The sequence below is a fragment of the Clostridium sp. DFI.1.208 genome, assembly GCF_024463855.1.
GTDB lineage: Bacteria > Bacillota_I > Bacilli_A > Erysipelotrichales > Erysipelotrichaceae > Clostridium_AQ.
Genome location: NZ_JANGCA010000005.1, coordinates 57,672 through 115,342 on the forward strand (window position 1 = coordinate 57,672; position 57,671 = coordinate 115,342).

At 44.4% G+C, this 57,671-nt stretch carries 59 protein-coding genes, 1 pseudogene and 1 riboswitch (2 of these 61 cut by a window edge); of the genes and pseudogenes, 41 read left to right on the forward strand and 19 right to left on the reverse strand.

Translation table 11 applies throughout. The features are described from left to right. Together NE665_RS03925 and NE665_RS03930 are read right to left on the reverse strand one after the other, a co-directional pair. Positions 1–111, reverse strand: partial view of a phosphoglycerate dehydrogenase gene (locus NE665_RS03925; protein ID WP_178759823.1) — the 5' end (the start) only. The gene continues 840 nt to the left of window position 1, outside the view; the window shows 111 of its 951 coding nt (coding positions 1–111); the start codon lies at positions 109–111; its stop codon lies off the left edge, out of view. Continuing rightward, a complete protein-coding gene (locus NE665_RS03930; protein WP_178759824.1) occupies positions 111–482 on the reverse strand; it encodes a hypothetical protein in 372 nt (123 codons plus the stop codon). The genes NE665_RS03925 and NE665_RS03930 overlap by 1 nt, the downstream gene beginning before the upstream one ends. Positions 483–618: 136 nt before the next feature. Between NE665_RS03930 and NE665_RS03935 the strand changes: the two genes are divergently transcribed. From NE665_RS03935 to NE665_RS03975, 9 genes are all read left to right on the forward strand, one after another. Further along, the gene (locus tag NE665_RS03935; protein WP_178759825.1) at positions 619–1,002 is read left to right on the forward strand and encodes a hypothetical protein; all 384 of its coding nucleotides are present in this window, start codon (positions 619–621) and stop codon (positions 1,000–1,002) included. 22 nt (positions 1,003–1,024) lie between these two features. Further along, positions 1,025–1,777: a PTS sugar transporter subunit IIC gene (locus NE665_RS03940; RefSeq protein ID WP_178759826.1), complete on the forward strand. Its 753-nt coding sequence runs from the start codon at positions 1,025–1,027 to the stop codon at positions 1,775–1,777. Between the two features lie 13 nt (positions 1,778–1,790). Next, complete coding sequence (locus NE665_RS03945) at positions 1,791–2,597, forward strand: PTS system mannose/fructose/sorbose family transporter subunit IID (RefSeq protein ID WP_178759827.1); 807 nt, start codon at positions 1,791–1,793, stop codon at positions 2,595–2,597. 13 nt (positions 2,598–2,610) lie between these two features. Beyond that, positions 2,611–3,093 carry a PTS sugar transporter subunit IIB gene (locus NE665_RS03950; RefSeq protein WP_178759828.1) on the forward strand — a complete coding sequence of 161 codons (483 nt, stop codon included), beginning with the start codon at positions 2,611–2,613 and terminating at the stop codon, positions 3,091–3,093. Positions 3,094–3,245: 152 nt separating this feature from the next. Next, positions 3,246–3,734, forward strand: coding sequence for a sigma-70 family RNA polymerase sigma factor (locus NE665_RS03955; protein WP_178759829.1), 489 nt, complete (start codon positions 3,246–3,248; stop codon positions 3,732–3,734). Continuing rightward, on the forward strand, positions 3,731–4,951 hold the full coding sequence (locus NE665_RS03960; protein WP_178759830.1) for a hypothetical protein: 1,221 nt from the start codon (positions 3,731–3,733) through the stop codon (positions 4,949–4,951). The genes NE665_RS03955 and NE665_RS03960 overlap by 4 nt, the downstream gene beginning before the upstream one ends. A 130-nt stretch (positions 4,952–5,081) precedes the next feature. After that, complete coding sequence (gene mtnN, locus NE665_RS03965) at positions 5,082–5,771, forward strand: 5'-methylthioadenosine/S-adenosylhomocysteine nucleosidase (RefSeq protein ID WP_117442814.1); 690 nt, start codon at positions 5,082–5,084, stop codon at positions 5,769–5,771. Positions 5,772–6,198: 427 nt separating this feature from the next. After that, complete coding sequence (locus NE665_RS03970) at positions 6,199–7,035, forward strand: hypothetical protein (protein WP_117442815.1); 837 nt, start codon at positions 6,199–6,201, stop codon at positions 7,033–7,035. Positions 7,036–7,110: 75 nt separating this feature from the next. Beyond that, the gene (locus tag NE665_RS03975; RefSeq protein WP_117442816.1) at positions 7,111–7,632 is read left to right on the forward strand and encodes an NUDIX domain-containing protein; all 522 of its coding nucleotides are present in this window, start codon (positions 7,111–7,113) and stop codon (positions 7,630–7,632) included. A gap of 125 nt (positions 7,633–7,757) precedes the next feature. Here the strand turns inward: NE665_RS03975 and NE665_RS03980 are convergent, their stop codons facing one another. From NE665_RS03980 to NE665_RS03990, 3 genes are all read right to left on the reverse strand, one after another. Next, positions 7,758–8,333, reverse strand: a complete 576-nt coding sequence (locus tag NE665_RS03980) for a hypothetical protein (RefSeq protein ID WP_117442817.1) — start codon at positions 8,331–8,333, stop codon at positions 7,758–7,760. Between the two features lie 89 nt (positions 8,334–8,422). After that, positions 8,423–9,031 (reverse strand): YigZ family protein, encoded by a 609-nt coding sequence (locus NE665_RS03985; protein ID WP_117442818.1) that lies wholly within the window; start codon positions 9,029–9,031, stop codon positions 8,423–8,425. Between the two features lie 72 nt (positions 9,032–9,103). Further along, complete coding sequence (locus NE665_RS03990) at positions 9,104–11,116, reverse strand: maltodextrin glycosyltransferase (protein WP_117442819.1); 2,013 nt, start codon at positions 11,114–11,116, stop codon at positions 9,104–9,106. Between the two features lie 131 nt (positions 11,117–11,247). Between NE665_RS03990 and NE665_RS03995 the strand changes: the two genes are divergently transcribed. Next, entirely contained in the window at positions 11,248–12,435 is a 1,188-nt protein-coding gene (locus NE665_RS03995) for a hypothetical protein (RefSeq protein ID WP_117442820.1), read from the forward strand. Here the strand turns inward: NE665_RS03995 and NE665_RS04000 are convergent, their stop codons facing one another. Further along, positions 12,436–12,804: a hypothetical protein gene (locus tag NE665_RS04000; RefSeq protein ID WP_117442821.1), complete on the reverse strand. Its 369-nt coding sequence runs from the start codon at positions 12,802–12,804 to the stop codon at positions 12,436–12,438. 166 nt (positions 12,805–12,970) lie between these two features. On the opposite strand from NE665_RS04000, the gene NE665_RS04005 reads away from it, so the two are divergent. Continuing rightward, positions 12,971–13,261 carry a hypothetical protein gene (locus tag NE665_RS04005; protein WP_233104549.1) on the forward strand — a complete coding sequence of 97 codons (291 nt, stop codon included), beginning with the start codon at positions 12,971–12,973 and terminating at the stop codon, positions 13,259–13,261. 217 nt (positions 13,262–13,478) lie between these two features. On the opposite strand, the gene dapD is transcribed toward NE665_RS04005, so the two are convergent. From dapD to lysA, 6 genes are read right to left on the reverse strand one after another with little or no spacing between them, the layout of a single operon-like run. After that, positions 13,479–14,171 carry a 2,3,4,5-tetrahydropyridine-2,6-dicarboxylate N-acetyltransferase gene (dapD, locus tag NE665_RS04010; RefSeq protein WP_117442822.1) on the reverse strand — a complete coding sequence of 231 codons (693 nt, stop codon included), beginning with the start codon at positions 14,169–14,171 and terminating at the stop codon, positions 13,479–13,481. A gap of 10 nt (positions 14,172–14,181) precedes the next feature. Then, a complete protein-coding gene (gene dapB, locus NE665_RS04015) occupies positions 14,182–14,901 on the reverse strand; it encodes a 4-hydroxy-tetrahydrodipicolinate reductase (protein ID WP_117442823.1) in 720 nt (239 codons plus the stop codon). Beyond that, positions 14,895–15,776: a 4-hydroxy-tetrahydrodipicolinate synthase gene (gene dapA, locus NE665_RS04020; RefSeq protein ID WP_117442824.1), complete on the reverse strand. Its 882-nt coding sequence runs from the start codon at positions 15,774–15,776 to the stop codon at positions 14,895–14,897. Before dapA ends, dapB begins: the two co-directional genes overlap by 7 nt. Continuing rightward, positions 15,769–16,590, reverse strand: a complete 822-nt coding sequence (gene dapF, locus NE665_RS04025) for a diaminopimelate epimerase (RefSeq protein ID WP_117442825.1) — start codon at positions 16,588–16,590, stop codon at positions 15,769–15,771. Before dapF ends, dapA begins: the two co-directional genes overlap by 8 nt. Continuing rightward, positions 16,587–17,786 carry an aspartate kinase gene (locus NE665_RS04030; RefSeq protein WP_117442826.1) on the reverse strand — a complete coding sequence of 400 codons (1,200 nt, stop codon included), beginning with the start codon at positions 17,784–17,786 and terminating at the stop codon, positions 16,587–16,589. The genes dapF and NE665_RS04030 overlap by 4 nt, the downstream gene beginning before the upstream one ends. Continuing rightward, entirely contained in the window at positions 17,783–19,069 is a 1,287-nt protein-coding gene (lysA, locus tag NE665_RS04035; protein ID WP_233104544.1) for a diaminopimelate decarboxylase, read from the reverse strand. Before lysA ends, NE665_RS04030 begins: the two co-directional genes overlap by 4 nt. A 71-nt stretch (positions 19,070–19,140) precedes the next feature. Continuing rightward, positions 19,141–19,306: riboswitch (Lysine riboswitch) on the reverse strand. Between the two features lie 140 nt (positions 19,307–19,446). Between lysA and NE665_RS04040 the strand changes: the two genes are divergently transcribed. Continuing rightward, entirely contained in the window at positions 19,447–20,544 is a 1,098-nt protein-coding gene (locus tag NE665_RS04040) for an amidohydrolase (RefSeq protein ID WP_117442828.1), read from the forward strand. A 77-nt stretch (positions 20,545–20,621) separates the two neighbouring features. After that, complete coding sequence (locus NE665_RS04045; RefSeq protein WP_117442829.1) at positions 20,622–21,053, forward strand: hypothetical protein; 432 nt, start codon at positions 20,622–20,624, stop codon at positions 21,051–21,053. A 70-nt stretch (positions 21,054–21,123) separates the two neighbouring features. On the opposite strand, the gene NE665_RS04050 is transcribed toward NE665_RS04045, so the two are convergent. Next, positions 21,124–22,539, reverse strand: a complete 1,416-nt coding sequence (locus NE665_RS04050; RefSeq protein WP_178759831.1) for an ATP-binding protein — start codon at positions 22,537–22,539, stop codon at positions 21,124–21,126. A 625-nt stretch (positions 22,540–23,164) separates the two neighbouring features. Here NE665_RS04050 and NE665_RS04055 point away from each other — a divergent pair. Then, a complete protein-coding gene (locus NE665_RS04055; RefSeq protein ID WP_117442831.1) occupies positions 23,165–23,590 on the forward strand; it encodes a hypothetical protein in 426 nt (141 codons plus the stop codon). A gap of 159 nt (positions 23,591–23,749) precedes the next feature. Here NE665_RS04055 and NE665_RS04060 read toward each other — a convergent pair whose 3' ends face one another. The 4 genes from NE665_RS04060 to NE665_RS04075 form a co-directional block, all read right to left on the reverse strand. After that, positions 23,750–23,926 (reverse strand): hypothetical protein, encoded by a 177-nt coding sequence (locus NE665_RS04060; protein ID WP_002607077.1) that lies wholly within the window; start codon positions 23,924–23,926, stop codon positions 23,750–23,752. Between the two features lie 230 nt (positions 23,927–24,156). Next, entirely contained in the window at positions 24,157–24,306 is a 150-nt protein-coding gene (locus NE665_RS04065) for a hypothetical protein (RefSeq protein WP_008818325.1), read from the reverse strand. Positions 24,307–24,620: 314 nt separating this feature from the next. Beyond that, positions 24,621–25,451, reverse strand: a complete 831-nt coding sequence (locus tag NE665_RS04070) for an HAD family hydrolase (protein ID WP_117442832.1) — start codon at positions 25,449–25,451, stop codon at positions 24,621–24,623. Further along, positions 25,448–27,376, reverse strand: a complete 1,929-nt coding sequence (locus tag NE665_RS04075) for a PRD domain-containing protein (protein WP_233104543.1) — start codon at positions 27,374–27,376, stop codon at positions 25,448–25,450. Before NE665_RS04075 ends, NE665_RS04070 begins: the two co-directional genes overlap by 4 nt. 341 nt (positions 27,377–27,717) lie before the next feature. Between NE665_RS04075 and NE665_RS04080 the strand changes: the two genes are divergently transcribed. The 27 genes and pseudogenes from NE665_RS04080 (at position 27,718) to NE665_RS04210 (ending at position 55,771) form a co-directional block, all read left to right on the forward strand. Next, entirely contained in the window at positions 27,718–28,032 is a 315-nt protein-coding gene (locus NE665_RS04080; RefSeq protein ID WP_117442834.1) for a PTS sugar transporter subunit IIB, read from the forward strand. Between the two features lie 115 nt (positions 28,033–28,147). Continuing rightward, entirely contained in the window at positions 28,148–29,401 is a 1,254-nt protein-coding gene (locus NE665_RS04085) for a PTS transporter subunit EIIC (RefSeq protein WP_117442835.1), read from the forward strand. 14 nt (positions 29,402–29,415) lie between these two features. Next, positions 29,416–29,754 carry a PTS lactose/cellobiose transporter subunit IIA gene (locus NE665_RS04090; protein ID WP_002607083.1) on the forward strand — a complete coding sequence of 113 codons (339 nt, stop codon included), beginning with the start codon at positions 29,416–29,418 and terminating at the stop codon, positions 29,752–29,754. 11 nt (positions 29,755–29,765) lie between these two features. Further along, positions 29,766–31,205 (forward strand): glycoside hydrolase family 1 protein, encoded by a 1,440-nt coding sequence (locus NE665_RS04095; protein ID WP_117442836.1) that lies wholly within the window; start codon positions 29,766–29,768, stop codon positions 31,203–31,205. Positions 31,206–31,337: 132 nt separating this feature from the next. Next, entirely contained in the window at positions 31,338–31,994 is a 657-nt protein-coding gene (locus NE665_RS04100; RefSeq protein ID WP_117442912.1) for a hypothetical protein, read from the forward strand. Beyond that, entirely contained in the window at positions 31,991–33,436 is a 1,446-nt protein-coding gene (locus NE665_RS04105; protein ID WP_118654553.1) for a family 1 glycosylhydrolase, read from the forward strand. Before NE665_RS04100 ends, NE665_RS04105 begins: the two co-directional genes overlap by 4 nt. 1,019 nt (positions 33,437–34,455) lie before the next feature. Beyond that, positions 34,456–35,484, forward strand: coding sequence for a uroporphyrinogen decarboxylase family protein (locus tag NE665_RS04110; protein ID WP_117442838.1), 1,029 nt, complete (start codon positions 34,456–34,458; stop codon positions 35,482–35,484). Further along, positions 35,474–36,562 (forward strand): uroporphyrinogen decarboxylase family protein, encoded by a 1,089-nt coding sequence (locus tag NE665_RS04115; RefSeq protein WP_117442839.1) that lies wholly within the window; start codon positions 35,474–35,476, stop codon positions 36,560–36,562. Before NE665_RS04110 ends, NE665_RS04115 begins: the two co-directional genes overlap by 11 nt. Then, entirely contained in the window at positions 36,555–37,190 is a 636-nt protein-coding gene (locus NE665_RS04120) for a corrinoid protein (protein WP_117442840.1), read from the forward strand. The genes NE665_RS04115 and NE665_RS04120 overlap by 8 nt, the downstream gene beginning before the upstream one ends. After that, entirely contained in the window at positions 37,187–38,647 is a 1,461-nt protein-coding gene (locus NE665_RS04125) for an ASKHA domain-containing protein (RefSeq protein WP_117442841.1), read from the forward strand. Before NE665_RS04120 ends, NE665_RS04125 begins: the two co-directional genes overlap by 4 nt. Before the next feature lie 57 nt (positions 38,648–38,704). Next, positions 38,705–39,544: an AraC family transcriptional regulator gene (locus NE665_RS04130; protein ID WP_117442842.1), complete on the forward strand. Its 840-nt coding sequence runs from the start codon at positions 38,705–38,707 to the stop codon at positions 39,542–39,544. Between the two features lie 230 nt (positions 39,545–39,774). Next, complete coding sequence (locus tag NE665_RS04135) at positions 39,775–41,865, forward strand: EAL domain-containing protein (protein WP_117442843.1); 2,091 nt, start codon at positions 39,775–39,777, stop codon at positions 41,863–41,865. A gap of 652 nt (positions 41,866–42,517) precedes the next feature. Then, positions 42,518–43,540, forward strand: coding sequence for a Gfo/Idh/MocA family oxidoreductase (locus NE665_RS04140; RefSeq protein WP_117442845.1), 1,023 nt, complete (start codon positions 42,518–42,520; stop codon positions 43,538–43,540). A gap of 35 nt (positions 43,541–43,575) precedes the next feature. Beyond that, complete coding sequence (locus NE665_RS04145; RefSeq protein ID WP_002607096.1) at positions 43,576–44,052, forward strand: PTS sugar transporter subunit IIB; 477 nt, start codon at positions 43,576–43,578, stop codon at positions 44,050–44,052. A gap of 22 nt (positions 44,053–44,074) precedes the next feature. Beyond that, positions 44,075–44,839, forward strand: coding sequence for a PTS sugar transporter subunit IIC (locus NE665_RS04150; protein WP_002607097.1), 765 nt, complete (start codon positions 44,075–44,077; stop codon positions 44,837–44,839). A gap of 3 nt (positions 44,840–44,842) precedes the next feature. Then, complete coding sequence (locus NE665_RS04155; RefSeq protein WP_008818345.1) at positions 44,843–45,664, forward strand: PTS system mannose/fructose/sorbose family transporter subunit IID; 822 nt, start codon at positions 44,843–44,845, stop codon at positions 45,662–45,664. Positions 45,665–45,770: 106 nt separating this feature from the next. Next, the gene (locus NE665_RS04160) at positions 45,771–46,184 is read left to right on the forward strand and encodes a PTS sugar transporter subunit IIA (RefSeq protein ID WP_117442846.1); all 414 of its coding nucleotides are present in this window, start codon (positions 45,771–45,773) and stop codon (positions 46,182–46,184) included. Between the two features lie 19 nt (positions 46,185–46,203). Next, positions 46,204–46,605: a hypothetical protein gene (locus NE665_RS04165; RefSeq protein ID WP_117442847.1), complete on the forward strand. Its 402-nt coding sequence runs from the start codon at positions 46,204–46,206 to the stop codon at positions 46,603–46,605. 15 nt (positions 46,606–46,620) lie between these two features. After that, the gene (locus tag NE665_RS04170; RefSeq protein WP_117442848.1) at positions 46,621–47,271 is read left to right on the forward strand and encodes an HAD family phosphatase; all 651 of its coding nucleotides are present in this window, start codon (positions 46,621–46,623) and stop codon (positions 47,269–47,271) included. Between the two features lie 206 nt (positions 47,272–47,477). Next, on the forward strand, positions 47,478–48,371 hold the full coding sequence (locus tag NE665_RS04175) for a MurR/RpiR family transcriptional regulator (RefSeq protein WP_117442849.1): 894 nt from the start codon (positions 47,478–47,480) through the stop codon (positions 48,369–48,371). A gap of 467 nt (positions 48,372–48,838) precedes the next feature. After that, positions 48,839–49,402: pseudogene (locus tag NE665_RS04180) on the forward strand (type III toxin-antitoxin system ToxN/AbiQ family toxin). Positions 49,403–49,698: 296 nt separating this feature from the next. Next, entirely contained in the window at positions 49,699–50,406 is a 708-nt protein-coding gene (locus NE665_RS04185; protein ID WP_117442850.1) for a LytTR family DNA-binding domain-containing protein, read from the forward strand. After that, positions 50,403–51,632 carry a GHKL domain-containing protein gene (locus NE665_RS04190; RefSeq protein WP_117442851.1) on the forward strand — a complete coding sequence of 410 codons (1,230 nt, stop codon included), beginning with the start codon at positions 50,403–50,405 and terminating at the stop codon, positions 51,630–51,632. The genes NE665_RS04185 and NE665_RS04190 overlap by 4 nt, the downstream gene beginning before the upstream one ends. Positions 51,633–51,689: 57 nt before the next feature. Then, positions 51,690–52,379, forward strand: coding sequence for a hypothetical protein (locus NE665_RS04195; protein WP_117442852.1), 690 nt, complete (start codon positions 51,690–51,692; stop codon positions 52,377–52,379). A gap of 177 nt (positions 52,380–52,556) precedes the next feature. Beyond that, positions 52,557–53,231: a response regulator transcription factor gene (locus NE665_RS04200; protein WP_117442853.1), complete on the forward strand. Its 675-nt coding sequence runs from the start codon at positions 52,557–52,559 to the stop codon at positions 53,229–53,231. Next, positions 53,228–54,634, forward strand: a complete 1,407-nt coding sequence (locus tag NE665_RS04205) for a HAMP domain-containing sensor histidine kinase (RefSeq protein WP_118654552.1) — start codon at positions 53,228–53,230, stop codon at positions 54,632–54,634. The genes NE665_RS04200 and NE665_RS04205 overlap by 4 nt, the downstream gene beginning before the upstream one ends. A 75-nt stretch (positions 54,635–54,709) precedes the next feature. Beyond that, the gene (locus NE665_RS04210; RefSeq protein WP_117442855.1) at positions 54,710–55,771 is read left to right on the forward strand and encodes a PepSY domain-containing protein; all 1,062 of its coding nucleotides are present in this window, start codon (positions 54,710–54,712) and stop codon (positions 55,769–55,771) included. A gap of 164 nt (positions 55,772–55,935) precedes the next feature. Here NE665_RS04210 and NE665_RS04215 read toward each other — a convergent pair whose 3' ends face one another. Both NE665_RS04215 and NE665_RS04220 read right to left on the reverse strand, forming a co-directional pair. Beyond that, complete coding sequence (locus NE665_RS04215; RefSeq protein ID WP_117442856.1) at positions 55,936–56,598, reverse strand: transcriptional regulator; 663 nt, start codon at positions 56,596–56,598, stop codon at positions 55,936–55,938. After that, a protein-coding gene (locus tag NE665_RS04220; RefSeq protein WP_117442857.1) for a DUF1538 domain-containing protein crosses the window boundary here: on the reverse strand, positions 56,579–57,671 show its 3' portion. Its footprint extends 425 nt past the window's final position; 1,093 of the gene's 1,518 nt are visible here — the last part of the coding sequence; the start codon falls outside the window, past its right edge; it ends in the stop codon at positions 56,579–56,581. Before NE665_RS04220 ends, NE665_RS04215 begins: the two co-directional genes overlap by 20 nt.

Consider the following 57,671-nt stretch of genomic DNA (forward strand, 5'->3'; position numbering starts at 1 on the left):
GCGATTTCCTGTTGAATTCTCATCAATCTGAAATCCGTTATCCTCCAATAATTTTTTTGCAGATTTACACAGTGTGGAATATCTGCTTGCTGTTACAAGTATTTTTTTCATCATACACCTCCATCATTTAATACCTGAATACTCTCTCTTCCATTTGCTATCAGCTGATTGGTAATCTGCTGCAGAGATAATGAAGTAGAATTGAGAGCCAATGCGGCATCCAGCAGCATGAATAAGTTACATGAGGTTATCACGCTGATGGCATGCGTCTTTGCCATATTCTGAAAATACGGATGAAGAGCAATCTGGTCATACGGAAGAAAAAATAAATATTCCGTATGTTCTTTTAACTGTTGCTGTAGTGTCTTTATCTGCTCTTTATGAATGCACATAATCGTACATGAACCCATAATCATCTGTAGGGTCTCTGCAATATCAAATGCTTCATCACACATGCACACATAATATGATTCTCTTTTCATAATGCACCTCCTCAACGATATCTAGCAATTTTTGTGCCAAGACACTAAGCGTCTGCCGTTTGCATACGCTGATGCTATAGTGTCTTGGCATGCAACTTGCTAGCGTATATGTGAGAGCTGGAAAGGAGGTAAGGATGTGGCCAAAGTACTATTAGTTACCCATAAAACATTCGGGAGAGGTCTTATAAACATTATTTCAAAGAGATTTTCCGATGCGGAGGCATTGATTACGTTTATCGGATTTGATGAAGATGAGGGAAATGAAGATTTGCTGGGGAAAATCAATCTGATAAAAAAGGATGCATATGCAGTATGCTTTGTAGATTTGAAGGGCGGAACACCTGCCAATGCGTGTCTTGCTTCATTTTGGGAAGCCAGTGATATTCCTGTCATCAGCGGTGTTAATGTGGAAATGCTGAGAACAGCAGTAGTATTGATACAGGAAGATTGCTTTGATATGCATGCAGTACAAAGCATACTGCAGTTAGGGAAATCATCAGTTTCAAGTATAGATTTGTAACAGAAAAGAGGAGGAAACTTTTATGAGTTTAACCATGTCGCTTTTACTGGCAGCGATTGCCGGTACCCTGTATATGACACGAAGATTATGCGGGGATATGCTTTTGGAAAGACCAATCGTTGTTTGTCCACTAATTGGTCTAGTGTTAGGGGATTATAAGCTGGGGCTGGAGTTGGGGGCTACCTTTGAACTGATTTTCATGGGGGCGCAGACCATCGGAGGCTCTGTTCCGCCTAATATGGTAGTGGCCAGTGTTCTTGGTACTGTATTTAGTATTACATCAGGCCAGGGAACTGAGGAAGCCCTTTTGGTTGCTATTCCGGCAGGCGTTGTAGCCTCCACCTTCGAGATTTTTGCGAAAACGGCTGTATCTGCAGTGCTCGTTAAATCCGATACATATGCTGCTGCAGGTAATGCAAAAGGAATCGCCGGCATGTTCGCCATCGGTAATCTGATTCATTTCTTCGCATACTTTGTTCCAGTATTTATCGCTATTTATTTTGGTATGGAGGTTGTATCCAATCTAACCGAATCTATTCCTGACAACATCATGAGCGGAATCAAGGCAGTCGGTAATACCCTTCCTGCCATCGGCTTTGCAATGCTTCTAAACAGTCTGGGAGACAGTAAACTTATGCCGTTTTTCTTTCTTGGCTTTCTCATTGTTTCCTATCTTCCGGCATTCAACGTTATCGGCGTCGCTGCCATCGGTGCAATTGCCGGCTTGCTATATGTATTTAAATCGAAGGATGAATCTTCGGATTCGTTTATATAGACGGAGGTAACCTATGGAAAAGATAGTAGAAAAGAAAGACTTAAGAAAATTGTTTTGGAGATCCTTTTGCATACAGGGAGCTTACAGCTTTGAGCGTATGGCAGGCTTTGGCTTCTCCTTCGGGATGCTGCCACTGATAGAGAAGCTTTATCCTGACAGAGAACAGCGTGCGGAAGCCTTACAGCGTCATTCTGAATTTTTCAACAGCCATTCATGGCTGACCAGCTTTATTATGGGAATCGTTGCTTCTATGGAAGAAAAAAATGCAAACAACCCGGAAGAGGATAACGGGGATTCTATTTCTGCGATAAAAAGCGGACTGATGGGACCACTGGCAGGAATTGGTGATTCTGTTTTCTGGGGAACATTGCGTCCGATCTGTGCTGGTATTGCCGTATCTCTGGCGAAGGAAGGAAACATCTTCGCCCCGCTGCTGTTTCTGGTTATGGCGAATATCGTTCATATTACGATACGTTATAAAGGCGTATTCCTCGGATATGATATGGCAGAAAGCTTCATGGAGGGAATGGAGTCATTACAGATTAAAAAATGGATGAAGGTTGCAACAATATTAGGCCTAATGGTCGTGGGAGCACTTGTTGGTTCTTGGCTGAATGTGACAACACCGTTTGTATATACGGTGGGAGAATCTTCCATTGAGCTACAGTCTATGCTGGATGGCATCATACCGAAAATCATTCCCTTGGGAATCACATTGCTGTTATTCTATTTTGTCAGAAAAGGCAAAAATATAAATATGATCATGCTGATCATGGTATTGATTTCATTCCTGCTTGGATTTGCAGGTATTATTCAATAAAGGAGGGGTTTTTATGTCAGTCGTATTGATTAGAGTAGATGACCGGTTGATTCATGGTCAGGTAGTTGTGGGATGGACACGCACGGTGAATGGTTCCTATATTCTTGTCATCGATGATGCTGTTGCAAAGGATTCAATGCAGAAGTCACTGCTGAAGCTGGCGACACCCACCGGGGTGAAGTCTGAAATTCTAAGCGTTGCTGATGGTGTGGAAAACTTAAAAAGCGACAAGTATCATGCTGAAAATTTGATTATTCTTGTAAAAGGACCAGATACAATCAGACGCTTACTTAAAATGGGGATTCATATCTCAGCTTTAAACATTGGGAATATTCGCAAGAATGCACAGCGGAAGCCGATTTTAAAGGGCTTGAATGCGTCAGATGAAGAGATAGCAGTGTGGAAAACACTGGATGAAATGGGTGTGCGTATGGTGGCTCAGGGATTCCCAGATCAAAAGAAATATGATTTCAATGAAATATTGAAGACACTTTAAGTGATATAGGACCTGAATTAAAGTCAGGTCTTTTTTGATGATAGCTTTTCCATATATTTGATTTATATTAAGTATCTAGAGGATTATCTTTTTCGTCTAGAGATGAAATGTTATAATGAATTTGATCGTTTTACATATGAAGGAGATAGCTTATGGATGAGAGGGAACAGCTGTGCAAAAATCTGGATGAGCTGCTGGAGACTTACGGTGACATGGTGTATCGGGTTGCCCTGCAGAATATGGGAAATGTCGCAGATGCACAGGACGCTGCACAGGATGTCTTTCTGCGTATTCTGACACAACAGCCGCAGTTTACATCGAAAACACATGAAAAGGCCTGGATTTTGCGGGTTACCATCAATATATGCAAGGATCACTGGAAATACCAGCGGCTCCGTACAACCGTGGAGCTGAATGAAAATCTGGCAGGCAGTAAGGAGAGCACGAATTTTGGACTGCTGTATGAGGTGATGAAGCTGCCTGTAAAGTATCGTAATGTGATCTATTTGTTTTATTATGAAGAGCTCAGTGTTGCCATGATTGCCGATATTCTGCAAACGAAAGAGGCAACGATTCTGACATGGCTGCACCGGGCGAGGAAGCAGCTGAAAAGCAGACTGGAAGAGGGTGAGTTTAAGTGAAAAAATATCGCGAGGAGCTGAATCAGATTCATATGAGCGAGGAGCTGAAGCAAAGAATACGCAGGGCTGCCATACAGCAGGAGCAGCCGATTCACCGCAAGCATTGGAAGACGCGCTTTGTCTATGGCTGTACAGCCCTGTGTGCAGTAATTGCAGTCTGCTTCGGTTTATATTACAGAAACACTTCACAACCGCCAAAAAAGACTGCACAGGTTGCGAGCAGCATAGAGAAAAATGAAGGAAAAGCTGATGCTGAAATTGGCTCCGTTCAGGAACAGGCAAAGGAAAGCAAAACCGGCTCAGCACAAAATCAGGAGGTGCCGGTGGAATCGTATTATCCGCAAACCCATCCGTATATGGGCAGTACGGGTGAGGCTGATCGGATTTCGCCACAAAAGAAAATAGTAAAAGCGATGCCATATGAGAATGATCATCTGGATGTAAAGGGAGCTTTGCCTGTATTCAAAAAGCAGTATGGTGATGGACCATCCTTAACTTCCATTCCGGAAAAAGACCTGAAGGAACAGGAAAAGAAAGCGGAAAAGCTGTTTCAGGCTCTGAAGAAAAAGACATCCAAAAGTATTCAGATTACAGATATCATGGCAGATGTAAACGGGGAGCTGCGCCTGATTCTGAAAACGGATAAGAAGGGAGGGACAAGAACGCAGCAGCACGAGATAGCAGAGGAGCTGCTTAAAATATATCCCGAGCTGTTCACCTTCCAAGACGCAGATATCCAAACCCGCTGTTATACGAGTATGGGCAGTGGTATAATGGCTTGCCAAACGGATATTTACAAGGCTGAGGACGATGGTAAGCAGGGCTTGCTGAATCAGGTAACGGCAGGAGCTGTGCTGACGGATGCGGGCGATGGTGTGTATTATTTGAGCCTTCCTTACAATACGTATGAAAAGCAGCTGCAGGAATTTACTATCATGAGCAGTGGTGAAGCAGAGCAGGTGTTAAATCAGAGAGGCTATTACAGCACGCTGCCGCCCTCTGAAATTTCTGTGGATCAGCTGGAAATACTGCATGTAGAGCTTACCTATGGAGGAGGAGAGGATATGTATGCCTCCTATCTGCCATACGTTATACCGATATATCGCTTCTATACATGGGATACGAACAGACTGCGACCGGTTTTATTGGAAGTGCCTGCACTGTACCCGCAGGATTTACGTGAGCTCAAGGAAAATACATGGTATTTCACACAGTGAATCCAAACGCTGTATAGGAAAATAAAAATGCGGAAGGTTTCAGGTACAATAGAAAGTCAAGGAAAGCGGTAGATTATGTAAAGGAAACGATGGCACAAAGAACAGAAATCGCTGTAAAGAAAGGAATACTATGAAAAAAATTGGAATTATCTGTGCAGGGGATACAGAGCTGGCAGCATTTTTCCCTTATTTAAAAGAGGATGAGGTGATAGAGAAAGCAATGCTGAGCTTTCACTGCGGACAGATTCACACAGTGCATGTGGTTCTGTTATACAGCGGCGTTTGCAAGGTGAATGCAGCAATCGCAGCCCAGCTGTTGATTGATCGGTTTGCAGTGGACTGCATCCTCAACGCAGGAACAGCAGGGGGAATACAGGAGCAGGTACAGCTCTTTGATACTGTGATATCTGAGCGTATCGCCTATCATGATGTGGCACGCGATCTACTGACAGAGTTTCATCCATGGATGGATTGTGAATATTTTTATGCGGATAAAAAGCTTCTGCGTATAGCTCAGGATTATAGGAAAACCGCAAAGAGCCCCATTTTGTTTGGAACGATGGTAAGCGGCGAGCAATTCGTGACAGATGATAACAGAGCGCATATTTTAGAAATATTTGCTCCTCTATGTACCGATATGGAAACGGCGGCCATTGCACATGTCTGCTTAGTGAATCAGCTTCCATTTCTTGCTATACGCACGATAACCGATACAGCTGAGCATAAAGGAGTGGAGGAATTCGAGAAGAACTGTGAAGCAGCCTCTGCAATCGCAGCTAAGATAACCTGTGATTTGCTGCCACTCTTTGCTGCGACATGATAACACAGAGTAAAGCAGTGCTGCCGTCTTAATTTTTACTCACAGGGATAAATGAGGGGAGAGCTATTTCGTACAGGCTCTCCTCCAGAACAGGCTTTTCGTTTCTTCAAAACGAAGGCCTTTTTCCTGCGTATATTTACACCAGCATTTTTGAACATATGCAAAATACCGCGGATAACCCCCTGCTCTGTGCGGATTGCGGAATAAATATGAGAAGAAAACGACCAATTATGGAAAAATATGTTGAAAAATTCTCAAAAGGTTGTAAAATTAAGTTAGGAATCCCCTTACATTTTAAAGAAATAGGAATAATTCGGCAGATAACCATCATACACTGGATATGAAGGTGCATCTGTATCTCATATAGACATACATAGTTCATTTTATCTTCAAATGTAAAATACGACAGGGAAAGGAGGAGAGAACTATGGCTATTTATGATATTTTATGTGAAGTAAAAGACGTAAGAGAAGCAGATACCGGTATCTGTGAATTCAATGGTTTCCTAGAAGATTATCTTTCCATCATAGAAACAGCAGAAGGAAAAGAGGACGATTACACTATCCTTTCGCAGCTCTTTGAAAAGGATCATAATCTGAAAATCTGCGCAAATCTGAGGCTGAACATCAACAAGGATGCAATCGCCAATCAGATTATACGCTACAAGGATTCATTTAAACTGCCGAAGGGAACAATCAAATGTCCGTATGTTGTATATGGAAGCTTTGATGAACACCAGAAGGCAATTATTCTTACATTGGGAGATAAAGAGGAATATGTGATGGCAAAGGCGCTGTATTATGTCATGAGCGAACCGGAAAATGAATATGAAGGAACGCGGAACGAGATTATCGCCTTGAGTGTGAACGGGGAAAGTGTCGATACCCTGCTGGATACGGTGGACAGCTTTTTCGAGAGAAACCGCAAGGCCGGAATCGTACAAAGAGAGCTTGATGCAAAGCTGTTCCTGAACTATGATGAAATGTATGAACTGGCTCAGAAGATTGCGAGCTATCAGCTGGTAAATCTGAGGGACATTCTTGCGAAATGCGATGATAAGGAAGAATGTATCAACAACATTATCGCAAACTGGTTCCTGCTGAAGAAATTCTCCTATGTTCAGTACATGATGGATAAGAACAATCTGAACAGGGTGCATGAAGGAAATGTTAAAAAACAGCGGCAGGTGGCAAAGGAAAAATGCGATGCCATTGGCTTTGTTTCCTACAGCGAGCTGTGGAAGCTGGTTAAGGAATTGAGATAAGAAACCGAGAGGTTTCTTTCTTTTGCATGTCATACACAAACAGGCGTATAATAGATATGATTGTGAGGTGACAGTATGAAATATTGTTATGAATGCGGACAGAAGCTGCGTATGAAGGAGCTGGAGCATGAAGGTATGATTCCCTTTTGTGACTCCTGTCGTAAATTTCGCTTTCCTATCTTCTCAACAGCGATTTCCATGGTCACACTGAATCCGCAGCAGGATAAAATTCTGATGATTCAGCAATATGGTAAGCCCAACAATATCCTGGTCGCAGGCTACGTCAATAAGGAGGAATGTGCAGAGGACGCACTGATGAGAGAAATGGAGGAGGAAATCGGCAGGAAAGTCATGCAGTACCGCTTTCTGCGCAGTGAATATTTTCCGAAGACCAATACACTGATTTTTAACTTTGCCGTTGTGATCGATAGTGAAAGACTGGATGCCGTAAGCACATGGGAGGTGGATCAGGCTGCCTGGTTTACCTTTGATAAGGCAAGGGCTGCGGTAAAGCCGGCTTCCCTGGCACAGCGCTTCCTATTGAATTTTCTATCGGTTTATGAACGCGATGGGGAGCATTTCTTTTTCAATCATTGAATCGCATAGGAAGAGGAGGATCGTTCCTTCTTTTTTGTATACTGTTTTATCCTGTATTGCATTTCAGGAAACTAAAATGCGTTAAAAAAAGCAGAAATCGATGATGACTTCTGCTATCTTGACTGTTATTGCTTTAAAATATCCTGCATGCGCCTATATAGGATAGGACCGTCAAAGCCGAAGGTCTTCTTACCATTCATCTCCATGCGCTCCTCAACCTCCAGCTGCTGGGGACCTGTGGTTTCCCGAAGGATAAATTTCAGTACCGGCGAAAACATGCTTTCACTGCTCCCTGTAAAAATACCGTCGTGCTCTTCATAGAGCATCGGGGTGAATTTTTCACTCTTTTTCAGGTGCAGGTAATCCAGCGTGAGATCCGGATTCGCAGCGGTAAAGGTTTCCTTTGTATAGCCTTCCGGCATATCATAGGATGTCAGAACCACACGTCCTTCCTCATTTAGTGTAAAGAGAAACAGATGCGGCTGTGCATTCGTACTTCCGTTTTGCGTGTAATAGCTTTCTTCCAAGAGGAAATAGCCGTTAAAATTCTTCGGCAGATTTGCAATACGCGCATTCACTACGGTATTGATATGATGTGCGTAAGGGTGAGTGATTTCCCCGGCATCATGCTGTTCGCGGATTTGTTGGGAGTTATCAAATTCTCCGCTCATGCAGGATAGAAATCTCTGTAATGTGTCCATAATCATTCCTTCTTTCAAAATAACAGTATACCCTTTGCGACACAACGTCAATCCTTCTGACGATAATCACAAGATATCACACAGCGGCTTTACACTTCAACATCAACGATACGCTCCTCCACATATTCCGGCAGAAAGCGCCCGTTTGTAAGCTCGGCTATGGCGGCATCCAGAGGCTCTGCACACATCCAGCGGTAGATAACCAGTTCTTTGTAGTCCTTGTCCAATAGCTCGACTTCCTTTTGTCGGAAGAAATAATCCAGCTTGCCGATCAGCTCATAGCTGAAGGTCATGGAATACACCAGACGTTTTTGCTTCTGTGTAATCACAGCATGCTCCAGCGCATTGGAAACACTCTTGGAGTAAGCACGAATCAGCCCACCGGCTCCCAGCTTGATACCGCCAAAATACCGGACGGTTACCGCAACGATATCCTGCATCTGACGATTTGCCAGACACTCCAGCATGGGAACACCAGCTGTCCCCTGCGGTTCTCCGTCATCATTGCTTCGCTGCAGCTCGTTCTGTTCGCCGATGATAAAGGCATAGCAGTGATGCCTTGCATTCGGATGAAGCTTTTTGATCTGCTGTATAAAATCCTTGGCATCCGCTTCGGAAAAGCTCTTATGCAGATAACAGAGAAATCTGCTTTTCTTGATTTCCAGCTCTGCCATGGAATCATCTTTTATTCTGTACATACTATCACCTATGCTTATTATAGCGGATAAAGGAGTGAAAGAAAAGCCGGTTTGAGAAACAAGCGTTTTCAATCATTCCGGCTTCAATTCTATAAACTTTACCTCTCCCGGATCAAATTCCAGCGGTATATTCTGGAAGCTGTCCATCGTGATATCATGGGTAAACGGGTCTTTTGTGGAAAAAATCTGTTGGATGCAACGCAGGGCGAACGGCAGCTCGCATATCATGTTCTCTGTATGTATATGCAGCTGTACACTGTCATGCACATTGGTATTGCATACCACCAGCAGTGCTTTGTCACTGCTTATGTAGGTGAAGCCGATACCATAATCCCTTGGTGAATCAAACCATACGGGAATGCAGGCATTTGGATCTGTAACAGCTGTTTGATAGGCTTTTCGTATGGCACTTGTCTTCTCGAGGAGCGTGGGAAAGATTGGAAGATTCGGATTGCGGTAATCAAACCAGTATTCATCCAGATATGCCTGTCTGCGATGCCGGGGATCCTCTTTTGGCAGCATATTCAGATAGCTGGGATCTCCGTATTCACTCAGCTGCATTGGCTGAACCTCAAAGGCTTCCACTCCGTTCATCATAAACGGAATACCATTGGGCAGAAACTGATTCATCACCGTCAGCATAATCGCAGCGGTATTTCCCTCCACACTGGCGATGCGACGGGAATCATAGGACTCACAGGCCGCAAGCATCGGGCATGCGTTTCCCTTCAGACGATAGCTGAAGCTGTGGAATTTAAAATTCCATAAATCGCTTTCCTCATAGGCTCCGCTGCCGGATATGGCATCATAGCCCTTGTTCAGCCATAGCGGACTGTTGTCGCTCACAGTATCCTCGGCAATCATGACAAAGGCTTTATCGTGCTTTCTTGCTGCTTTTGCCATGGCTCTTTGCAGCTTTTCCGGAAGCAGATACGGCTTTTCCAGATAAATGCCGTCTATACCAAGCTCCTGCTGATACCAGAGAATGGTTTCACACAGGTAATCCCACAGCACTGTCATCGGCTTTCTTGCCGGATGGAGGTCATAGCGGATAATATCCTGCGTCAGGTATGGCTTGGCCTTTGCTCTTATATCCTTAGGTACCTGAGCGTGAATATCCTCATACATGCGCCATATGGTTGTGTCCTGCTCGGCAGGGATACCGGCATTGATCTGATCCACCATGGATGGGGCAATCGTTGTATGCAGAGCTCTTTCGATTTCTCTTAAATTTTCAAACGTTTGTAAAGCGGCAGGAGCCTCCTGAAACAAAGCGATATGCTGCTGTACTTCCTCACTCCGGTAAAAATCCTTCAAGGCATAGGTAAAGGGAAGGGTATTCTGGGGGAGTGCATTGCAGCGTGGTGGGTGATATGCGGTTTGCTGATCGCTGTCATACCAGAAAAACCATTCCGGATGTTCCTTATAATAGCTGTTTTCTCTTGCCAGCTTACCGGGACAGTATTCCAGAATCACACGGAATCCCAGCAGATGGCATGCCTCGAAAAAGGCGGCACATTGTTCCTTGGCATCCAGCTTGTTGACTAGCTTATCCTGCAGCAGCGGGTCAATGCTGCGAAAGTCCGTAACAGCCTCCTTGACCGGATAATCCTGAGCATTCTGTGTTTTGCAGAGCGGGAAAATCTGATGCAGCAGTATGGTATTGATACCCATGCGCTTTAACAGCGGCAGCAGCAGGATACTTTTCAGGAAGGTGCCGTTATCGTTGAGATGGTAGAGATTATCACTCACCAGACGGTCGTCGCGGTCATGATCCCAGGCAGTTGCTGTGCGGACCATGAGAGAATACACACTGGCTTGCTTTAGCCAGGCTCTTTTATCAGAGGGTTTCTCTGTCGCAGACTGTGGCTGTTTCCAGTTTCCATCCGTATCCTTCAGAATGTTGCGCAGGGTGAAAAGATAAAATTCATACGGATGTACAAGCAGCTCCTTGCTGCGTATGCTTTTCGCCGGACGATAGCCATACAGATTCCAGGACTGCGGAATTGCATAATTGTAGATTTCCTTCGCATGGCTTTGGCACTGCTTTTCCAGCTCCTCATATAAGCGTTTTAAATAGTTCATGTGAAAACCCCCTTATACGTATAGTATTCTATACGTGGCGAAAAATGTCAATCGTTAATTGAGAAAAGAAAGCGATTTCGACACTTTTTTCAGCGTGTTATTTTTATACTTGCATCACGAGGAGGATGCATATGAAGAAGCTTCTGTTGTGCTTACTGGTACTGCTGATGCAGGGCTGCAGCGGTGCTGCTTCACAGCCTGCGGATATCCATATGAAGGAAGAGCAATATGAAATCGAACAGGGGGCACGCCTGGATATCTATCTGCCGGATGAAGGTTTATCCAATGCTTTGGAAGCACTGTGGAATAGGACCTATCCCGCATATCGCAATGCATTGCATTTTTCACAAAAGGACAACTCTTTGCAGGCTCACGATCTGGTGTGGATAAAGGATACGGATGCATTGGATGAGGCTACATCTGCCTATCCGCTAACCGGCATTGTGCAGCATCTGGAATATCCATGGCCTTTTAAGCTTGCGCGAACAGCACGAAGGGACAGCTTTTTTCCCGTGAGCGGGAAGGGACTGATCTTTGTTTACAATACATATACCGCGAGGCAGCGGGGACTGTCAGAGCGTGATTTTGATGATTTCAAAAACCTTGCAGGAAAGAAGGATGTATATTATCAGAATCGCACTCTTCCGTATACCATTCCCTTTTTCTTTGATCGAGGGGACGCAGAAAATACGGCGGTATCGATGAAAACCGTTGTACAGAATCCGGAGTTCAAAAAGCGGCTGCACCGCTATCGCAGCTTTCATGCAAGACTGGATTTACATGACGATACACTGGATGATGAAGCGTTTTATGAGGATGATCGCTATGTGAGCGGGCTTGTCATGAACGATACAAGCTTTGACAGCTCCAAGGCCTATGCCGATATGCATCTGCAGTTTGCACCTATGCCATCCCTTGAAGATGAGCAGCTGCGGCCTGTTCTGGATGTATACGGCTTCATGGCCAATCAAAGCACCCGCTATCCCAATGCTGTCTTTGCCTTTCTGCAGCTGGTACGCTCGCAGGCCGGTATGGACGTATTGCTGGAGAACAATCTGCGTCCGCTGGTACAGCGTGAGGATGTGGAGAAGCTTGGAATCTATGATACGTATGTTAAGCAGATTCTGTGTGCGATGAGTGAATCACAGCTGAGGAACACCTCCTACATCAAGGAAAAATCTTCGATTTCAATACTGGAGCTGTATGAAAAAAGCAATTTGCTGTCTTTGCTGCAAAACAGCCTGTATACAAAAGAAAATGACTCTCATGTACAGAAAGTCATTCATCAGGATATTACACACTGGATACTGACGCAGTAATCAGTGTGTTTTTAGTTTACTGCGGATGTATAGGAAAAGAAGTAGTGGAAGAGCTGCTGGAAGAAGGCTGTAATAGCCGGCTGCAGTATTGTTTACGAAGAAATAGACACAGCATATAAGGGAGAATAGGAACCCCCATATACAGCTAATCTGTAATGTGGCAGGAGTGTCCTTTGTATGAACAAAGAGAAAGGACTTTTTATAATTCTCTCGATATTCCTCACTGCTCGCATATTTATGATAATGCGATACGGTATATCCCACAGCCACAAGGACTAAGACCATGACCGAGTTTAAGTGGAAATATACACTGATGATATAAAGCGGCAGATACCATAACAGCTCCAGCCAGGATAATGATCGTTTCATAGCTTACCTCCATAGTACCCGGTTATTATAGCACAGTTATGGCTGTACAGCTATGCAGGAATTGCGATTAGCTAGTGGATTATTTCGATGACGGGTTCGATGCAGTTACGTCAGATATAGAGGGGATGTATCTGAAATCATCGCTATCAATGAGGGAAGATGGCAGATCGAAGAATGCTTCAGAACAATGAAAACGAACTTTGGAGCACGACCTGTATACCTGCGGAGAGAACACAGGATTAAGACCCATTTCCTAATCTGCTTTCTGGCATTGCTTAGGATTCTGGAAATGAAACTGGACAAGAAATATACAATAAAGAACATCATAGATTCGCTGATAAGAATGGATGTATGTGCATTTGACGCATATGGCTACATTCCAGTTTATAAACGGATGATTTTCATGTACTATTTGGTTTCCATACAGATACTCAGATTATCAAGAAAGCTAAGATGAGAAGTATCATTCATCAGTCTAAGGCTGCAAATAAATTACGATATTCACCTGCAAAACAAAAAACGCAAGAAAACCCCTTAATTAAAGGGTTTTCTTGCGTTATTTCTTTCTTAAACTGTCAAAGACGGGGGGCAAAGATGTGATGTGAACAAGAAAGCATCCTATTGAAAACAGCGAAAAAACGGATCATCCCTGACCCGCTTCTTTCGTATAGAATTTACAAGCTGCGCAATGCGTCAACCAGCTCGGTTTTCTCTGTGGCTTTTGCGTCCTTTTCCTTGATGACGCGTGCCGGACATCCTGCGACCACACTGTTGGCAGGGACATCCTCGATCACTACGGCACCTGCTGCGACCACGGCATTCCTTCCGATGTGTACACCCTCGATCACTACGGCATTCGCACCGATCAATACATCATCCTCCACAATGACAGGGGTCGCGCTTGCCGGTTCGATAACACCCGCAAGAACCGCACCGGCACCGATGTGACAGTGCTTTCCAACCGTCGCTCTGCCGCCCAGAACAGCACCCATATCAATCATGGTACCTTCCCCGATGATGGCACCGATATTGATGATAGCCCCCATCATGATAACCGCATTATCTCCGATTTCCACCTGATCGCGTATGCATGCGCCCGGTTCAATTCGTGCATTGATATATTTTTTATCCAGCAGCGGTACTGCGGAATTGCGGCAGTCATTTTCCACAACCATGTCCTCAATACTTTCCGCATTCTCTTTCAGGATTGGCTCAATGATTTTCCAATCACCGAATATGACCTTGCTGTCTGTCCCGAATACCTTACAGTCCGGGAAAGCAATCGGCTTTTTTTCCTTCAGATACACCTTTACCGGTGTCTTTTTTTCTGCGTTTTGTATAAATGCGATGATTTCCTTAGCGTTCATAGCTTCCTCCTTATGCGAACAGAATATCCTTCATGGTATACATGCCCGGCTTCTGTGTGACTGCAAAGCGTGCAGCGCGCAATGCGCCATTCACAAAGATTTTACGGCTGTTGGCAGTGTGCTTAATTTCAAAGATTTCATCATCTCCAAAAAAGTAAACATCATGCTCTCCCGCAACTGTTCCACCGCGCACGGCGTGTATACCGATTTCCTTCTGCCGTTTTCCTACAAAGCCGTTCCTTCCGTGTACCTCCCGGTATGTATGCTCCCTGTTCATGGCAGCTACCAGCATTTTGGCGGTACCGCTTGGCGCGTCCTGCTTCTGGTTATGGTGCTTTTCCACAACCTCCATATCAAAGCTTTCCTCCAGCATCGGTGTAATCATTTGCAGAACCTCCTGGAAGACAGCGATTCCAAGGGAGAAATTCGCCTGAAATACAACCGGTGCAACACTGCTTAGCTCCTCCACCTGTCGCTTCTGAATATCATTATGCCCGGTGGTGCCGCAGATATAAGCACATGCATGCTTCAGCACAAACGGCTTGATCCATACCAGATTGTCCGGATGGGAAAAGTCGATGACGATATCCACATGCTCCTGCAAGGTGGATATATCGGGATGATTGGTACCGTCGGCAATCATAACGACCTTCATATCGTCACTTTGCTCAATGGTTTCCACAATCATTTTTCCCATTTTTCCATAGCCTGCAACGAGTACATTTAACATAGACCGGCCTCTTTCATTTCACTGAACAGTGCCTTGCGGTGAGCTTCCTCCATTTCGCATAGCGGAAGACGGTATCCGCCGACCTCCTTGCCCATCATGTTCAGGGCTTCCTTGACAGGAATCGGATTAACCTCGATAAACAGGGCGTGAATCAGATCAAGATAAGTTAACTGTGTCGCAAGCGCTGCGTCTGTGTTCCCGTTCAGGTAATTGTGCACCATTTCGTGCACTTCCTTTGGCATGATATTTGCCCATACGGAAATGACACCGCTGCCGCCAAGCGATAACAGGGGAATGACCATATCGTCGTTTCCGCTGAACATAACGAAGTCATCGTTCAGATACCGTGCAATGCCTGCGGCATATGCGATGTTTCCGCTTGCTTCCTTGATTCCGCAGATATTCGCATGCTTGCTTAACACCTTGACGGCTTCCTCACTGATACTGCATCCGGTTCTGCCCGGCACATTATAAAGAATGATCGGTTTGTCCACAGCATCCGCTACCGCAGTGAAATGAGCAATCATGCCCTGCGCATTGGCCTTATTGTAATAGGGAGAAATCACAAGCAGTGCATCAGCTCCCATATCGGCATATTTCTTACTCTTTTCAACCGCAGTCTCCGTACAGTTGGAGCCGCTGCCGACAATAACAGGTATTCTTCCTTTGATTATCTGCAGGGTGCATTCCACAACTGCATCATCCTCTTCATGCGTCATGGTGCTGGATTCCCCGGTTGTACCCAGAACCAGAATGCCATCGGTTCCGTTTTCCACATGCCATTCCAGAATTTCCTTCAGCTTATTAAAATTCACACTTCCATCCTCATGAAACGGAGTTACCAGAGCGACAATACTTCCTTTAACATTAAACATATGCAACTTCTCCTTTCAGGATCCTTTCGGCAGGACCAAACATGTGGACGTGCTGCTGATCATCGATATCAATATGCAGCTCTCCACGCTTTAATATAATTTTCAGATTTGCTGCGCAGCCCTTCTTCTCATGGGCGATGCGTGCTGCGGCACAGGCGCCGGTTCCACAGGCCAGTGTCATACCGACACCCCGCTCATATGTCACCATCTGCAAAGTATTTGCATCCACGATTTGCACAAAGTTGACATTTGTCTGTTCTCTGTACAGGGGATGGTGACAGATCGCATGCCCGATGTCGTTATAATCATAGGCAAAGGCATCGGATACAAACACAACGGTATGTACCGTTGACATAAAGAAGCTGTACACCGTTACGCTTTTATCCCCCACAGGCAGCTCATATCCCATAACAGGCTCCTTCAGCGCATCCACCTGAATGCTTTTGGGATCATCATCCCAGGTTCCCATATCAATACGTACCTGAAACGGTTCTAGAGATACCCGTGTCACATGCTTGACTCCTGCCAGCGTTTCCACATCATATTCCTCAGCGGTTTCAATACCCTCATCATAACAGTATTTCGCAAAGCAGCGAATCCCGTTACCGCACATCGGTGCGCGAGAGCCATCCGCATTGTAGAATACCATCTCCAGCGGCTTCTGCTTCACCAGAATACAGCCGTCTGCACCGATTCCCGTATGCCGGTCACAAACACGTATGACGAAGCTCTCAATGCTCTGATGTTTTAACAGCTCCCAATCGGTAATGATGAAATCATTTCCGCAGCCATGATATTTGGTTACCGGAATCATAGGTCAAAGGCCTTTCCCAGCACCTCAACCGCCTTCAGCTTATCCTTTTCCTCAATGGTCAAAGAGATGGAAATCTCACTGGAGGTAATCTGGTAATAGCGGATATTGTGATCGCTGAGTGTAGTCAGAACCTTTGCGGCAATACCGCTGTGTGTGGAAATCCCCACGCCGACGATTGACAGCTTTACAAAGCCAAGTAGACGGGAGATCGGATAGCGGGAATGCAGCTTATCAATATTTTTCAAAATCACATCGGATTGCTGTTTGTTGCAGTAAAAAGCGAAATTGACCTTGCCGTCATGAGTCAGCTGCTGGGATATGGTATCCAGGTTGATATCCAGCTGTGATATCATCGCAAACAGCGAGTTCAGAAACTTTCCGTCATTGGGCAGATCGTTTACCCTCATAATTGCATAATCTTCTTTGATGCTGATACCTGTGATCGGCATGTCTTCCAGATGCTTCGTTTTTTCCATAATATACGTTCCTTTGTCTAAATTCTCTTCCAGTGCTCTTCCCAGATACAGACGCACGCCGTATTTGCTGGCAAGCTCGACACTTCTTGTTTCCAGCACCCCGGCACCGAGACACGCCATCTGCATCATTTCATTATATGTGATTTCGTGCAAACGTTTCGCATGCGGATACATTCTGGGGTCAATGGTATACACGCCGTTGACATCGGTAAAGATATGACACTCCCAGCCCAGCTTTGCCGCAAGTGCAACGGCGGTGGTATCGCTACCTCCTCGTCCCAGTGTCGTGATATCCCCGACCTCGTTCGCTCCCTGAAAGCCCGCAACAACGACAACCTTATCATCCTCCAGATGCTGCTTTAGCCGCGTGATGTCAATATCCATAATGCGTGCATGAGAATGGTGATCACTGGTTATGAACCCACACTGGTAGCCGGTCAAAGAGACTGCCGGTACACCCAGCGCATCAATGGCCATCGCAAGCAGGGTGATGGTTCTCTGTTCCCCAGTGGAAAGCAGGGAATCCAGCTCGCGCTCATTGACATGCTCTCCGATTTCCTTTGCCATGGCAATCAGCTTGTTGGTTGTCTTTCCCATGGCGCTTGCCACAATGACCACCTGATCACCCTGTGCCTTCAGCTTTGCCGCATGTGCTGCGATCGCCTTGATCTGCGCAATCGTGCCAACGCTTGTTCCTCCATACTTCTCTACAACATTCATACTTTGATTTCCTCATCACATTCCAGCTTACACATATCCTCATATGTTTCGCGTTTTACAACAAAGCGTACCTTACCATCCTTTACGAAGACGACAGCCGGTCTTCCCAGACGATTGTAATTGCTCGCCATACTGTAGCCGTAGGCACCTGTCGTATACAAGATTAACAGATCATTTGTCTGTGCGTGCGGCAGCTGTACGTTCTCCACCAGAATATCTCCGGATTCACAGCATTTTCCGGCAACAGTGACCGTTTCGCTTTTTTCCTCATCCATACGGTTCGCAATATCACAGGCATAGGCTGCCTGATAAAGCGCCGGACGAATGTTGTCCGACATACCGCCATCCACAAAGATATACTTTTTGTTTTCCGTCTGCTTCTGATAGCCGACGCGATACAGGGTGGAGCCTGCTTCCGCGACAATGCTTCGTCCCGGTTCAATCATCAGCTTTTCCAACGGCAGATGATAACGGTCCCGCTCCCATTTGCAGGTATCCAGAATTGTCTGGCACACCTCCTGCAGCGGAATCGGGTGATCCTCACTCGTATAGTAAGCCGCAAAGCCGCCACCCAGATTTAATGCTGTGGTGGTAATTCCGTAGGCCTTGCGCAAATCGTCCACAAATTTCATCAGCGTCTGAATTTCCGCAACATAGGCATCCTTATCAAAAATCTGGGATCCGATATGTGCGTGGAATCCTTCAAAGGTGATATTCGGAATACTTGTCAGCGTCTGAATCATATCCCGGATATCCTCCATATGGCTGATGGAGATACCGAATTTGCTGTCCAGATGGGCCGTTACGATATATTTATGGGTATGCGCCTCCACACCCGGATTTACACGAATCAATGTACGCACGGCGGTCCCGACCCGCTGTGCCGCTTTTACCAGCAGCTCGCATTCCATGGCGTTATCGACAACGATGCAGCCGACGCCTGCTTCCAGTGCCATAATCAGCTCATCCCATGTTTTATTGTTGCCGTGAAAATAAACCTTTTCCATTGGGAAGCCTGCCTGCATGGCTGTAAACAGCTCGCCGCCGCTGACGACATCCAGACACAGACCGTGGACTGCCGCCATCTGAACGATAGCCTTGCAGGAGAATGCCTTGGACGCATACAGAACCTCGGTTTCAAAATCCTCACTCTGAAACAGCTCATGAAACTGACTCATTTTCTGCGTGATTTTGTTCTCATCATACACATATAACGGGGTACCGCAGGCATTGGCCAGCTGTTCAACGGATACTCCGGATATTTCCAACACTTTTTTACTCATTTCCATCACCTCATTAAAAAATGCCAGCAGGGGACGTGTACCCTTACTGACATTGTAGTTAATCCTATGACAATAATGATAGCACATCTACTGATGGTAGACAGTTTTATGGATCTTCTCCATAAACCCACCACAGCCTTATGCCTAAGACTGCAGTTCGGCGGAATTGCTGAAACCAGCTGTCAGGTGTCTGCCGACTCCAGCTGATGTAGTCGCTCCCGCGCCTCTATCTATTTTTCTGTATCATATCACTATTTAAGGTAAATTACAACCGTTTTATGAAAATTAAATGTATAAATTTCATAAAATGAAAATATTTACATGAGGGATGGTTTCCTATATAATAAACATAACATAGAGCAGGGAGGATGAAGCACATGTTAGAGAGAATACAAACATTTCGCAGGGATTTGCACCAGATTCCGGAGCTGGAGCTGCATCTGCCGAAAACACAGCGGTATATACAAGAGGCTCTCAGGGATCTTCCCTGTACGCTAAGCTCACCGATTCCAAGCAGTGTTGTGGCTTTTTTTGATGCAGGAAAAAAGGAAAGCATTGCCTTTCGCAGCGACATGGATGCATTACCGGTTACGGAAGCAACCGGCAGAGCATTTACTTCCAGACACACAGGGTGCATGCATGCCTGCGGGCATGACGGTCACATGGCAATGCTGCTGGAATTTGCCTGCCAGCTGTCCGACTATTATAAAGAGCTGCCGCACAATGTGGTATTGATTTTTCAGCCGGGAGAGGAGACACCGGGTGGAGCGGAGCCGATGTGCAAAAGCGGTATCTTTGAACAGTATCAGATCAAACGTATTTTCGGTTTCCATGTATGGCCGATGCTGGACAAGGGGGTAATTGCCACACGTAAAAATGAATTTATGGCGCGCTCCAGTGAGGTGAATATCGATATCACCGGAAAAAGCGCACATGCGGCAAAATATAAGGAAGGCATTGATGCGATGGAGATTGCGGCGCGCTATCTGCTCGATGTATATAAGATGGAACAGGAGGAGCTGCAGCCTGAAACCTATCGTCTGCTGCGTTTCGGCTTGCTGAAGAGTGGTACGGTTCGCAATGTGGTGGCGAATGCTGCCCGTATGGAAGGGACCCTTCGTGCTTTTCAGGATGAAACCTACCAGTTTATGAAACAGCGGCTCATCGAGCTGGCTAAGCCGTATGAAGAACAGGGAGCGGAATTCTCGTTTGATATCAATACCGGGTATCCTGCTGTCCTGAATGATGCTGCACTTGTGGATCAGGTGCGGAAGCTGGATCCGAATATCGTGCTGTTGGAGAAGCCGGAAATGATAGCCGAGGATTTTGCTCATTATCAGCGTAAGGTGCCGGGCGTGTTCTTTTTTCTTGGGACAGGCACCGGAATCGCTCTGCATGCCCACAATTTCGACTTCGATGAAGAGGTACTGGAAGCAGGGGTTAAAGAATACTGCAAGCTGAGCAGGATGGAATAAGGCCTGTGGATTTACAAATACTGCATGATTGTGCTTTTTAAAACTATGCTGCAGGTATGGAAGGATTGGAGAATGTCATGAACGATAAAGATTATTGGTATCACTGCGGTGTTATGGATGCTTTTTGTGAAATCGTGGCAGCAGGCGTGAAAAAGCTTGCACTGTCGCATCCTATCAACAGCGAGGAAGAACTGTGCAGCCTTTTGCCCTATGCCAAACAGCTATGCAGGCAGTATGGTATTCAGTATTATGAAGAAAGGGAGCTGTTGATTACAGATCTTTTTCCATTTCGTTTAAACAAGGGTCACTACAATATTCTGTTTTTCAGAGAAGCTGCAACCTTGCAGGCTTACCTTGCATTAAAAAAAAGAAAGGAGGACGCTCTTCGTCTTGGTATCTATGAGCAGCAACGCACGAAGCTTGCGCTGGACTTTGGTGAGCTGTTGTCCTATGATTTGGAAAGCTGTCTGAAAAAGCTGGAAGAGAATACGGAAAAGGAAAAATTTTGATTGATAAAAACCAGTCCTGCATATATGAAATACATGTCTGGACTGGTGAATTTATGTGTTATACAGCCGTTTATCTATGAGGTAAATAGATACGGCTTTTCTTTTCTCCCTGTTCGATCAGATATCCGTCAAGGACCATTTGTTTCAGGATTCTCTTTGTTGTAGATTCCGCAAGATTCAGCAGCTGTCTGGCTTCCCTGTTGGAAATACGGCCGTTTTCACTGACATACTTTGTAATCAATTGCCGCCGATTTTCATATAACGGTTTTTTATCGGCTTTTAACGGCTTTTTATCGGCTTTTAACGGCTTTTTGCTATCTTTTCGGTATAGATTGACACGAAAGGTATCCCCTATTTCCAAAAAATCCGGTATCGGAAGTTCATATTCCTTCGCTCTTTTCATAATACGGCGAATTCCTGTTCCCCATCCTTCAATCAATTCCATGCGGTTGAAAACCTCCGCGATTGCTTTATTTCTTATTTTTGATCGTCCATGTAAGGCTTCCTGAAGCGTAAGCCCCCCATACAGCATGCCGGGCGAAGTAATCTCTAAACGATCATCAAACAGAGCCACTTGTACACAGGAGGTGTCCATAAAGTTTCTATGGCATTGGGCATTGATAATCATTTCGCGTACTGCACCGACAGGGAGCTCATATTTTTCTTTACGGACAAGCCCGTTTATTTCTGCACTTCGATTGATATGTCGGAGAACAAAGCGATAAGCCTCTTCAATCTGTTCATATAGAGGGCCGGAATATTCCTTTTTATCCAGAAATTCATCACGGTCACACCCCTTGAATAGTGCACATTGTATTTTTGCAAATCTAAAATAATCGCTCGTAAGCAATACAAAGGCATTGGCGGCCTGTAGCTGATTACCCGTTTTTCTCAGAAGCCTCCAATTCAGAAGATGTTCTTCGGTAATCATAGGAATATTCTTTTTTTCTTCTGCTGATTCCACTGCTGACATCATGTACATGTGGATATCGTGGCATAGCTTATCAATGGCTTCCGCCTTTACCTCATAGCCAATACAAATTTGCTCGTCCCATGAAGAATGTGTTCCTTCCAGTTCCAGCTCCTTAATTTTCACTGCATCAGCCTGACGTGAAGTTCCTGCCACACGGATATAAGTCCCATTTTCCTTTCCGATGTGTTTCAGATAATAGGGACGATTGGTACCGGGATATATTTCAACTATGATAATGCACTTACCTTCGATTGTCTGGAAGCTGATATCTGGTATAATTTGCGGCTCGCAGCTATCAGAAACAGTATTGGCTATCGCATCCATAATTTGGAAGACTGTATCCTTGTCTACTCCAACAACGAATCGGCTGTCATCAATTCCGATAATGAGAGAACCCCCGCTTGTATTTGCAAAGGCAATCATGGTTTTTATGTATGTTTCACTGCGTTTTGGCAGGGATGCCTTGAATTCGACATATTTGGATTCTCCCTGCAGTATTTCTTCTATTGTCATAACGGACCTCTCTTTCATCTTAAGCGATATTCTAGTTCAGATGGAAGCAGTGCCGGACCTTTAAAGAGGTTACGAATGGAAAGAATGTTATATGCAATATGTTCATGTCAGAACCTCCTCATAGTTTCATTCATTGTATCATGGTTTTTCTTGTATAGGGAATACGTTTCTATCTTATTTTTTACATATAGGGTTCCTGTGATTTCAGAGGAAGAAAATCATGTGAAAAAATATCATTATGAGAATATATATAATGCGTTCTTCTTTGATAGTATCGCATTTGGATGTAGGTGCTGGAATCAAGAAAAGTGTTCTGTTATCTGGATGCAGAGTTGCGTGCATAATCACCCGTACTACTGTTTCTTATGTAATTGTTGAGAGAAATACAGACTATCTAATTACGGATGGATATGTTAAGATTGCTTATGTAAGCTGCAATGTATCTTGATATTAAATTCTGGTAGGAACTGCATATACTTGCTTTCAGAACCGTACAGCGAAAGCATCTTCAACCATTGATTCAAGTTGGTAAACGACGGTACACTTTCTATGGCTGCTCACCCGGAAATCGGATGCAGGTATGCAATATATGATAATGTCATAACAAAAGGCAGGGAGAAGGACTATGAAAAAATATAAGAAACTCATACTTGCATGTTGTATGCTGCTGGTTATACTTTCCGGTATTGGCGGTTTTATTCTGTGGTGCTCTTATCATCCGGAAATCAGTGTCCACGTTGATGATGGAGGGATAGGCAAAGAGGGAGACTATAAGCTTGAAGCACCGTATATATCTTATGGGGAAAGGTATGGTATTACACCTGCGGCAGCTGTTGAATTGAACATGACAAATCTTATAATGCAGCATGAGTATGTGATTAAGAATATAGGGAATTCCTATAAGGCATGTGATATAAAGCTTGATATTAAAATAAAAGACAAGCAGACTATCCTTAGATATCATGGTACTGCAATTGATTTAAATGGCAAAGAAGTTGACTATGATAATGAACTTGTCTTGGATTTTGTCTTGGATGCTGTGTACAGTTGATCGTATCTGAATAACACATGATAACACATGGTTTATATAGAATTCTAAAAATAATAGAACAATATTTCGACAAAGGGAGCAGGCAATGCTCTTTTTTCATATGCAAAAAGAAAAAAGGAAGCACCTGGCCTCCTCTAAGGGACTTTGCATATCGATGGTTCAGCGAACCAGTGAAATTACGAGGATTATGACACCCAGCACAACCGCACTGATCAGTACATTGCGGAATGTAAAGAAGTCATACGTATAGTTTCCTGTATCCTGTTCCATTTCTTTCTTTTCCCTCAAATTATGTTCTTCCACGCCATTTGGCGGTGAAAGCTTCTCCTCATTCATGGTATCTCACCCCTTACATGCAAAATCTCTTTCCTTTTGTTCCTGTAATCACATTATAGCACAAGTGACTGCTTTTGTATTAAAACTAATAAAATCGTAAGAAACGTTAAGATTTCTTTATCCAAAAGAAGAAATCTCCACCGTGATACCCGGATGAGCAGCACCAGCAGAGAATCTTACAGTAAGGATACGGAAAAGTTTAACACGATTTATGTAGGAAATCAATACGATCAGAACAGATAGGTACTGAAAATAAATGCCAGCATGATTCCCGCCATAATTAGAATTTTTCGCATACTGATGATCTGTCTGCAGATTGCGCAGTTTTTCAGAATCATCGGTTTTGTCGGTTGCTGTCTCATCAGATCTCTGCTCATCATACTCTTTATCTCCTTCAACCTGTATTCTGCTCTCTGTAGTTCATACTCTTTAACATCATTGTGTTTCTATGGGTATATTCTAACACAGGCAGCAGATTCATCGGCTTATGTTACTAAACTGTAATGGAACTGTAAGAAAACCTGTTCCTATAATATAAACGAAGAAAGTAGAGAAAAAGTTTCAAAGAAATTGATAAAATTATAATTATATGGGTTTTCAATTTTTTGTAGGTGTTTATCTATTTATATTGTACGGCATTTAACTATAATTAGCAATGCTTTCAGAAAAAAAAGCAAACTTTATGTTCAGCTTGCTAAATGAGTTTCAGTTTTTTCAGACAGTTATAAATACCGTCCTCTTTGCTGGTCGTGGTAATCATGTCACTGATCAGCTTTAGTTCTTCACAGGCATTTCCCATTGCCACCCCTATGCCGCAATGCTGTAGCATTTCTGCATCATTCAAGCTATCGCCAACTGCTATGGAGGCTTTCAGCGGTATTTGAAAGTGAGACAGCAGGCAATCCATCCCGGTTGCTTTTGTGATGGCATGATTATATATTTCACCATTTGTACACTCCTCATGAAAGCCATGGTGAATGTGCTTCAGCTGTGCGGGAAGCTGTCTGTCAAATTCCTCAAGCCGGGATTCCTTGGTGATGAAGGTCGCAATTTTCATAATCTGCAGGGTGTCCGTTTCCTTTAGCTCATGAAGTGGATGCATACGGATTGTTGCCATATATTGCCGGGCGAGCTCGCTGTTATCCTTCATGCTTCTTTGAAACAGAGAATGAAAAAAGTCATACCCGATGGGATCAAGAAAAGAAGTACGGCTGCCTTCCAGATTAAAGCCGATCGCGCATGCTTGCAGCAAATGCAGCATTTCATACACCAGCTCCTGTGAAAATGGCTGATAAAACAGGAGCCTTCCTCCGCTTTCCACCATCGCACCGCAGGAGTAAATACAGCCGTCAAACGGAAGGGAGAGTATTTCATCATCCACCTCCGGCTTGGGACGTCCTGTCGCAAGACAGACCTTGTGTCCGTTCGCCTGTGCCTGTGCAATCGCCGCTCTGCTAGAGTTTTGAATGCCGATTTCATGATCCAGCAGCGTGCCGTCGATATCGAGAAAAATACATGCACTCATGCAGCTTCCTCTTCCTGATAGGAAATACTTGTACAAATCATATGCTCAAATTGTGCAAAGGTAGTGCATTCCTTCATTCGTTCCATGACATCATCCTTACTGAATAGATCAACCAGAGCTTCATAAAGATCATGGAAAATCTGTTTGTCGATTTTGTTAAGTGCGACAAGCAGAACCACATGGACGATATGGTTATCCCATTGAATACCCTTTTGAGAAATTGCGACACCAATGCACGTTTTCAGTGCTTCCATTTCCATTGAGTGTGGAATAGCAATATTACCGAAGGCGGTGGATGCGGCAGTTTCCCGAATCATGACGCTGGTTAGAAATCCCTCATTGACATATTCCAGCTCCTCCATGCTTTTGCACAGCAAGGGCAGAACGTCATCTCTGTTAGGGGTATCTTCATTCGCAAGAAATAAAGCGGAGGAGAAAAAGTCATGAAATTTCTTTTTCAGTATATAGTTCTTTTTGTTGGTGCGATAACGGTCGATGGTATTTTGAATATCCATCCGGCTGTTTGGACTTGGAAAGGGTGGAATCAGACACACCTCCTTGTGCACCGGGCATTTTAAGGGGATGGTCGTCAGCAGCATATCGTAATGCAGCTGCTTTAATTCATGCTCATAGGATATTGTCTTGCGTATATTGATCTGATTACCGAAATCAATGAGCAGCTTATTGTAAATCGTGGCTGTCATATTCATATAGTCCGGACACAGCAGAATACACTGAATTTTTCCGTCATTGGTTTTCTGACGTTCGATATCTGCGCCGATATGAAGGGCAAGAAAGGTGACCTCATCTTCATTGATATCCACATGAAAACGCTGCATTAGCTCCATAGCGATGAATATAGCGATATCATAAACCGTTGGACAGCTGGATTTTATAGCATCCACCATGGGATTCTTTGTATACGTATCGTTGCGGACGCGAAGCAGGAGATTCTTTAAATGCAAAGCAAAGGGTGTGATGAAGTTTTCATGATTCAAATCGATGTAATAGCTGTCGTTCACCTTTCGGATGATTTCTCTTGTCAGGGCAAGAATATCCTCGCCGACCAGCTTTTTCAGACTGTCCTCCGAGCTTGGCAGTGAATAATTTGCATTCGTCTTAAACAGCATATACACTTCAAACTGTTCATTGCGGTTAAAGCTGATGGACAATGCCTCCTCCAGACGGGAGCACAGCTCCTCGACCAGAGCGCGCTCATTTTCACTTTCAATGATGAAATCACGGTCTCTTGTTTCAACAAAATTTCCTTCCTTTACCCGGTCGATAATAATTGCGAAGTGCAGAAGCAGATTAACGAAGGAAAAGTCATTGATATAATAGTTGAATTTTTGGAAGGTGGTACGAATGATTGTGGAAACCTGCTCTACCGGAAATTCAGGGAAGCTGCTGGTGATGATATTGGCATCCATGAATTGCTGATCTGTTTCCTCATACATGACATAGCTGATAAGTCTGCGTTTGTCTTTTTCACTGCCATGCAGCCGCACCTCTTCGTTCTCACATGTGAATTCAATATGAAAATTCGCAAACGCCTTGTTCATCTTTGCGATATCCGCCTTGATCGTGGAATAGCTCACGTATAGGGCGTCACAGAGGTCATACAAATCCATGTGGGAGGAATGCTCCAGCATAATTTGCTTCACGATGTAAAAACCGCGCTCGAGACTGGTCTGCGGAATACTTTCCTCTTTTACAGATAGAAGCTCCTTTGCCTGTGCGACTTGTACGGTATACCCCTGCTTGCTGGAAAGAATCACCTTCTGATTGCCAAGCAGATTGATTTCATTGACATAATTTTTTACAGACCGCGTGGAAATTGATAAAGCGGCAGCCAGCTGCCGGCTGGTAACCGCTGTAGAGTGATTAAGCAGATATTGCAGTAACTCAACGTGTTTTTTCTTCATGATACCTACTCCCCTTGCATAGTCACTTGTTATGTCTATTATAAATTACACGGAAACACTGCACAACCAGAAGATTTCACCACACGGTGCAAATGTTCGTATATGGACAACGAATCAGCCTATTCATAATTAAAATTCAAATAGCGATGCTGTTTTTTTTATAGCGCTGCATAGGTGCTTCTGGTTTGTTTATATTATAAAGAAACAAAACGAACAAATGACATTGATCGGGGAAAGGCTTGCACCACACGGTGCAAAACTTCGGTTGAGAAGTACGTGAATTTTAAAGATAATATGGGTGTACAAGGTACAGCGCTCATAAAAAGCGGAAAGGAGTCATCATGGACAAGATGTTCATCATGCTGTGCTGCGGAGCCGGTATGTCCAGTGGTTTTCTGGCAAATCAGGCACGCAAGGCAGCAAAAAAACGCAAGCTAGACACAACAATCGAAGCACGGTCCCATACAGATGTCAGTGGGTATCTGTCAAGTATCAGTATTCTTATGCTTGGACCGCATTACGGAGGAGAGCTATCAAAATGGAAATCACTCTGTGATCCATATAATGTTCCGGTTGTCGTCATTCCACAGGATATTTATGCACAGCTGAACGGGGATGCACTGATCCAGCTGGCACTGGATACACTGGGGAAATAAAAAAAAGCTAAGATGGCACTCTTAGCTTGAAGAAAATCACGCGTTTGTTTAATGATTTCCTCATGATTATTATATATGGTTCATGGGGAAAAGGAAAGACTGAGGAGAAAGAAAAATGAAAAAGTTTATGAATTGGCTTTCTACAGTGTTTGCTCCAAAGATGAATGAAATCTGCAGCAAGCCTTGGATTGCCGCCGTATCATCATCCATGCAGAAAATCATACCGTTTATTTTAACGGGTTCTGTAATCTACTTCTATAACGTATTCCGTTCCTACCTGCCTGCACTTCCGGATCTGGGCATGATTGCCGATTACAGCTTCGGACTGATTTCTTTGATTCTGGCCTTCGTAGTCGGACAGCAGTGTATGGAAAAGCTGAATCATCCGTTCTATCTGACCAACTGCGGCATCGTTTCCATGGCAGTCTTCATGATGTTCATCATTCCGGGAACAGATGAAGCAGGAAATATGGTAATTCAGGGAGGACGTCTGGGTGCAACGGGTATCGCTGTCGGTATCGTAGCCGGGCTGTTTACGTCCATTATCTTCAATCTGTATTCCAAGCTGCATGTGCTGGAGGATTCCACATCCATTCCGGATTTCGTTGTCGGCTGGATCAATTACATACTGCCTACCCTGATTACGCTTGGACTGGGAATGGTTCTGACAAAATACTGTAATTTCGACATATTTGAAATCGTTTTATGGATATTCTCACCACTGGCAGGCTTTGCACAGACCATGCCGGGATTCATACTCTGCTGCTTTATTCCTGCTGTTTTGTACAGTATGGGTATTTCCTCCTGGCTGTTTGGCGCAGTTACCACACCGATTTTCCTTGCCGGTATTCAGGAAAATATCAATTTGGTGGCACAGGGACTTCCTGCTACGAATATCGCAACCAGTGAAACTGTATTTACTGCAGCATTGATTACAATGGGAGGTATGGGGGCAACGCTTGCGCTGAATGTGCTTATGTGTTTCTCAAAATCAAAGCAGCTGAAAACACTGGGAAGAATCTTCATCGGACCAAGTATTTTCAACATCAATGAACCGATTATGTTCGGTGCACCTGTTGTCTTCAATCCGCTGCTCATGCTGCCGATGTGGCTGAACTCTATTGTTGGACCGGCTATCGTCTATATTGTTATGAGTCTTGGATGGCTGAATATTCCGGCGACACTGAATCAGGTTGGACAGGTGCCTGTACCGGTTTCCACCGTTATGATCACACAGGATATGCGTGGTATTTTATGGGCGATTGTATTGTTCGTTGTCTACTTTGCAATCTGGTACCCATTCTTTAAGGTATTTGAAAAACAGAAGCTGGCAGAAGAAGCACAGGAAAACGCTCCTTCTCAGAACTAAAGGGGGATTGACCTATGGATATTATGGAAAACGAGCTTGTCAATGTTGCTATGCAGATTATTCTGCATGCAGGTGATGCCCGACTGCGGGTTGAGGATGCATTGGCACAGGCAAAGCAGTTTCACTTCGATGAGGCGAAACAGAAAATTGCAGAGGCGGAGGAATGTATTCATCAGGCACATGTCGCACAGACAGAGGTGATTCAGAATGAAACAAGAGGAAAAACCTATGAGCCTTGTCTGCTGTTTGCACATGCACAGGATACGCTGATGACAATTATGTCAGAGCTTAATCTGGCAAAGGAATTGATTGCATTTTTTGAAATCATGAATAAGAAAATAGAAGAAAAATAGGAGGCTGAACCATGTCAAAGGGATTTCCAAAGGATTTTTTATGGGGTGCTGCTACCAGTGCCTATCAGGTAGAGGGTGCTGCCTATGAGGATGGCAAGAAAGCCAGCCAGCAGGATATTATCAATAAAGAGAATTATACAAAGCGCGGTTTCGCTACTGCGGATATTGCCAGTGACCAATATCATCATTACAAGGAAGATGTTGCCCTGATGAAGGAAATGGGCTTTACAACCTATCGTTTCTCCATTGCCTGGTCACGTGTATTTCCTGATGGAGTTGGAGAAGTGAACGAAGCGGGTATTCAGTATTACCGCAATCTGATTGATGAACTGCTGGCAAACGGCATTGAGCCGATCGTCACGCTGTATCATTATGATTTACCATGGGCACTTGTGGAAAAATATAACGGATGGCTGAGCAGAGAGGTGGTAAAGGATTTTGAATACTTTGCCCGCTATGTCATCAATGAATTTAAGGACAAGGTGAAATACTGGACGACCATTAACGAGCAAAGCATCATTGTTCAATACTGGACACAGAAATGCTACATTCCAGAGGAGCTGAGAGACAACAATCAGCTGCGCTATCAGATCAATCATCATATGAATCTTGCACATGCCATTGCCTGTAAGCTGGTACATGAGCTTGTACCGGGTGGTCTTGCCGGTGCGGCAATCGGGTATGCCCCGGTCTATCCGCTCACATCCAAGCCGGAGGATGTCATGGCAGCACAAAATGCGCACGATTTGCGTAATGCCTTCTATCTGGATATTTATTTTAAGGGCTTTTATACGAAGTCAGCTATGATTTATCTGGAAGAGCACGGTCTTGCACCGGTCATTGAAGAAGGAGACATGGAGCTGATTAAGGAAGGATATTCTGATTTCCTGGCACTGAACTATTACGCAAGCGAGTGTGCAAAGGCATGTCCGATGGAAGCAGGTAAGGAAATTCGTTACAGTGGTGTCAACTGGTCAGGCAAAAAGGGCGATATGTCAGGCTTTGAAACACACCCTGGTTTCTATGAGATGTGCAAGAATCCGAATCTTGATACAACAGATTGGGACTGGGCGATTGATCCGACAGGTCTGGAATACATCTTCCGTGATATTTACACACGCTATAACAAGCCGCTGATGATTACAGAGAATGGTATGGGAGCATTCGATACCCTGACAGAAGACGGACGTATTCACGACGATTACCGTATCAAATACCTGCGTGATCATATTGAGGCTATGCAAAGAGCAATTGACTATGGTGTAGAAGTGCTGGCATATTGTCCGTGGTCTGCAGTCGATCTGCTGTCTACAAGCAATGGTGTTAAAAAACGTTATGGCTTTATCTATGTAGACCGTACCGATGATGATCCAAAGGAGTGCGCGAGAATTCGTAAGGATTCCTTCTACTGGTACAAGAAGGTGATAGAATCAAACGGAGCTGATTTATAGGGTGCAGGCATTTCCTGCCCCCGGCTCATTATACATTGACGTCATCGCCTTACAGAGGGAAGTCTTTCATATAATACAGGGGCTTTACGCTGTTGCGATACGCAGATACTTGCCACGATGGAGGCAACTATGATGAAAAAGAACAGAAAAGGAACTGGGCATCAGAGTTCCTTCTTCTATCGATGTATTCTCTGTGCTGCCGGCGGTATGCTGATGGGAGTAGCTGCGGTTTTGTTCCTTGCAGGCGGTCATGGTGCAGATCCCATGAATACACTGCTGCAGGGGATGAGCCAGGTATTGCGGCTATCCGTGGATGCCTGTAACAATTTGTTATCCTTCACATTTGTGCTGGCAGCGTTTTTTATCGATAGAAAACAGATTCATGCGGGAACGATTATATTTCCCGTTGTTACAACGATTACCATGCGGATTCTTACACCGTTGATACACGCGGATACACTGCTTCATAGCGTATTGTTCTGCATAGCAGGCATTTGTATCATCGCGATGTCCATCGCATTGAGCATCTATGCTGACTGTGGCAAGAATCCATATGACTGCGTAACCTTTGGCTTGATGAATAGAACAGGCCTTTCCTACCATGTGATTCGCTGGATACTGGATGGCAGTATGCTTATATCCGGTATTCTGCTGCATGGTACCTATGGAGTGGTGACAATTATCAATCTGCTGGTGCTTGGCAAGTTGATAACTGCAGCACTTGCATTGCTAAGGCGTCAAAGCGGGATATGCAGTTCTGTGAAAATAGAGGAGGAGATATCATTATGAAACAGGTACCGGAAACATTTCCTGAAAGTTTTCTGTGGGGTGGTGCTTTTGCAGCCTGCCAGTGTGAAGGGGAATACGACAAAGATGGACGCGGTTTATCCACAAGTGATATTCATGAATATACAAAGGGCTTAAATCGTGCCAAAATAGAAAAAGAGGGTGGTGGAACGCTTGCCGAAATCAAGCGCAAGGCCGCAGATACTGAAGGCTATTATCCGAAACGCTATGGAATTAACTTCTATCATACATACAAGGATGATCTTGCATTGCTGAAGGAAATGGGATTTAAGTGCTTTCGTACAAGTATTTCCTGGTCACGCATTTTCCCAAATGGAGATGAAAAAGAGCACAATGAAGCCGGATTGAAATTTTATGATGACCTGATTGATGAAATCATAAAGGATGGTATGGAGCCGATTATCACGATGTCTCATTATGATATACCATTGCATCTTGTTACCGAATATGGTGGCTTTGGTAATCGAAAGGTGATAGATTTCTTCGTGAATTATGGAAAAGTGCTGGTAGAGCGCTTTAAAGGAAGAGTGAAATACTGGATTGTGTGCAATCAGGTAAATCTGGTTCCGACGGTGCAGTTTGGATCTCTGGGAATCTATGATGATCAGGCGGAAAATATGGAGGAGCTGATGTATCAGGCGGTACATAATCAGTTTGTGGCATGTGCAAAAATCAAGGAGATCGGTCATCAGATTGATCCGCATGCTGTCTTTGGTACGATGCTGGCAGACTGTACCTTCTATCCTGCAACCTGCCGACCAAAGGATGTCGTATTGACCATGAAGAAAAACCGGATGCAGTATTTCTTCTCCGATGTACAGCTGCGGGGAGAATATCCGGTATATGCCCTTCGCTATTTTAAGGAGAGAAACATCAACATTCAGATGGAAGATGGAGATGAAGAGATTATTCGCAATAACACGATGGAATTCCTTGCGATCTCTTATTACTACAGCAGAGTTGTCGATTCCGATAAAAATGATATGACGCCGATGCAGGCGGAACAAAATCCGAATCTGGAGCCGACACCATGGGAGTGGAGAATGGATCCGCTGGGATTCTATAACTGTTTGTCTCAATACTGGGATCGTTACCAGGTTCCGCTGATGATTGGAGAAAATGGTTTCGGTGCATTGGACACCGTGGAAGCGGATGGAAGCATTCATGATCCTTATCGCATTGACTTCCTGAAAAAACATATTGAGCAGATGAAGGAATGTATTAAGGATGGTGTGGATATCTTTGCATATTGTGCGTGGGGACCGATTGATATTGTATCTTCCTCTTCCGCAGAGATGAGTAAGCGATACGGCTTTGTTTATGTGGATCGCGATGATTTCGGAAATGGAACGCAGAAGCGATTGAAAAAGGATTCCTTCTACTGGTATGCCCATGTGATAGAGACCAACGGATCTGAATTATAGGGTACACAACGTGCACCCATCTGATAGAAACCAACGGGTCAGAACTATAGGGGGCACAACGCGTGCCCACGTGATAGAAACCAACGGGTTTGAATTATAGGGGACACAGCGTGTACAAACCTAATAAAATCAAACAGCGATAAATGATAGGGTACACAATGTGCGCCCATGTGATAAAGGTACGAAGATGGATTCTGCTTTAAAGCATCTTCATTCATGATTTTCCTTGCATTTGATGAAATTATACAAAAAAATCTTCGGGACTATGATCCTGAAGATTTTTTATGCGTTCTATCTATCGTATATTTTCTGTTTGATTATTGTTTGAGCAAACCAGAAAGCATTCGATCACCCCTTACAAGCGGCATTTTATAAGATATTTCTTTGAACTCATTTATAAATAATATTTTGTTCCCTTACCTCTTCCCTTGATATTCACAATACCATGTTCAGTAATCACTTCAACTGTATTTTCAAGCATATTTTAATATGGCCACTTTATGGCCGGCTGTGAACTACCGCCAGCTATAGAGCAAGCGGCTTCTAATGAAAGCATGCGCATTCATTAAAACGTTTTGTTCGTGTTCAGATACACGTAACTGGTACGTTCACAGTACCTCTACGAATCGCTCTCGCTTTGGCATACATGGATATACTTTTCGTATGATATTGCTTGCTCCATTGATATCGGCATTCATTAGAATGCCGTTTTTGCTTCGACCACTGAGGTGGGGGTATTCTGCCTGCTTTTTAGATAAATTTCAGCTAAAAATACTACGATTTGATAATATCTATGATTTCTCATATAGAAAAAGCATGTGGAACCATTTTTAAATCGAATATGCCATGTTTCACTGCTAAATATTGCATAGCAGTGATTTTAGCATATTATCTCTGAAAAATGTGAAGCACTGATGCAACTGGGTGAAACCGCAATTTTGGGAAGATACCTGACAAGATATACCATGTTCAACTGCTTCTTTTTTCTCTATGATTAAGGTAGAAAGGATGTGGTGCTTATGAATTACAGTTATATGGAATGGAAAAAGCATCTAATGGATGAGGATGTGCATGCCATGGCAATCTTGTCATTTCCTGCCGTTACAAAATGCGCTATTACTGTACAGGAGCTGGTACAGAACGCTGAATTGCAGAGTGCTGTCATGCGCAGAATCAAAGAAGAATTCCCTTTGCAGGAAGCGCTGGTCAGTATGATGGATTTGTCTGTAGAGGCGCAGGCTTTCGGTTGTCCTGTCAGCTTTCATGAGGGAGAGATTCCTGCTGTAACAAGCGGAATCATAAAGAATCGAGAGGATGGTGAAGCATTGCGTATTCCGAAAATGGAAGAAGGGCGCATGTCTGTATATCTGGCAGGTGTGGAGAATATCACAAAGGAAAGCGACCGTCCTGTATTCGGCGGTGTCTGCGGGCCCTATTCACTTGCAGGAAGATTGATGGATGTGAGTGAAATCATGATGCAGTGCATCATGGATCCAAAGCTTGTACATCTGGTATTGCAGAAGGTTACCACTTTTTTGAAGCAGTATATACAGGCATACAAGGATGTGGGTGCGTCAGGAGTCATACTGGCGGAACCACTGGCGGGTCTTCTGTCACCTAAGATGGTTCAGGAGTTTTCCAGCAGCTATATCAAAGAAATTACGGAGGAGCTGCAGGATGATACCTTTACGGTCATTTATCATAATTGCGGCCCGAATACTGTGCAGAGCCTTCCGGAAATATTATCATCCGATTGCGGGGCATGGCATTTTGGGAATGCTGTTTCTTTGAAAAAGATATTGGAACAGGTACCGGCAGACTGTCTGATTATGGGGAATCTGGATCCGGTTGGCTGCTTCTGCGGCTGCAATGCGGAGGAGCTTGAACAAAAGGAGAGGGCTCTGTTGAAAGAATGTGGTGCATATTCCAACTTCGTCCTTTCGACAGGCTGTGATTTGCCGCCCAAGGCAAAATGGGAGAATATACAGCGATTTTTCAAGACACTGGAACAGATGAATAGTGAACGGAGGTTACAATATGGTATGTGATCGCAGGAAATTTCCAAGGGCAGAAATGCTGCCGCTGACAAGAGAAGAAATGATATCTCTGCTAAAGGGGAATGGTACACCTCGCGTCGGTGTGGCATGTGGAAACTGGCTTCATATTGATGAACTGGCCTTGCAGGATCAAAAGCCGGTAGAAGATTTGCTGGAACGTTTTCCGGAGGATATGCAGGTGTTTTATTTAAAAAAACCAAAGCTGTTTGCGGAAGATGGAGATCGTTATACATGGTGTGATGTAGCAGGGGCCGATCCATCTATCGGACGTGAAGAAATTGTTGGCGTAGATGAGGAGCATGCACTGGACTGGGAGGTAATTCGCCGAATCAGTGAACATCTGCCGGATGCGGAAGAAGCAACAATGTATTGCAATGCGCCGGTAGAAGATGGACGTTATCGTCTTGCATGGTTTTCCGATGGTCCATGGACAAGATTGTGGGACTATCGTGGTATGACAAACTCTCTAATGGATTTATACACGAACCCAGAGGATGTGCATCATGTATGCAGAAGAGTTGTGGATTTCTTTAAACGTGCCGCAAAGCGCGGTGTGGAAGAGGCGAATATAGACGGTATAGCCTTCGGTGACGATCTTGGGATGCAGAAGGGGCCATTCATGTCACCCGAGATGTTTCGGGAATTCTATTATCCGTATTACGTTGAGCTGTGTGAGTATGCACATTCCCTCGGTCTGCATGTCTGGCTGCATAGCTGCGGAGATGTGAGAAAGCTTCTTCCGGATATAATTAAAAGTGGAATTGATGTTCTGCATCCGATTCAGAAGTATGCGATGGAAGAACAGGAAATTGCGGACACCTTCGGCAATCAGATTTCCTTTTGGGCTGGAATTGACCTTCAGCGTGTGCTGCCGTTTGGAAGCGTAGAGGAGGTACGGGAAGAAACAAGACGTTTTATTGATGTTTTCCATCAGCGGGGAAAGGGGCGTATGGTGTTTACGTTGAATAACCGCATGCAGGATAATGTACCGATTGAAAATTTTATCGCATTCATCGAAGAAGCCCACCAGTATGGTGCAGCGATTGAAGGAGTGAAGGAAAATGAGTGAAAAACTGGAAAAGATACAGCAGCTGATGCTGCTTGGCAAACTGCAGGAGGTGAATGGCCTGGTGGAGAGTGCCCTGCAGGAGGGGATATCGCCACAGGAAATTCTGAAGGGTGGATTATTGGAGGGCATGGATATCGTAGCAAAGAAATGGGCGGAAGGAACGGCATTTATTCCTGAGGTTCTAATCAGTGCTCGCTGTATGAATGGTGCTATGGAAATTCTGGAGCCTTATCTTGTGAAAAAAGAAGAAAAGTTCAGTGGAAGGGTGGTATTTGGAACAGTGCAGGGGGATCTGCATGATATTGGAAAAAATCTTTGTACACTCATGCTGAAGGCGAAATCCTTTGAGGTGATTGATATCGGTGTTGATGTATGCGCCGAGAAGTTTGTGGAGGCTGTGAAGACCTATCAGCCGGATGTACTTTGCATGTCTTCTTTGTTGACGACCTCCATGGGATATTTTAAGGTGGTATTGGATGCCTTACAGGAAGCAGGTGTTAGAGATTGTGTGAAGGTCGCTATCGGCGGTGCACCTGTGACACAGGCTTACGCAGATGAAATCGGAGCAGACCTGTTTACGGAGGATGCTGTATCACTGGCAGGAAGACTGCTTGAGGAATTTGCGTGACAAAATTTCAGAAGCATGAAGATATTCTGGAAATACTGCTTCAAAAACATCTGAATCTGGATTTGTCCTGCGGAGGCAGAGGACAATGCGGAAAGTGCCGGCTTCAGGTAACAAAGGGCTTTCTACCTGTTACAGATGCAGAAAGAAAACTGCTGTCAAAGGTACAGCTAGCACAGGGGATTCGTCTGGCCTGTCAGCATCGAAATTGTGAGGCAGCTATTGAAGGAGAACTGCTGTATGAGCAGGGGGATATGCAGATCGTGGGAGTGGAAGATCTGCATCTGGTCGGTCATCATGAGGAAGGCTGTGTACTTGCTGTTGATGTTGGCACAACAACTGTCGTTCTTGTATTACTGGATATACAGACAGGAAATGTCTTGCTGGAAAAAAGCTTTCTCAATCCGCAACGACGGTATGGTGGTGATGTGATTAGCAGAATACAGCATGCTCATGAAAAGGGGCCTGCACTGCTTCAGAAGTTGCTGCTGAAGGAATTGCGTGCACAGCTGAAAGCTGTTGAGGATATGGACATACGCCGTATGTGCGTCTGCGGAAATGCCGTCATGACACATTTGTTTCTTGGGATAGACCCTATACCACTGGCAGCTGCACCATATGAGTGTGTACAGAAGGAGCTGGTAATTTGTTCATCAAAACAGTTTTTTCCGGATTTTATACCGGAATTTGAAATACAGGTTCTACCTCCGATTTCCGCATATGTGGGTAGTGATATTTTGATGGGAATTTATGCACAGGATATGGAAAAGAACAAACAAAGCTCACTGCTGCTGGACTTGGGAACAAATGGAGAGCTTGCTCTATACCATGAGGGCATGCTAATTTTGAGCAGTGCTGCCTGCGGCCCTGCCTTTGAAGGAGGAAACATGAGCTGTGGCTGTGGTGCTGTAACAGGGGCAGTCAGCGAGGTACACTGGGAGAATGGCTTTCGACTGCAGACCATACATGACGGTAAACCGGTGGGAATTTGCGGAAGCGGATATCTTTCTCTCATCAGCTGCCTTCTTACCGCATCACTGCTGGATGTCAGTGGATATTTGAATCAACATGTTACCCTCTTCGACGGACTTACCCTGACCCAGAAGGATGTCCGGGAGTTTCAGCTTGCGAAAGCTGCGATAGCTGCCGCACTGGAACGGGTATGTGCTGGAGCACAATGCTCCTATGAGCAAATTGAAGCAGTTTATCTGGCCGGAGGCTTTGGTCGGCATCTGCATGTAGAGGATCTGTGTATAACAGGAATTCTTCCAACAGCCTTGAAACAAGCTGTCCGGATTAGCGGTAATACGGCATTAAAAGGCTGCTGCAGATATGCTCTGGAACAAAATCGCACACGTATGGAGCTGCTTTGTAAAAAAGGACACTGTATTCTACTGGCTTCGGATACCGGCTTTTCGGATGCGTTTATCTCACATATGCTGCTGGAACCATACACATAACAAAAATACACAGGTCTTTTCCGCATAAGGTGCTATAATACTTATGAGGTGATGCCTGTGTTTTCAAATGGAAAAAATCATATCCTGCGCGAAGAAACGATACTGCCAACAGAATTTGCACAGGCACATATGCAGATGGTGAAGCATATTGCACATTTTACAAGTATAGAGGCTCACATTCTGCATTTTGATGAATGTAATGACTGTCAATACCTTGTTCTGTATCTGCCACAGGGTACAGGAATTCTAGTAAAGGGTAGAGACTATACGGCATTGACAGGCTCTTGCACATTGATACAATCCTGTTTATCTCCCTTTTCTATTTATTTGGATGTAGGCTGTGAGGTATATGCTGGCTTGCTGTTTGGTGAATGCATACAGGAATATGTAAAGGCGGAAACGATTTTGCAGGACCTTCGTTTCCGCAAGAAAGCTGAAATTTTCTTTCACTCTGTATTTCAGAGTCTGGATAAATATCATTTGGTGGATGAATACTCTATCAGTTCTTCCGTGCTGCGGTTATACAGTGATCTTCATAATCAGCTACAAGAGCTACAGCCTGGAAGTATCAAACAGGAAATGGTGGACAAAGCGGTCTCCTTTATCGAACAGAATTATCGCAAAGATATCGGTCTGAAGGATATATCTGAAGCTGGCGGCTACAGCGAATACTATTTTCTGAGGGTGTTTAAAAAGGTCATGCGGATGACTCCCTATGAATATCTCATACGCAAGCGGCTTTCACAGGTGAAAATTTTGCTTTTGTCTACAGGTAAAACGGTTGAGGAAATCGCGCTGGAATGTGGGTTTAAATCCGATATTAGCTTATATAAGGCATTTAAGAATATTTATTCCATAACACCTGGAGAATATAAAAAATGTGTAGGAAGGGGTTAAAATTTAGCAGCTTTAGCGTATCCTCAAGTGAAGAAGGGGTGGTTTAATTACCTACATGATATGTACCTACTCATATGCAGGGAAGAAACCGTAATAAGCGAAAAACAGAAACTCTGCTTTTATGTTCAGTTGATGCTTTAAGTACATGGGATTTAAACGGTAGTTCCTTTTCAAAGCGTTGTTGCATCCGTGGTTCTATGGTAAAATAGAGATATTGTAGAGGGCAGCGTATGAAAAAAGGGTACCGGAAATTTTTTGATTCCATATTTATACTGTCAATTAAACGTGGATTGATGCTGGCAATCCCTTTTCTTATTCTTGGAAGCTTTGCTTTGCTGCTGTCCAGCTTTCCGTTGGATGCCTATCAATCATTTCTTGCGTCCTTTCATCACGGGGCCTTGCTTACTGTCTTTAACAGTCTGTACGAAATTACGCTGAATTCGCTTGCACTGATTCTGATAATTACGATTGCACTTTCCTATGGGCAGCTGCATGCTCTGGATGATGTATTCTTTTATCCTGTGGTGGCCATGATCTCCTATCTGGCATTTTGCGGAGGAATGGAATATGCTAATGAGATTTTCCATCCGGAATGGGTGTTTACCGCCATGTGTATCACGATGCTGTCCTGCTGGCTGTTTCACAAGGGAATGAATTCCGGCAGGCGTTTTGAGAAGCTGCATACCGCCGGTGCAGACTATACCTTCAATAAAGCCATACAGGGAATTTTTCCGATTGCTGCGATTGCCTTGTTGTTCGCTGTTATCGGTGCAGTCCTGCGTGCCCAGTTTGGAGAAGTAAACATCACAAATTTTGGTGCCTATTTATTTATGGGCCTGTTTGAAAAAATAGGAAAAGGACTTCCCGGAGCCTTACTATATGTATTCTTTGTACACTTTCTCTGGTTTTTTGGTATTCATGGTACCAATACACTGCAGATGGTCGCAAAGCAGTTTTTGGAGCCGGGCATCCTGATCAATCAGCAGCTGGTACAGGCCGGACAGCTACCCACGGAAATATTCACAAAGACTTTTCTGGACACGTTTGTCTTTATGGGAGGCTGCGGTGCAGCATTGTGTCTGATTGCGGCGATGCTTATAAAAGCGAGAAAGAGCAATAACCGTAAGCTTGCCAGAGTAGCGGGTATTTCTGTTTTATTCAATATCAATGAAATTGTGATTTTCGGTTTTCCAGTCATTTTCAATCCGCTGATGCTGCTTCCGTTTCTGCTTGTCCCTCTGGTTCTGACACTGACCAGTGCGTTTGCCATGCAGCTGCAGCTGGTACCTCTGCCTACCCATTCTGTGGAATGGACAGTTCCTATTTTGATGAGCGGATACGAGGCATGCGGCTCTATATCCGGCAGTTTTCTGCAGCTGTTTAACCTGATTCTGGGGACCCTGCTGTATATTCCGTTTATTCGCCTGAGTGAAAATCAGCAGAGTGAGGAATTTGAAACAGCGGTGCGCGCGATGGAAACCGATATGGCTGAAGGTGAGATAAACGGGACCCTGCCGGATTTCTTCGATGATCATTACACCTATCATTTCCCTGCAAAAACACTGGCGATGGATTTAAAAAACGCCATGCAGCGAAATCAGCTTCATATGCATTATCAGGTACAGCGTGATAACGCTGAGCATATACACGGAGCAGAGGCGCTTCTTCGCTGGGAGCATCCGGTAGCCGGAAGAATTACCTCACCGCTGATGGTAAAGCTGGCGGAGGAAGAAAGCTTTCTGGATGAGCTGGGGCTTTATATCATAGAAGAAGCTTGCAGAGATGCGCAAAAATTTCAAAAGGAGGGAAAGCCGCTGTCTATATCTGTGAACATATCACCAAAGCAGCTGGAAAGTGCTGTTTTTGTCAGGGAGGTACGCAGAATTCTTCAGGAAGTAGATTTGCATGATATTCAGCTGATTCTTGAGGTGACGGAGCGCTCATTGCTCAGTACCTCCCATCGTATTCTGGAGAGGATACGGGAATTGAAGCAGATGGGAATCCAAATGAGCATGGATGACTTTGGTATGGGACACAGTTCAATGATGTATCTGCAGGAAAATGCATTTGATGAAGTTAAGCTGGATGGCAGTCTGGTTCGTCAGATTCTGGAAAATGAGCGTTCTCAGGATATCGTACGCGGGATCACAAGGCTTGCAGCCTCTATGCAGTTTCATGTCGTAGCAGAATTCGTAGAAACCAGGGAACAGATGGAGCTGTTGAAAGCACTGCACTGCGATATCTATCAGGGGTATTATTATGGAAAGCCGTGCAGCTGTGATGAATTTATTGCTATATATCTAAAGCAGGAAGTAAGCTGATTCCTGTTTTTTTTATGGATGAAAACCTGCGGTACCATCGGCATGCTTGAGAAAATACGTATTGATCATGAAGAATCCTTATGGACATAGCAGTAGATTTCAGTGTATGAGACTGGTAATGTGCAGCTTCTACATAATTGCGGCTTTGATTTTGCATCACTGCATTTATTTCATATGAAAGCTATCGTCTTAGCGAAGGGATGCTTTCATACTATCAATTTCATATGTATTGCATAACGATTTTAATACAGCGGTGTATAGCATTATGTACCGCTGCTTTTTTGCTGCGAGAGGTACTTCCTTTAAAAACAGGACAGGTCAGCTTCAGCGGTTTTTCTGTTTTGAAGCGATGCACCGCATGAGAACGATACGATAGCTCTAAGGATTGTGCAGTACGCGGTATTCTAAACATAATATTTACCGACTTGTTTGCTTTGGAAAATATAAATATATCCTGTGTTGAACAGCATGCCATAGAAAGCAATACTACATATGAATTTACCAATACAGGATGAAAGGTCTTACAAACCGATTTTACAAGCTGTTTTCGATTTAAAAGAAGTAAAACTACAAATTTATAAAAATATATTGAAGTATTACTATTTTTGTGATATATTCAATGTAGCAATACTTAAAGGAAGGTGAGCAACGTATGAAAAAATTGAATATTGCTGTTGTAGGCGCGGGGATTTACGGAAAGAATCATCTGGATGCCTACACTTCAAATCCCAATGTTAATCTTGTTGCAGTCTGTGATTTAAAAAAGGAGATCACAGATAAAGTGGAACAGGATTATCAGGTGAAAACGTATAACGACATGGAGGAAATGCTCAAAAGTGAGGAAATTGATGCTGTTTCTGTAGCAACACCGGACCCGTATCATAAGGACCCGGTGATGACAGCCATCCGCTATGGAAAGGATGTTCTGGTGGAAAAACCACTGGCTACTACTTCCGCAGATGCCTATGATATCATCGATGCTGCTGAAAAAGCCGGTGTTCGTGTTATGGTGGATTACCACAAGCGCTGGGATCCGGCATCCATAGCGGTAAAAAACAAGCTTGCAGACGCGGGGACAGGAAAACCGGTACGCGGCTATATGCGTATGGATAATGTCTATGATGTCGCAATCAACTGGCTGAATTGGTCATCCAATTCCAGCCCGGTCCACTTTGTCGGTACGCACTGCTATGATTTGATTCGCTGGTATATGGGATGTGAGGTCGTACAGGTGTACGCTGTAGGACATAAGGGAATCCTGCAGGAAAAGGGTGTGGATACCTATGACAGTATTACAGCGATTCTGGAATTTGAAAACGGATGCACATGGACTGTGGAGAATGCGTGGATTCTGCCAAACGGCTTTGCGAAGGCAGATGACGGATGCTCCGAAATTCTTTGTGAACATGCAATGATTCGTGTGGATTCCCAGAAACGCGGTGTTGAATTCTTTGATGATCAAAAGCAATATACCCCGAATATCTGCTTTATCCAGAACTACAACGGTCGTGCAATCGGCTTTGGAATTGATCCGCTGAACGATTTTGTGGATTGTATTCTCCATGATAAGCCGTTTGTGGCAAATCTGAATGACGGTTTGGAAGCAGAGCTGATTGCGGAGGCTGTGCATAAGAGTGCGGATACGCGTCAGGTAGTAAAAATCGAAAGAAGATAAAGTCCCGACAGGGTAAAAGGAAAAGAGGAAAAGCTATGGGCAAACTGAATATGGTTCGTGTTGATTATCGTATGGTACATGGACAGATTGTGGCAAAATGGATCAAGTTCCGTCCGGTTGATCGTTTGATACTGGCAGATGACAGCCTGGTGGATGATCCTTTCATGGGTGATATTTATCGCATGGCAGTACCGGATCGTGAGGTTGATATTGTCAAGCTGGGGGATGTGCAGACAGCAATCGATAGAAAAAATGATACTGTGCTGCTGATATTCAAGGATGTAGCATCTGCATATACGGTATACAAAAACGGCCTTCAGCTGCCGGAGCTGAATGTCGGAGCAGTGCAGAACAGTGCGCAGCGTAAAGCGGTTGTTCAGGGGGTTGCACTTTCCGTTGAAGAATACGAAAAATTAAGCGAAATGAAGGCTGAGGGTGTAAACGTGTTCTTACAGCCGATACCGGAAAATGATCCGGTAAGTCTTGGCTCGATTGAAAAGAAGCTGAAATAATGAAAGGGAGTGTGAGGTTATTATGAGTGGTACACAGTTGGTTATCATGGCGGTAGCAATGGGCCTGATGTATTGGATTGCCCGGGGAATGATTGGTGGATATTTTGCGTTCTTCTTTATTGCAAGTCCTATCGTAGTAGGTGTTGTAGCCGGTTTGATTTATGGGGATTTGACAAAGGGATTGATTATCGGCGGCGGTATTGCTGCAGCGTTTGCAGGTATCATAGCGCCGGGAGGCAATCTTCCGACCGACTCGGCACTGGCAGCGACAACCGTCATACCGATTGCTTTGGCAACGGGTCTTACGGCAGAGCAGGCCATTGCATTTGCTGTTCCGATGGGATTACTTGGATCCTTTGTAACAAACCTGCGTAAGATGATCAATGTTATCTTTGTGCATAGAGCTGATGAATTTGCGGCAAAGGGAAACCTTTCCGGCATTACCCGCTGTGCAGTGGTTTATCCACCACTGATTGAAATTCCATTGCTGTTTCTTCCGGTATTTTTGATTGTTATGTTTGGGCAGGATGCTATGCTGACCTTCATGAACTCCGTGCCAAGCTGGGTTATGCACGGTCTGGAGGTTGCAGGCGGTGTTATGCCGGCAATCGGATTTGCTCTGATTATGAACATGATCGGTAAGCCGAAGATGATTCCTTATACGGTACTGGGCTTCATCGTTGTAAAGGCAGTAGGACTGAATACCCTGACCGCTGGTCTGGTCGCAGGCTGTGTTGCGGTGCTGGTTGTACTGGAAAAACGTGAAAGAGAAAAGGAGGGCGCATAGAAGATGGCTGAGGAAAGAAAAACATCATTGACAAAACGGGATGTCAACCGAGTGATTGCCAGATGGTATATTACAACAGAAATGTCACTGAATTATGAACGTATGCAGTCTATTGCATATACATATGCCTTGATTCCGGCTTTGAAAAAACTATATCCGAACAAGGAGGACATGATTCCTGCGCTGCAGCGTCATCTGGAGCTGTTTAATACCAACGCTACAGCCGGTGGTCTGATTCTGGGAACTACGCTGGCTATGGAAGAGGAAAAGGCAAACAATCCGGATGCGATTCCTTCCGAATCCATCGTTGCTGTTAAGACCGGGTTAATGGGACCGGTTGCGGCGCTGGGAGATTCCTTCAGTGCAGGAACCATTACCACGCTGTTCATCCTGGCCTCCTGCTCTCTGGCACAGGGCGGCTCGATCGCCGGCTTCTGGCTGCTGCTTCTCGGTACGATGTATACGCTTGGCGAATTGATTATTTTTACCAAAATGACCTATACAAAGGGACGTTCTGCAATCAAGGATATCATGTCAAGTAAGCTGATGAGCAATATTATTGAAGGAGCGAACATCCTTGGTATGGCAATGATGGGGGCACTGACCGCTTCCATGGTAAATCTGGCAGTTGCTATCACAGCTAACTTTGATGAGGCAACCTTGAGTGTACAGGAAAAAATCGATGGTATCATGCCAGGTATCCTGTCCATCGGTGTGCTGTTTATCTATTATTATCTGATTAGCAAAAAGCATGTCAGTGTAGCGAAGCTTGTCTTCTTCACCATTGTGATTGCACTGCTCTGTGCCGCAATCGGACTGTTTTAAATACATAGCTACGTGGGAGAATACTCTCTCAGATAATAAAACATAATCTCCGTATGGGCATTCCAAATTAGGATGCCCATATGGTGCAAAATGAGGAGGAATGCAAATGAAGGGAATACTATTGGCAAGTCATGGCCGTATGGCGGAGGGGTTGCTGGATACGCTGCAAATTTTCTGTGGAGAGCTACAGCAGATACAGGCACTATGTCTTCTTCCTGGTGAGGAAATCACAGATTTTATGGAGAAGCTGGAAGCTGCTATACAAAAGGTGGATACCGGAGAGGGTGTTGTGATTTTCTGCGATCTGCTCTTCGGCTCTCCCTGCAACTGCAGTGCGAGATTGCTGCAGGATCCAAAGTATGCGGAGAAAATCAGCGTCATAACGGGGATGAATTTGTGTATGGTACTGGAATATATCGGTTCCGGGGATGCCGGCATGGATCGGGAAGCCCTGGTGAATACCGGACATAAGGGAATTGTAGATTTTAATAAGCTGCTGAGGGAACGTCAGGCAGCATAATGCAGGAAGAGGTGGAGCTATGAAGGAAGAGGAGATCAGAGAAATATTGAACAGCCATCAGATTTGCTTTGCACAGCATGGAACCCTTTGTGCAACAGTGAAAGCAGGATTGGGAGCCTACCAAAACGGATTGGGTGAAATCATGCATACGATGAAGGATCATATCCTGCATATCAATGCACAGGGAATCGCTATTCTGGCGGTTGATGATATCAATGGTGCACTGCAGGAGCATACCCTGCTGTTTCTTCCACATGAGGATATTGTATCGACAAATATCAAAATCAAGCTGTTTCATTTTCTTTTCACGATAGAGACAAGGAAGGGAACCATCGTGTACAAGCTACATAAAAACGTACTGGCATCACCGTGGCATAAAGAAAATCTCTCCTTCCTTCTGCTTAATGCACCTTCTGCATAGGAAAAAGGAGGCAGTATGAAGGCTGGAGCTATTTTTGATATGGATGGTCTGCTGTTTGATACAGAGCTGGTATATAATCAGGAGTGGTATTATATTGCTGAGCTTTATGGTCTGAAGGTTGATCCGGCGATGCTGGATGAGCTGCGGGGGACAAATGGTTCCCGCATGATAGGCATCGTGAATACATACTGGCCAAGGGTTGATGCAAAGAAGCTGACAGATGAATTATTTGCGCATGCTATTGTAACATTATCCACACAGGTTCCGATGAAGCCGGGTGTTGTTGAGCTTCTGGAATATCTGAAGCAGCATGCAGTTCGCATGGCTGTGGCAAGCAGTGCTCCTATGGAGCTGATCAAAAGCAATCTTCGTCTGGCAGGCATCGCAGATTATTTTGATGCCGTTATAAGCGGAGAGCAGGTTGTACATGGAAAGCCATCCCCGGATATCTTCCTTCTGGCTGCACAGCAGCTGGGGCTGCCGGCGGCAGACTGCTATGTTTTTGAGGATGGTATCCATGGTGTGAGGGCAGGTATACGGGCAGGCTGCTCCACCATTATGGTTCCGGATCTGGTGCCCCCGACAGAGGAGCTTTATGAGCAATGTACGGGTATTTATCCAAATCTTCCTGCGGTATTACATGCGATGCAGACAAATGCGTGTTAGAATACAGCCCTGTCTGTCATATAGCTATCAGCGATGAAATCCAAGAGCTGATAGCAGGTCTTGTATAGAACATGTGGTACCCCTTTGCCGGGAACATATTGCATTTTTTTCACTCCGTTGGTAGAATGTGATATGTAAGTGTATGCGTCATTATAAGCATCGCAGATGGTTTCCCCGATGTGTGGAAGCCAAGTGAAGGAGAGTTTATGCAAGCAGTTAATATCATATCAAGTCTGGAATCGGTCATGCCGTTTCTATCTGCAAAAGAAAAAAAATTAGGAAATTATGTATTAACCCACAGTCAGGAGATTCTTTCGCTAACCTTAAAGGATCTTTCTTTGCAGGCTGAGGTCAGCGAGGCAACCGTAATTCGGTTTGCACGCAAGCTGGGCTGTGAGGGCTATTCCGATTTCAAACTCTCCCTGTCGGCAAATCTGTCTGCCAATTTCTATAATGAGAATTCAGACATGATTCTGGATAAAATCATGCCTACAGATACACCGGATTCTGTATTGAAGAAGCTGAGTGCCTTCATCGTTACATCCATTCAGTCTACAACCGATATCATTGATTCACAGGAACTGGATAAGGCGATAAAGCTGATTCGGGATACAAATGAGAACAAGCGCAACATATATCTGAGTGGATTGGGCGCAAGCAGTACGCTGGTGAAGCAGCTGCAGATTAAGTTTATGCGGCTAAATATTCCGGTAATCTATTATGAGGATGTGCATCTTCAGCTGGAGTCCAATCTGAATATGGCAGAGGATGATTTGCTTATCTGCTTTACAACCTTGGGAAAATCGGTGCAGTCGCATCAGTATATCAATATTGCGAATCAGAAAAAGGCAAAGATCATTCTCATCACTCAGTATGGCAATCAGGAGTTGGCAAGCAAGGCAACCGTAACACTCTTTGTATCGGCTGTCGAAAATAATCTGCGGCTGGCAAGTCACACGGCACTCATTGTACAGTCCCTGATTGTTGATACATTGTTTTTATCACTGGCACTTGACAATTTGCCTGAAATCCAGGAGGGTGTCGCAGAAAAGAATCGGATTTTTTCAGAGCTGGGTTATAATATGAATGATTATAAATAAGGCTGTAGAACTTGATGGCATGAGGTAAAAAGCCTTCTCCTGGTTTTATAGAATGAGGAAAATCATCTTTTGACATAACGATATAAAACATCATGTTAAATATTGGAAATATAAAAACTAAAAAAAGGATTGACAGAAAAATCCGGCAGTGTTTAAATAAAGGTATAAAAAGAATATAGGAATCATAGAGTTTGTAACTTATGAAGATCGTAAGGCAAGGCTCAAAACGCAGAGACGTTTTGGGCCTTTTCTGACGTTTACGGAGGAATTTATGAAATTACTTAGAAAAAGAAAACGCTGTAATTCTACAGCTGGTGTTTAATGAGTAACGCTGGAATTTTATAAAAGTTTTTTCAAAAAAATTTTTAAAAAGATGTGACATGCCTTTGATTCTGTAGTATTATAATAATGAAGATAAAAAGCGGTGTACTCTACCATAGTGAAATCTAAAAGTGAGAGCTAAAAAAGTGGCTGGCGTAAGCTGGCTTTTTTTAATAAGGGGTCGTTTTATATGGTGGTTCAAAAATAAAAGGGTACAGTTTATACAAATAGATGTTGCATATACTGATTACCTTAGAAAAAATATTGATTTCAGAGTACCTACAGAACATCGGGAAGTGGAGAGTGAAATGCGTCCATTTATCGGTATTCTTATGACACATGATGATATCGAATATGTCATTCCTTTAACATCACCTAAAGACAAGCATAAGAACATGAAAAATACGATGGATTTTCATAAAATAAATGGAGGGAAATGGGGAGCGATAAATTTCAATAATATGTTTCCTGTTTTGCATGATCCTTCTGTATATAAAATAATAAAGCCATGAAAAGATGAAAATACATACAGTAATCTGTTAATAAATCAAATCTCGTGGCTGAATAAAACAGAAAACAAGGAAATGGTTTTGAAAAAAGCAGAGAAGCTTTATGAAGCATATGGAAACGATACCTTGCAGGATAACATAAAGAAGAGGTGCTGTGATTTTAGTAAGCTTGAAAAATACTATAAAGAATATATAGCATAGATATTATCACTGAAGCAGTAATATGATGAAAAAACTTCAATAGGAAGTTTTTTTGAAATAAAACAAGTTACAAGGTCTGCATAAGCATTTTGGATTGCGTGATTTCCAGAATCATGCGTCTATCATTCCTTTGCTTATAAGTAGACCACGATGTAATGTAAGTAAAAAGGACTGCGAAAACAAACAAGATAGCAGGAAAATAATTACAGGTACAGAGATTTCCATACTTGAAAAATAAAGGGTAGAAACAAAAAAGAACATGGTATAATAAACTATAAAGACAAGGGGAGATACCTATGTATCATATAGCTATTCTGGATGACGAAAGAAAAGAAGCAGAGCATATCAGAGATTTGGCGGATGTGTATTTTGACAGAAAGGAATTGATGCAGCGACGCATTGATATCTTCAATACCGGCAGTGAGCTGCTGGCGCATGTGAAATCGGTCCCCTGTGACCTACTGTTTCTCGATATTGAGGTGGGACAGGAAAACGGCATAGAAATCGGCAGACAGCTGCGGCAGATTGCACCTGATATGATTATCATTGTGATTACAGGATATTTGAAATACAGTGTGGAGGGCTACAAAATTCAGGCGGCACGCTATCTGTTGAAGCCGGTAAATGCGCAGCTATTATACAGTGAGCTGGATGAGGTGCTCTCTCTGGATGACCGGCAGACACTTGTTCTAAAGGAGCGCGATATGTATCATAGAATCAGACGCAGAGATATCCTGTATGTGGAAACAATGGGGAGAGGTACCCGCTTTCATACGCTGGAGGGAACATTTGATAGCAGAGAAAGCCTGAGTATATGGGAACAGCGTCTGGATGCGGCCTTGTTTGTGGAATGTCACAAGGGTATCCTTGTTCATGTACGCCACATTATATCAATGGAAAAAGACACAATTCTTTTGGAAACCGGGGAAGCACTGCCTCTGGCAAGACGGCGTGTGGAAACTGTGAAGGCGGTATGGCGTAGCTTTCAGGAGAAATTCGCATGAGTCTGTTTCTGCGGGTTTTTGAGATTTTAATGCTGTATGTACTCTGCTATTCCTATCATGAAACGATGCGTACGCAATATCGCTCCTCGCTAGCCAAAATCCTGCCCTATCTAATCACCGGCTTTCTTCTCATCCTCATATCGCCCTGGTTGTCTGTATCCTTACTGCGGATTCTGTTGGCTGTTTTCCTTTGCCTGTCTTTGCTGCTGTATCGCGACGACTGGTGGTCCCATCTGTTTTTTATCGGCTCTCTGATCGCCGGCGCTGTCCTTGTTCAGGTAATCACCACGCACATTACGGCTTTTAACGCAGAGCCTGCAAGCTGGCTGCAGGGCTGTCTGTATTGCGGAGTCGTATTTCTTATACAGCTGCTCCTGTTTTATTATCGGCATCATCAATATGAACAGCTCTATGTTCCAGTGATTAGCGGGGCGGTTTTTCTCTATCTGATCATTTGCACCTATATAGTAAGTCAGGGAATGCGTTTGGATATCGGTATGATCTGCAGCCTGCAGGGGCTGTTGCTCCTGATGCTGAAGCTGTATCGGATCTGCTTCTGTTTGGAAATTCGCAGGGAAAAGGAATTGCAGGCGATGGTGAAGACCCAGCAGATGGTGGAAAACAGAGAGCGCTATGAACGAATTCAAAAAGAAAATGCATACATCATGAAATCCATGCATGATTTAAAGAAGCATGTCGAGCTGCTGGAACAGATGAAGCAGGGAAGTCCGGCAGTTGATGACTACCGCAGTGATATTGTAGCGAAAACAGAGCATATGCTGAACGTTCAAAAAACAGGTGATGAGCTCATTGATAAGATATTGCAGCTGTACCATCCGCGGTTTCAGGCTGCACACATTCGCTTTCAGCTGGAAAGTGATGTGATAGATTACAGCTTTATGGACCCGGTCGATCGCTGTGCGGTACTCTGCAATATGCTGGATAATGCACTGGAAAGCTGTCTTGACGCAAAGGAGCCATTCATTCTGCTGCGCATGGTGGAACAGCATTCCACGATTCTGTGGAAAATGAAAAACAGCTGTACACGCATGGAACAGGAAAAAGAGGATGCATTTGCACATGGCTTTGGCATGCAGAATATTAGGGATATTGCCCGCCGTTATCAGGGGACGCTCAGCGCTGGCTGGGAGCGTGCACACCTGCTGTTTCGTACAACGGTAACCTTCGATAAACCACTGATGTCAGAAAATGAACCGCTTATGTAAAAGCCGCGGTCAAGCCGGTTTTAACGGATATAATGTTAGTGAAAGAAGGGATATAGCATGTTAGAAAATATGAAATTCAAACGGAAGGTATTAAGTAGAAAAAAGATTATTACAAGCTTCCTGATTATTCTGATTTTGTCTTTATGTCTGGGTGGTTTTATGTACGGACTTGCGGACAGCTTTGAGGATTTTGCGGATATCCGGATCCTTCAAATCGGCTTCCTCGTATTGTTTCCACTCTTCACTGTCATTATGTGGGTGCCGCTCTGTCTGGGCGGCGGACAGATTTATGATATGCGTGAGGATGCGCTCGTTATTATTCCGGCATATAAGGATCGTCGGAAATGGAACATGATTCTTCACGTATTGTGCAATGATGATGTAACACCGTTTCTGCAGGAAATACGATATGAGGATATAGATCATGCGAAATTTACGGTGGATCGTAAAGCCGGTGTATGGGGACTGTCCAGATACACCTACCTGTTGAAGCTGTACAATGAAAAAGAATTGTTTATGACCCTGTATATCAATCCTATGGATAATGGAATCCTGCTTCCTGCCGGTAAAGGCGGCATTGTGCTAAGCGGCTTTCGCACAAGCGAGGATATACTGAATATGATGCAGCTGCTCATGGCTGGCGGTATACGTCTGGAGGATCCGCATCATATTCTTGATGCGATGAAACGAAAGGATATCGAAATCTACGATTATCTGGAAAGCCTGCAGATCAAAAGAAGATACTAAGCAACAGAAATTGTCATCCTGCGCAGATAGCTGCGGGGTGGCTTTTTCGTCTGTGCCGGAATCATTTCGTTGGAAAGGTTGTAAAGAATGGTGCATAATAAATAAAAACAAAGGGTTTTCTCATGCTGCCTTCATGTTTGTATGATACTATGGAAGCAGAAGGAAGGAGGCGTTGAAATGAGATTATTATTTGCGGAGGATGAACAGGATTTGAATGATATCATATGTCAAAAGCTCAGAAAGGAAGGCTATACGGTGGATGCCTGCTACGATGGAGCACAGGCTCTGGAATATCTGGCTGTTATGGATTATGATGCTGTCATACTTGACATCATGATGCCGAGGGTGGATGGCTATGCGGTATTGAAGCAGCTGCGATCTGAAGGAAAAATGACACCTGTGTTATTTCTGAGTGCGCGGGATTCCATAGAAGACCGTGTTCTGGGGCTGGACAGCGGAGCGAATGATTATTTGATCAAGCCGTTTTCCTTTGCTGAACTGATGGCCAGAATCCGAACGATGATCCGTCTGGCTAAGGGAAGTTCGACTACCCTTCTTCAGGCTGGTGATTTAACTCTGGATACGGCTACCCGTACGGTGAAAAGAGCAAACAAGTTGATACTCCTTTCCGCAAAGGAATATGCCCTGCTGGAATATATGCTGCTGAATAAAAATATCGTGCTATCCAGAGAAAAAATTGAGGAGCATATCTGGGATTTCGATTATGCGGGAGGCACCAATCTGGTGGATGTATATATCAGCTATCTGCGAAAAAAGATTGATGGCGCATCCTCCTGCAAGCTGATTCATACGGTGCGCGGGAGCGGTTATGTCGTAAAGGAGCCTTCATGAGGGGGCTGAGCATTCGTGCGAAAATCACATTGTGGTTTGCGCTTGCCATGAGTGCGCTGGCTGCCCTGACACTGGGCTGTGTATGGATGATCAGTGATAATGTCGTACAGAAAAACATCAAGGATTCTCTGGTGGAAATGGTCAGCGATAATGTGGATGAGGTCGAGTATTACAGTAATAAGGAGGATGCCAATCCGGATGGCGACCGAGATATTTACATACGGTATAAAAACGGATATCTTGAAATTGATGATGATTATCTGGATCAGATGAATGGTATATATACAACGCTATATAAGGAAGATTATGAGCTGCTGTATGGAGAAAATCCGATTGCACAGGCAACCGGAGATGTGGCCTTTGCCGATCATAAGCTGCAGACGCTTCGCTATAAGGGAACAACCTATTATGTGTACGATCGCTCATTAAAGGGCGAGGGCATGGAGGACCTTTGGCTGCGTGGTATAGTTTCCCGCAGTCAGGGGGCACGCTGGATGGATGCAATCGTTATCCTTTCCATGTGGCTGATTCCTCTGCTGATTCTGCTGGCACTTTTCGGCGGATATTTTCTGGCAGGACGGTTTCTGCGTCCAATTCAACAAATGATACAGGCAGCCTCCGGAATTCAGCAGGGGCAGGATTTAAAGAAGCGGATTGAACTGAAAAAGGGGCAGGATGAGTTGCATCAGCTGGCAGATACCTTCAATGGAATGATGGACCGGCTGGAGGCATCCTTTCAGGCGGAAAAGCAATTCACCAGTGATATGTCCCATGAGCTTCGTACACCGGTAGCTGTGATTCTTTCACAATGCGAGCTGTCACTGGAGGAGGAGCAGGACAAGGATGCCTATGCAGATGCGCTGCGTTTGATTCAAAGGCAGGGAAAGAAAATGTCTGTTCTTATCAATGATATGCTGATGATGACGCGCATGGAGCAAAGAAGGGAGAGCATCCGCATGATGCAGCTTGATTACAGCAGCTTATGTGCATCCGTTTGTGAGGATCTTCGCTTGATCCGTGAGAAGAACATCGAGCTGAGCTGGCAGCTGGAAGAGGGTGTGACGATTGTAGGGAACAAGGAGCTGCTGCAGCGTCTGCTTGTCAATTTGATTACCAATGCGTATCGCTATGGAAAAGAACACGGACATATTCAGGTTGAGCTGAAGCAAACACAGACGGAGGTCAGACTGTCGGTTGCTGATGATGGCAGGGGAATTGCCCAAGAGCAGCTTGCCCATATATGGCAGCGGTTTTATCAGGCAGATGCTTCCCGCAGTAAGCAGGGAAGTGGTCTGGGATTGGCCATGGTACAGGAGATAGCACAGCTGCATCATGGCTGTATGAAGGTGGAAAGTGTGCAGGGAAAGGGCTCCTGCTTCACCTTCTGTATCCCGCTGAAATAAAATGTATTCTCATATTGCTTTAATCTTTCTCTGGTATACTACAGGTGTAAAGGAAATTAAGGAGGGAATGAGAGGATGAAAAAAATACAACAGCTTTCCACATCTATGAAGGCATTCCTTGCAATCGGCGGTATCTCTGTTTTAGCAGGCGGTGGTGTCATAATAACAAACGCGATGGAAGCAGACAGCCGTATCAATGCGGATAAGGCGAAGGAAATCGCATTGCAGGATGCCGGTGTGAAGGTAGCAGCGGCGCAGTTTGAAAAGGCGGCTTTGGAAAAGGAAGACGGTCGAAGCGTATATGAGGTGAAATTTCATACGGATGAGCATGCCTACGAATATACGATTGCAGCAAAGGACGGACATATCCTGGATCGGGATGTGGAAGCAAAGAAGCAGGCATCCTTGACAGCCGTCTCCACACTTTCTCTGGAGGAAGCAAAAAAACAGATGCTGAAAAATGCAGGGCTGAAGGAAGGCGATGGAACCTTTGTCAAGGCTTCCTTAAAAAAGGAGGATGCACAGGAGATATATGAGCTGAAATTTAAAACGGCACAGAAAACATATGCCTATAAGCTGCTCGCAAAGGATGGTACGATTCTGGAAAAGGACATGGAAACAAATGCGTCTACCAGCAGCGAAACAAAAAGCGATAAGGATAAATCAACAGCCTCACCATTGCTGATCAGTAAAGCGGATGCCCGAAGCAGGGCACTGCAGGATGCCGGAGTGAAGGCAGGGGATGCGACCTTCACAAAGACGAAGCTGGATTATGAAAATGGAAAGCAGGTATATGAGATTGAATTTGTGACTGCCACAATGGAGTATGATTATGAGCTTGATGCAGAAAGCGGTGCTGTCAGAGAACGGAAATCTGAACGACTGGAAATTCAGAGTCAGGAGCAGTCAAAGCCATCCGCTTCCTATATCGGTGTGGATCGTGCGAAAAGCATAGCCCTCTCGCATGCAGGTTTCCAGGCGGGCAGTGTAACCTTTACCAAAGCGAAGCTGGAAAACGATGACGGTGCGTCGGTATATGAGATTGAATTTCGCAAAGGCTCCACAGAATATGATTATTCGATTGACGCATACAAGGGAACGATTCTGGAATGGGATAAGGACACGGATCACGACTAGCAGCAAGCAAATGCGTGAAGAAAATAAAGCCATGACATCCGCATCCGCCTTACGTTGTGGCAAGATAAAAAAGGGTCAACTTTGATTGATCCTTTTTTCAGTTCTTATGATGTAACATGTGTGCATTTACAGAAAGGCATGAGCGGAAGCTCCTGTTTTTCTGTCTACATCCCAATGAATTCATCTACCGGCATAGAGAAGATCAGGCCTCTGGCTTCGGTTTGAAAGCCTGCAGCCGTATTGATTGCATGCATGATCTGTTTGTACTTCTCATAAGCAGATAAGATTACAACGATATCCTTTTCTCCCTGCAGTTTGATACCGAGAAAGGAGGTAGCGTCATCCTCATGCAGGGAACGGGCGTGTAGAACCGTACCACCGGTGGCATCTGCTTTTTTTGCGGCTTCCATAACCTGATCGCGCCAGCCGTGCTCTACAACTGCAACAACAAGCTCATATTTGCGTACCTTCTGTTCCATCTCTTCCTCCTCATAACTTCTTCCACATAAAATGTTGCGTTGAAACAGGCTGCTGATTCCACTTAGCGGCATGGTAAACATGATCCCGTGCCCCATTTTTCTAATTTGTGTTTCTGTCGCTATCCGATGCATGACCTCCTGCTCCAGTTGTGCAGGAAGGCAGCAGAATAACAGCTCCTTATCGGTTTCACCGATACCCAGATAATCCAGAAGATCAGAGCCTGCTGTTCCCAGTGCGAGAATGCCATAGGTGAAATACAGCTGATAGGATCTGCATAGCTCTGCGACCTGTTCTCCCTTGTCCCGGTTGATAATGATCACCAGACACTTAACTTTCTGTCCGCTCATTTGCGACCTCCTCAAATTCCATAATACTATCCTCCTGCAGCTCTTCAGCAGCAGTCTTTTTTTGCCTTGTCATAACCAGACCAAGAATCTGAATGGTCAGAAGCGGTGTCATCGCCACCATTGCAACGATTCCGAATGCATCCAGCAGGACATTTCCGCCAAGCTGTTCACAGGCACCCATGGCAAATGGAAGCAGGAAGGTCGCTGTCATCGGACCGCTGGCAACCCCACCGGAATCAAAGGCGATACCCGTAAATACGCTAGGTACAAGGAAGCTGAGTAACATCGCTATAAGATACCCCGGTATCAGAAATACCATAATGCTGATGCCGGTCAGTATACGAAGCATCGCGATTCCCAGTGAAATGCCAACACCGATTGAAAGAGAATACAGCATGGCCTTAGTCGATATGGTTCCCGATGAAATCTCCTCTACCTGACGGGTAAGCACATGCACAGCCGGCTCTGCCTTTACGATGAAGAAGCCAATCAGTACACCGATGGGAATCAACATCCAATTATAGGATAATGCTGCAATTTGCGTTCCTATGAAATAACCGGCAGGCATGAACCCGACATTGACGCCGCATAGAAACAGAATAAGACCGAGAAAGGTATACAGAGAGCCAATGAGAATTTTAATGATGGCGCGCTTATTGAAATAGCTGCTGATAAGCTGAAATAAGAGAAAGAAGCACAGAATAGGAAGCAGCGCCTTGCTCACCTCCCATGTGAAATGCGGCAGCTCAATCAGAAAAATATGAATGACATCCCTGCTTGTTTCCACATACGCCATTTCAAACGGTGTATAGGTTGCGCCCTGTGGCTCATACAGAATACCCAGCAGCAGAACTGCCAGAATCGGACCGATGCTGCACAGTGCCACGATACCAAAGCTTTCCTCTTCTGCATGCTTCTGTGTGATAGCGGCCATACCGATTCCCAGCGCCATGAGAAAGGGGACGGTAATCGGTCCGGTTGTAACTCCACCACTATCGAAGGCAACTGCCATGAAGGTATCCAATGAGAAGTAGGCGAGGATAAAGACCAGTGCATAAAACAGCATAAGCAGA

What these genes read in the sequence shown, in the direction of transcription:
- NE665_RS03930 (WP_178759824.1), bottom strand. Translation starts at nt 482, where the DNA reads ATGAAAAGAGAATCATATTATGTGTGCATGTGTGATGAAGCATTTGAT.
- NE665_RS03940 (WP_178759826.1), top strand. Translation starts at nt 1,025, where the DNA reads ATGAGTTTAACCATGTCGCTTTTACTGGCAGCGATTGCCGGTACCCTG.
- NE665_RS03945 (WP_178759827.1), top strand. Translation starts at nt 1,791, where the DNA reads ATGGAAAAGATAGTAGAAAAGAAAGACTTAAGAAAATTGTTTTGGAGA.
- NE665_RS03950 (WP_178759828.1), top strand. Translation starts at nt 2,611, where the DNA reads ATGTCAGTCGTATTGATTAGAGTAGATGACCGGTTGATTCATGGTCAG.
- NE665_RS03955 (WP_178759829.1), top strand. Translation starts at nt 3,246, where the DNA reads ATGGATGAGAGGGAACAGCTGTGCAAAAATCTGGATGAGCTGCTGGAG.
- mtnN (WP_117442814.1), top strand. Translation starts at nt 5,082, where the DNA reads ATGAAAAAAATTGGAATTATCTGTGCAGGGGATACAGAGCTGGCAGCA.
- NE665_RS03970 (WP_117442815.1), top strand. Translation starts at nt 6,199, where the DNA reads ATGGCTATTTATGATATTTTATGTGAAGTAAAAGACGTAAGAGAAGCA.
- NE665_RS03975 (WP_117442816.1), top strand. Translation starts at nt 7,111, where the DNA reads ATGAAATATTGTTATGAATGCGGACAGAAGCTGCGTATGAAGGAGCTG.
- NE665_RS03980 (WP_117442817.1), bottom strand. Translation starts at nt 8,333, where the DNA reads ATGGACACATTACAGAGATTTCTATCCTGCATGAGCGGAGAATTTGAT.
- NE665_RS03985 (WP_117442818.1), bottom strand. Translation starts at nt 9,031, where the DNA reads ATGTACAGAATAAAAGATGATTCCATGGCAGAGCTGGAAATCAAGAAA.
- NE665_RS03990 (WP_117442819.1), bottom strand. Translation starts at nt 11,116, where the DNA reads ATGAACTATTTAAAACGCTTATATGAGGAGCTGGAAAAGCAGTGCCAA.
- NE665_RS03995 (WP_117442820.1), top strand. Translation starts at nt 11,248, where the DNA reads ATGAAGAAGCTTCTGTTGTGCTTACTGGTACTGCTGATGCAGGGCTGC.
- NE665_RS04000 (WP_117442821.1), bottom strand. Translation starts at nt 12,804, where the DNA reads ATGAAACGATCATTATCCTGGCTGGAGCTGTTATGGTATCTGCCGCTT.
- dapD (WP_117442822.1), bottom strand. Translation starts at nt 14,171, where the DNA reads ATGAACGCTAAGGAAATCATCGCATTTATACAAAACGCAGAAAAAAAG.
- dapB (WP_117442823.1), bottom strand. Translation starts at nt 14,901, where the DNA reads ATGTTAAATGTACTCGTTGCAGGCTATGGAAAAATGGGAAAAATGATT.
- dapA (WP_117442824.1), bottom strand. Translation starts at nt 15,776, where the DNA reads ATGTTTAATGTTAAAGGAAGTATTGTCGCTCTGGTAACTCCGTTTCAT.
- dapF (WP_117442825.1), bottom strand. Translation starts at nt 16,590, where the DNA reads ATGATTCCGGTAACCAAATATCATGGCTGCGGAAATGATTTCATCATT.
- NE665_RS04030 (WP_117442826.1), bottom strand. Translation starts at nt 17,786, where the DNA reads ATGAATGTTGTAGAGAAGTATGGAGGAACAAGCGTTGGCACGATTGCG.
- lysA (WP_233104544.1), bottom strand. Translation starts at nt 19,069, where the DNA reads ATGAGTAAAAAAGTGTTGGAAATATCCGGAGTATCCGTTGAACAGCTG.
- NE665_RS04040 (WP_117442828.1), top strand. Translation starts at nt 19,447, where the DNA reads ATGTTAGAGAGAATACAAACATTTCGCAGGGATTTGCACCAGATTCCG.
- NE665_RS04045 (WP_117442829.1), top strand. Translation starts at nt 20,622, where the DNA reads ATGAACGATAAAGATTATTGGTATCACTGCGGTGTTATGGATGCTTTT.
- NE665_RS04050 (WP_178759831.1), bottom strand. Translation starts at nt 22,539, where the DNA reads ATGACAATAGAAGAAATACTGCAGGGAGAATCCAAATATGTCGAATTC.
- NE665_RS04055 (WP_117442831.1), top strand. Translation starts at nt 23,165, where the DNA reads ATGAAAAAATATAAGAAACTCATACTTGCATGTTGTATGCTGCTGGTT.
- NE665_RS04060 (WP_002607077.1), bottom strand. Translation starts at nt 23,926, where the DNA reads ATGAATGAGGAGAAGCTTTCACCGCCAAATGGCGTGGAAGAACATAAT.
- NE665_RS04065 (WP_008818325.1), bottom strand. Translation starts at nt 24,306, where the DNA reads ATGATGAGCAGAGATCTGATGAGACAGCAACCGACAAAACCGATGATT.
- NE665_RS04070 (WP_117442832.1), bottom strand. Translation starts at nt 25,451, where the DNA reads ATGAGTGCATGTATTTTTCTCGATATCGACGGCACGCTGCTGGATCAT.
- NE665_RS04075 (WP_233104543.1), bottom strand. Translation starts at nt 27,376, where the DNA reads ATGAAGAAAAAACACGTTGAGTTACTGCAATATCTGCTTAATCACTCT.
- NE665_RS04080 (WP_117442834.1), top strand. Translation starts at nt 27,718, where the DNA reads ATGGACAAGATGTTCATCATGCTGTGCTGCGGAGCCGGTATGTCCAGT.
- NE665_RS04085 (WP_117442835.1), top strand. Translation starts at nt 28,148, where the DNA reads ATGAAAAAGTTTATGAATTGGCTTTCTACAGTGTTTGCTCCAAAGATG.
- NE665_RS04090 (WP_002607083.1), top strand. Translation starts at nt 29,416, where the DNA reads ATGGATATTATGGAAAACGAGCTTGTCAATGTTGCTATGCAGATTATT.
- NE665_RS04095 (WP_117442836.1), top strand. Translation starts at nt 29,766, where the DNA reads ATGTCAAAGGGATTTCCAAAGGATTTTTTATGGGGTGCTGCTACCAGT.
- NE665_RS04100 (WP_117442912.1), top strand. Translation starts at nt 31,338, where the DNA reads ATGAAAAAGAACAGAAAAGGAACTGGGCATCAGAGTTCCTTCTTCTAT.
- NE665_RS04105 (WP_118654553.1), top strand. Translation starts at nt 31,991, where the DNA reads ATGAAACAGGTACCGGAAACATTTCCTGAAAGTTTTCTGTGGGGTGGT.
- NE665_RS04110 (WP_117442838.1), top strand. Translation starts at nt 34,456, where the DNA reads ATGAATTACAGTTATATGGAATGGAAAAAGCATCTAATGGATGAGGAT.
- NE665_RS04115 (WP_117442839.1), top strand. Translation starts at nt 35,474, where the DNA reads ATGGTATGTGATCGCAGGAAATTTCCAAGGGCAGAAATGCTGCCGCTG.
- NE665_RS04120 (WP_117442840.1), top strand. Translation starts at nt 36,555, where the DNA reads ATGAGTGAAAAACTGGAAAAGATACAGCAGCTGATGCTGCTTGGCAAA.
- NE665_RS04135 (WP_117442843.1), top strand. Translation starts at nt 39,775, where the DNA reads ATGAAAAAAGGGTACCGGAAATTTTTTGATTCCATATTTATACTGTCA.
- NE665_RS04140 (WP_117442845.1), top strand. Translation starts at nt 42,518, where the DNA reads ATGAAAAAATTGAATATTGCTGTTGTAGGCGCGGGGATTTACGGAAAG.
- NE665_RS04145 (WP_002607096.1), top strand. Translation starts at nt 43,576, where the DNA reads ATGGGCAAACTGAATATGGTTCGTGTTGATTATCGTATGGTACATGGA.
- NE665_RS04150 (WP_002607097.1), top strand. Translation starts at nt 44,075, where the DNA reads ATGAGTGGTACACAGTTGGTTATCATGGCGGTAGCAATGGGCCTGATG.
- NE665_RS04155 (WP_008818345.1), top strand. Translation starts at nt 44,843, where the DNA reads ATGGCTGAGGAAAGAAAAACATCATTGACAAAACGGGATGTCAACCGA.
- NE665_RS04160 (WP_117442846.1), top strand. Translation starts at nt 45,771, where the DNA reads ATGAAGGGAATACTATTGGCAAGTCATGGCCGTATGGCGGAGGGGTTG.
- NE665_RS04165 (WP_117442847.1), top strand. Translation starts at nt 46,204, where the DNA reads ATGAAGGAAGAGGAGATCAGAGAAATATTGAACAGCCATCAGATTTGC.
- NE665_RS04170 (WP_117442848.1), top strand. Translation starts at nt 46,621, where the DNA reads ATGAAGGCTGGAGCTATTTTTGATATGGATGGTCTGCTGTTTGATACA.
- NE665_RS04175 (WP_117442849.1), top strand. Translation starts at nt 47,478, where the DNA reads ATGCAAGCAGTTAATATCATATCAAGTCTGGAATCGGTCATGCCGTTT.
- NE665_RS04185 (WP_117442850.1), top strand. Translation starts at nt 49,699, where the DNA reads ATGTATCATATAGCTATTCTGGATGACGAAAGAAAAGAAGCAGAGCAT.
- NE665_RS04190 (WP_117442851.1), top strand. Translation starts at nt 50,403, where the DNA reads ATGAGTCTGTTTCTGCGGGTTTTTGAGATTTTAATGCTGTATGTACTC.
- NE665_RS04195 (WP_117442852.1), top strand. Translation starts at nt 51,690, where the DNA reads ATGTTAGAAAATATGAAATTCAAACGGAAGGTATTAAGTAGAAAAAAG.
- NE665_RS04200 (WP_117442853.1), top strand. Translation starts at nt 52,557, where the DNA reads ATGAGATTATTATTTGCGGAGGATGAACAGGATTTGAATGATATCATA.
- NE665_RS04205 (WP_118654552.1), top strand. Translation starts at nt 53,228, where the DNA reads ATGAGGGGGCTGAGCATTCGTGCGAAAATCACATTGTGGTTTGCGCTT.
- NE665_RS04210 (WP_117442855.1), top strand. Translation starts at nt 54,710, where the DNA reads ATGAAAAAAATACAACAGCTTTCCACATCTATGAAGGCATTCCTTGCA.
- NE665_RS04215 (WP_117442856.1), bottom strand. Translation starts at nt 56,598, where the DNA reads ATGAGCGGACAGAAAGTTAAGTGTCTGGTGATCATTATCAACCGGGAC.